This window comes from Capnocytophaga catalasegens, assembly GCF_026005215.1.
GTDB lineage: Bacteria > Bacteroidota > Bacteroidia > Flavobacteriales > Flavobacteriaceae > Capnocytophaga > Capnocytophaga catalasegens.
The window spans coordinates 1-57,671 of record NZ_BPMA01000007.1 but is presented as its reverse complement, the minus strand read 5'-3'; the positions used below and the strand labels follow the sequence as shown (position 1 = coordinate 57,671).

Annotated in this window: 47 protein-coding genes, 1 other RNA gene and 1 pseudogene (1 of these 49 running past the window's edge); 29 read left to right on the top strand and 20 right to left on the bottom strand. The window is 33.8% G+C overall.

From position 1 onward, the window contains the following. From OO775_RS01730 to OO775_RS01710, 5 genes are all read right to left on the bottom strand, one after another. On the bottom strand, window positions 1-1,586 hold the 5' portion of the coding sequence (locus tag OO775_RS01730; RefSeq protein ID WP_264845288.1) for a RagB/SusD family nutrient uptake outer membrane protein. Its footprint begins 301 nt before the window's first position; the window shows 1,586 of its 1,887 coding nt (coding positions 1-1,586); its start codon is at window positions 1,584-1,586; the stop codon falls past the left edge of the window. Between the two features lie 12 nt (window positions 1,587-1,598). Continuing rightward, window positions 1,599-4,781, bottom strand: a complete 3,183-nt coding sequence (locus OO775_RS01725) for a SusC/RagA family TonB-linked outer membrane protein (RefSeq protein WP_264845287.1) — start codon at window positions 4,779-4,781, stop codon at window positions 1,599-1,601. A gap of 386 nt (window positions 4,782-5,167) precedes the next feature. After that, the gene (locus OO775_RS01720; protein ID WP_264845286.1) at window positions 5,168-5,551 is read right to left on the bottom strand and encodes a DUF2752 domain-containing protein; all 384 of its coding nucleotides are present in this window, start codon (window positions 5,549-5,551) and stop codon (window positions 5,168-5,170) included. Beyond that, window positions 5,541-5,861 (bottom strand): CD225/dispanin family protein, encoded by a 321-nt coding sequence (locus tag OO775_RS01715; RefSeq protein WP_264845285.1) that lies wholly within the window; start codon window positions 5,859-5,861, stop codon window positions 5,541-5,543. Before OO775_RS01715 ends, OO775_RS01720 begins: the two co-directional genes overlap by 11 nt. Window positions 5,862-5,931: 70 nt before the next feature. Further along, the gene (locus tag OO775_RS01710; RefSeq protein WP_264845284.1) at window positions 5,932-6,519 is read right to left on the bottom strand and encodes a thymidine kinase; all 588 of its coding nucleotides are present in this window, start codon (window positions 6,517-6,519) and stop codon (window positions 5,932-5,934) included. 73 nt (window positions 6,520-6,592) lie between these two features. Here OO775_RS01710 and OO775_RS01705 point away from each other — a divergent pair, with 73 nt between their 5' ends. Together OO775_RS01705 and rsmI are read left to right on the top strand one after the other, a co-directional pair. Continuing rightward, window positions 6,593-7,249, top strand: coding sequence for a DUF8457 domain-containing protein (locus tag OO775_RS01705; protein WP_264845283.1), 657 nt, complete (start codon window positions 6,593-6,595; stop codon window positions 7,247-7,249). Further along, window positions 7,249-7,920 (top strand): 16S rRNA (cytidine(1402)-2'-O)-methyltransferase, encoded by a 672-nt coding sequence (gene rsmI, locus OO775_RS01700; RefSeq protein WP_264845282.1) that lies wholly within the window; start codon window positions 7,249-7,251, stop codon window positions 7,918-7,920. The genes OO775_RS01705 and rsmI overlap by 1 nt, the downstream gene beginning before the upstream one ends. Window positions 7,921-8,246: 326 nt before the next feature. Here the strand turns inward: rsmI and OO775_RS01695 are convergent, their stop codons facing one another. Together OO775_RS01695 and OO775_RS01690 are read right to left on the bottom strand one after the other, a co-directional pair. Next, window positions 8,247-10,511: a TonB-dependent receptor gene (locus tag OO775_RS01695; RefSeq protein WP_264845281.1), complete on the bottom strand. Its 2,265-nt coding sequence runs from the start codon at window positions 10,509-10,511 to the stop codon at window positions 8,247-8,249. Between the two features lie 212 nt (window positions 10,512-10,723). After that, window positions 10,724-11,185, bottom strand: a complete 462-nt coding sequence (locus OO775_RS01690) for an HYC_CC_PP family protein (protein ID WP_264845280.1) — start codon at window positions 11,183-11,185, stop codon at window positions 10,724-10,726. A 96-nt stretch (window positions 11,186-11,281) separates the two neighbouring features. Between OO775_RS01690 and OO775_RS01685 the strand changes: the two genes are divergently transcribed. The 6 genes from OO775_RS01685 (at window position 11,282) to OO775_RS01660 (ending at window position 17,342) form a co-directional block, all read left to right on the top strand. Then, on the top strand, window positions 11,282-11,521 hold the full coding sequence (locus OO775_RS01685) for a FeoA family protein (protein WP_264845279.1): 240 nt from the start codon (window positions 11,282-11,284) through the stop codon (window positions 11,519-11,521). Next, the gene (feoB, locus tag OO775_RS01680; protein ID WP_264845278.1) at window positions 11,508-13,634 is read left to right on the top strand and encodes a ferrous iron transport protein B; all 2,127 of its coding nucleotides are present in this window, start codon (window positions 11,508-11,510) and stop codon (window positions 13,632-13,634) included. Before OO775_RS01685 ends, feoB begins: the two co-directional genes overlap by 14 nt. Before the next feature lie 75 nt (window positions 13,635-13,709). Continuing rightward, entirely contained in the window at window positions 13,710-13,892 is a 183-nt protein-coding gene (locus tag OO775_RS01675) for a CAL67264 family membrane protein (RefSeq protein ID WP_264845277.1), read from the top strand. A 66-nt stretch (window positions 13,893-13,958) separates the two neighbouring features. Continuing rightward, complete coding sequence (locus OO775_RS01670) at window positions 13,959-15,530, top strand: NADP-dependent glyceraldehyde-3-phosphate dehydrogenase (protein WP_264845276.1); 1,572 nt, start codon at window positions 13,959-13,961, stop codon at window positions 15,528-15,530. Between the two features lie 31 nt (window positions 15,531-15,561). Then, window positions 15,562-16,458, top strand: coding sequence for a gliding motility-associated ABC transporter ATP-binding subunit GldA (gene gldA / locus OO775_RS01665; RefSeq protein WP_264845275.1), 897 nt, complete (start codon window positions 15,562-15,564; stop codon window positions 16,456-16,458). Between the two features lie 68 nt (window positions 16,459-16,526). After that, on the top strand, window positions 16,527-17,342 hold the full coding sequence (locus OO775_RS01660; protein WP_264845274.1) for a ZIP family metal transporter: 816 nt from the start codon (window positions 16,527-16,529) through the stop codon (window positions 17,340-17,342). A 42-nt stretch (window positions 17,343-17,384) separates the two neighbouring features. Here the strand turns inward: OO775_RS01660 and OO775_RS01655 are convergent. After that, window positions 17,385-18,551, bottom strand: a pseudogene (locus OO775_RS01655) (dicarboxylate/amino acid:cation symporter). A 118-nt stretch (window positions 18,552-18,669) separates the two neighbouring features. On the opposite strand from OO775_RS01655, the gene rnpB reads away from it, so the two are divergent. The 4 genes from rnpB (at window position 18,670) to nadE (ending at window position 22,005) form a co-directional block, all read left to right on the top strand. After that, an RNA gene (gene rnpB, locus OO775_RS01650) (RNase P RNA component class A) lies at window positions 18,670-18,975 on the top strand. 105 nt (window positions 18,976-19,080) lie between these two features. Further along, a complete protein-coding gene (locus OO775_RS01645) occupies window positions 19,081-19,356 on the top strand; it encodes a co-chaperone GroES (RefSeq protein ID WP_264845273.1) in 276 nt (91 codons plus the stop codon). Between the two features lie 69 nt (window positions 19,357-19,425). Then, window positions 19,426-21,054: a chaperonin GroEL gene (gene groL, locus OO775_RS01640; RefSeq protein WP_264845272.1), complete on the top strand. Its 1,629-nt coding sequence runs from the start codon at window positions 19,426-19,428 to the stop codon at window positions 21,052-21,054. 171 nt (window positions 21,055-21,225) lie between these two features. Further along, entirely contained in the window at window positions 21,226-22,005 is a 780-nt protein-coding gene (nadE, locus tag OO775_RS01635; RefSeq protein ID WP_264845271.1) for an NAD(+) synthase, read from the top strand. A gap of 72 nt (window positions 22,006-22,077) precedes the next feature. Here the strand turns inward: nadE and tsaE are convergent, their stop codons facing one another. Beyond that, window positions 22,078-22,500, bottom strand: coding sequence for a tRNA (adenosine(37)-N6)-threonylcarbamoyltransferase complex ATPase subunit type 1 TsaE (gene tsaE / locus OO775_RS01630; RefSeq protein ID WP_264845270.1), 423 nt, complete (start codon window positions 22,498-22,500; stop codon window positions 22,078-22,080). Window positions 22,501-22,620: 120 nt separating this feature from the next. Here tsaE and OO775_RS01625 point away from each other — a divergent pair, with 120 nt between their 5' ends. Further along, window positions 22,621-23,583: a YheT family hydrolase gene (locus tag OO775_RS01625; protein WP_264845269.1), complete on the top strand. Its 963-nt coding sequence runs from the start codon at window positions 22,621-22,623 to the stop codon at window positions 23,581-23,583. A 117-nt stretch (window positions 23,584-23,700) separates the two neighbouring features. On the opposite strand, the gene OO775_RS01620 is transcribed toward OO775_RS01625, so the two are convergent. Further along, entirely contained in the window at window positions 23,701-24,678 is a 978-nt protein-coding gene (locus OO775_RS01620) for a DUF4837 family protein (protein WP_264845268.1), read from the bottom strand. A 237-nt stretch (window positions 24,679-24,915) separates the two neighbouring features. Between OO775_RS01620 and aspA the strand changes: the two genes are divergently transcribed. Then, window positions 24,916-26,310, top strand: coding sequence for an aspartate ammonia-lyase (aspA, locus tag OO775_RS01615; RefSeq protein WP_264845267.1), 1,395 nt, complete (start codon window positions 24,916-24,918; stop codon window positions 26,308-26,310). 79 nt (window positions 26,311-26,389) lie between these two features. On the opposite strand, the gene OO775_RS01610 is transcribed toward aspA, so the two are convergent. After that, the gene (locus OO775_RS01610; protein WP_264845266.1) at window positions 26,390-27,115 is read right to left on the bottom strand and encodes an RNA methyltransferase; all 726 of its coding nucleotides are present in this window, start codon (window positions 27,113-27,115) and stop codon (window positions 26,390-26,392) included. Window positions 27,116-27,131: 16 nt separating this feature from the next. Here OO775_RS01610 and tamL point away from each other — a divergent pair, with 16 nt between their 5' ends. The 5 genes from tamL to mfd are packed head-to-tail and all read left to right on the top strand — an operon-like array spanning window position 27,132 to window position 35,524. Next, window positions 27,132-29,723: a translocation and assembly module lipoprotein TamL gene (gene tamL, locus OO775_RS01605; protein WP_264845265.1), complete on the top strand. Its 2,592-nt coding sequence runs from the start codon at window positions 27,132-27,134 to the stop codon at window positions 29,721-29,723. Between the two features lie 17 nt (window positions 29,724-29,740). Beyond that, window positions 29,741-30,076 (top strand): DUF4286 family protein, encoded by a 336-nt coding sequence (locus OO775_RS01600; RefSeq protein ID WP_264845264.1) that lies wholly within the window; start codon window positions 29,741-29,743, stop codon window positions 30,074-30,076. Further along, entirely contained in the window at window positions 30,069-30,875 is an 807-nt protein-coding gene (gene rsmA, locus OO775_RS01595) for a 16S rRNA (adenine(1518)-N(6)/adenine(1519)-N(6))-dimethyltransferase RsmA (RefSeq protein ID WP_264845263.1), read from the top strand. Before OO775_RS01600 ends, rsmA begins: the two co-directional genes overlap by 8 nt. 16 nt (window positions 30,876-30,891) lie before the next feature. After that, a complete protein-coding gene (locus OO775_RS01590) occupies window positions 30,892-32,184 on the top strand; it encodes a hydroxymethylglutaryl-CoA reductase, degradative (RefSeq protein WP_264845262.1) in 1,293 nt (430 codons plus the stop codon). A 10-nt stretch (window positions 32,185-32,194) separates the two neighbouring features. Further along, window positions 32,195-35,524 (top strand): transcription-repair coupling factor, encoded by a 3,330-nt coding sequence (gene mfd / locus OO775_RS01585; RefSeq protein ID WP_373874538.1) that lies wholly within the window; start codon window positions 32,195-32,197, stop codon window positions 35,522-35,524. A 308-nt stretch (window positions 35,525-35,832) separates the two neighbouring features. Here mfd and OO775_RS01580 read toward each other — a convergent pair whose 3' ends face one another. Further along, window positions 35,833-37,425, bottom strand: coding sequence for a toxin-antitoxin system YwqK family antitoxin (locus tag OO775_RS01580; protein WP_264845261.1), 1,593 nt, complete (start codon window positions 37,423-37,425; stop codon window positions 35,833-35,835). A 127-nt stretch (window positions 37,426-37,552) separates the two neighbouring features. On the opposite strand from OO775_RS01580, the gene OO775_RS01575 reads away from it, so the two are divergent. Both OO775_RS01575 and OO775_RS01570 read left to right on the top strand, forming a co-directional pair. After that, entirely contained in the window at window positions 37,553-37,687 is a 135-nt protein-coding gene (locus tag OO775_RS01575; RefSeq protein ID WP_264845260.1) for a hypothetical protein, read from the top strand. A 929-nt stretch (window positions 37,688-38,616) separates the two neighbouring features. Continuing rightward, window positions 38,617-38,862 (top strand): hypothetical protein, encoded by a 246-nt coding sequence (locus OO775_RS01570; protein ID WP_264845259.1) that lies wholly within the window; start codon window positions 38,617-38,619, stop codon window positions 38,860-38,862. Here OO775_RS01570 and OO775_RS01565 read toward each other — a convergent pair. The 5 genes from OO775_RS01565 to OO775_RS01545 form a co-directional block, all read right to left on the bottom strand. Continuing rightward, complete coding sequence (locus OO775_RS01565; RefSeq protein ID WP_264845258.1) at window positions 38,800-39,879, bottom strand: bifunctional 3-deoxy-7-phosphoheptulonate synthase/chorismate mutase type II; 1,080 nt, start codon at window positions 39,877-39,879, stop codon at window positions 38,800-38,802. The two genes, OO775_RS01570 and OO775_RS01565, sit on opposite strands and share 63 nt — an antisense overlap. A gap of 16 nt (window positions 39,880-39,895) precedes the next feature. Next, window positions 39,896-40,759, bottom strand: coding sequence for a prephenate dehydrogenase (locus OO775_RS01560; protein WP_264845257.1), 864 nt, complete (start codon window positions 40,757-40,759; stop codon window positions 39,896-39,898). Between the two features lie 15 nt (window positions 40,760-40,774). Beyond that, complete coding sequence (locus OO775_RS01555; RefSeq protein WP_264845256.1) at window positions 40,775-41,602, bottom strand: prephenate dehydratase; 828 nt, start codon at window positions 41,600-41,602, stop codon at window positions 40,775-40,777. A 320-nt stretch (window positions 41,603-41,922) separates the two neighbouring features. After that, on the bottom strand, window positions 41,923-43,062 hold the full coding sequence (locus tag OO775_RS01550) for an OmpA family protein (protein WP_264845255.1): 1,140 nt from the start codon (window positions 43,060-43,062) through the stop codon (window positions 41,923-41,925). 100 nt (window positions 43,063-43,162) lie between these two features. Continuing rightward, window positions 43,163-44,458 (bottom strand): leucine-rich repeat domain-containing protein, encoded by a 1,296-nt coding sequence (locus OO775_RS01545; RefSeq protein WP_264845254.1) that lies wholly within the window; start codon window positions 44,456-44,458, stop codon window positions 43,163-43,165. A 425-nt stretch (window positions 44,459-44,883) separates the two neighbouring features. Between OO775_RS01545 and carA the strand changes: the two genes are divergently transcribed. The 6 genes from carA to recA all read left to right on the top strand — a co-directional run bounded on the left by carA (window position 44,884) and on the right by recA (window position 50,173). Beyond that, window positions 44,884-45,999 carry a glutamine-hydrolyzing carbamoyl-phosphate synthase small subunit gene (gene carA, locus OO775_RS01540; protein WP_264845253.1) on the top strand — a complete coding sequence of 372 codons (1,116 nt, stop codon included), beginning with the start codon at window positions 44,884-44,886 and terminating at the stop codon, window positions 45,997-45,999. A 13-nt stretch (window positions 46,000-46,012) separates the two neighbouring features. After that, window positions 46,013-46,336: a hypothetical protein gene (locus tag OO775_RS01535; RefSeq protein WP_264845252.1), complete on the top strand. Its 324-nt coding sequence runs from the start codon at window positions 46,013-46,015 to the stop codon at window positions 46,334-46,336. Between the two features lie 22 nt (window positions 46,337-46,358). After that, window positions 46,359-46,877, top strand: coding sequence for a class I SAM-dependent methyltransferase (locus OO775_RS01530; protein WP_264845251.1), 519 nt, complete (start codon window positions 46,359-46,361; stop codon window positions 46,875-46,877). Window positions 46,878-47,008: 131 nt separating this feature from the next. Further along, a complete protein-coding gene (locus OO775_RS01525) occupies window positions 47,009-47,485 on the top strand; it encodes a hypothetical protein (protein WP_264845250.1) in 477 nt (158 codons plus the stop codon). A gap of 12 nt (window positions 47,486-47,497) precedes the next feature. Beyond that, window positions 47,498-48,790 (top strand): phosphopyruvate hydratase, encoded by a 1,293-nt coding sequence (eno, locus tag OO775_RS01520; RefSeq protein ID WP_264845249.1) that lies wholly within the window; start codon window positions 47,498-47,500, stop codon window positions 48,788-48,790. A gap of 225 nt (window positions 48,791-49,015) precedes the next feature. Continuing rightward, on the top strand, window positions 49,016-50,173 hold the full coding sequence (gene recA / locus OO775_RS01515; RefSeq protein ID WP_264845248.1) for a recombinase RecA: 1,158 nt from the start codon (window positions 49,016-49,018) through the stop codon (window positions 50,171-50,173). A 693-nt stretch (window positions 50,174-50,866) separates the two neighbouring features. Here the strand turns inward: recA and OO775_RS01510 are convergent. The 3 genes from OO775_RS01510 to OO775_RS01500 form a co-directional block, all read right to left on the bottom strand. Then, window positions 50,867-52,021 (bottom strand): helix-turn-helix domain-containing protein, encoded by a 1,155-nt coding sequence (locus tag OO775_RS01510; RefSeq protein ID WP_264845247.1) that lies wholly within the window; start codon window positions 52,019-52,021, stop codon window positions 50,867-50,869. A 49-nt stretch (window positions 52,022-52,070) separates the two neighbouring features. Next, window positions 52,071-54,152 (bottom strand): phosphate acetyltransferase, encoded by a 2,082-nt coding sequence (pta, locus tag OO775_RS01505; protein ID WP_264845246.1) that lies wholly within the window; start codon window positions 54,150-54,152, stop codon window positions 52,071-52,073. Window positions 54,153-54,247: 95 nt separating this feature from the next. Beyond that, window positions 54,248-55,621: an SLC13 family permease gene (locus tag OO775_RS01500; protein WP_264845245.1), complete on the bottom strand. Its 1,374-nt coding sequence runs from the start codon at window positions 55,619-55,621 to the stop codon at window positions 54,248-54,250. Window positions 55,622-56,335: 714 nt separating this feature from the next. Here OO775_RS01500 and OO775_RS01495 point away from each other — a divergent pair. Both OO775_RS01495 and OO775_RS01490 read left to right on the top strand, forming a co-directional pair. Then, on the top strand, window positions 56,336-56,488 hold the full coding sequence (locus tag OO775_RS01495) for a hypothetical protein (RefSeq protein WP_264845244.1): 153 nt from the start codon (window positions 56,336-56,338) through the stop codon (window positions 56,486-56,488). 267 nt (window positions 56,489-56,755) lie between these two features. After that, window positions 56,756-57,349, top strand: a complete 594-nt coding sequence (locus OO775_RS01490; RefSeq protein ID WP_264845243.1) for a hypothetical protein — start codon at window positions 56,756-56,758, stop codon at window positions 57,347-57,349. Window positions 57,350-57,671: the final 322 nt, after the last annotated feature.

The following is a 57,671-nucleotide window of genomic DNA, read 5'->3' as shown; positions in this document are numbered from 1 at the left end:
GTTCTTGACTGAGCCCACGAAGTTTGTAGGGTAGGCAATCCTGCTCTTTCACGTATTTTATTGATATAGATAGCGGCTTCTCCCAAATCATTAGTTTCTACGCAAGCTTCGGCGTAATTTAAGTATAATTCACTCATACCCAACAGAGTCCAAGGATATTTTTCATAAGATACATTAGAATCATCCATTGTTGCATTGGGATGTACACCTTTTTTGCTTAAGAATCCACCAGGCGAGTAATTGTTAGAACGATTTTTTACTCCACAATTATCATCTTTCTTGAAGAATGTAACTAATTTTTTGTTTTCAACACCTCTTTTATATGCTGTTTTATAAGGTTCCCATTGGCTATTTTGTGAAACATTTCCAATAGCTTCATAGTACCCACCATGAAAACTTATCCAAGCATAATAACGAGGCTCTCGTTGTAAATTCATTTTAGAGGTTTCTCCTTCGCCATTTGGGTCTCCCTGTGGGAATTGCACTACATCAAAACGTCCATCAAAATCAAAACTTGGGTCTTCTTTAAGCGGTAGCCCTTTGTCAGTATAAAATCGGTCAAGCATATTAAGTGTAGGACAAATTCCATTGTAACCAGATGTTCCAAAGGGCAATGATTTTCTGTTAAGGCTATACGCAGTTTCCTCACGAGTATCTACCCAAATAGGTTCTTGTGAAGTTTTATCAACTAATCCGAAACGTAAAGTACGTAAAGTAGTATTTGTAGGTTCTGGATTTGTAGGTTGCTGAACATCGGTTGCTTGATATAAACGATACCCTGCGGCTGTAGCTGCATCAATAGCTTCTTTGGCTGTATTTTTAGCTACAACCCATTTATTGGCATCATACATTAAAGGCATTAGTGCTGTTCCATCAGGATTTTTAAAATTCGCATAAAAAGCACTATTTCCATTGAATAAAGGTGAGGCTGCAAACAAATACATACGTGATTTAATAGCAATAGCTGCCGTTTTGGTTGCCAATCCTATTTTTTGTTCTTCTCTTCTTGCGGGAAGATTTGCCGCTGCTTCATCAAACTTTGCTGCAATCCACGAAACACACTCATCATAAGGTGTTCTGCCCAAGAAATCGGATGCAGGAGTAGTTACAGATGGTTCTTCCTTTATCAAAATAATAGGACCATAACAACGTAGCAACAAGTAATGATAATATGCAATGAGAAAATCTGCTTGTGCTGTATAGTCTTTCACAGTTTCAGGATCAATACCAGGTACTTTGCTAATTTCTCTTTTTAAAATATAACACTGGCGAAGACCAATGAAAAACGTATTCCAATATGAAATTATAGGCTCATTTGCTGTAAAATTTCCTTTTGGAAAATTAGCGAAAGTTTCGTGTTCAAAAGCTGTTACAACTTCATCACCTGTAAAGAAGTCAAGAGAAGCCGCTCCTTCTCGTGGATTAGGTAAAAATCCATAACAGGAGTACAGGTATCTCTCTGCTGCTTTCGGATTGGCAAAAGCATCTTCTTCGGTACTTATTTCATCGGGTACTACATCTAAAAAATCGCAAGATGTAACCAATAATAAAAATAGTGAAACAATGATAAATGTATATTTTTTCATAATCTATATATTTTAGTTAATATTAAGTTGAACTCCTAAATTAAATACACGTTGGGTTGGATATTTCAATCCGCTACCACTACCCATTTCGGGATCCCAATGTTTGAATTTAGAAAACGTAAGAAGATTGTATCCACTCATATAAATTCTCAATTTATTGAGTGTATAACCAATTTCAGCATTTTTAAGTTTTAAAAAAGAAGCATCGCGTAACCAAAAAGAAGAATTAACGGTGTTATTTTGGTGAGAATCTTTGGTAAGTCGCGGATAATCTGCATAAATATTTTGATTTTCTTTGCTCCAATGCGAGTCAGCAACCCATTCTAATACATTTCTGCGTGTATTTGTACCAAATGGGTGAAAGTCTTGCATCATCAAAGATGTATTAGCAACTCCTTGAAAAAGTACTCCACAATCCCATCGTTTATATTTAATATTAAATCCTAATCCGTAAACTATTTCGGGTGTTTTAGGATTTCCAAGCCACACTTGGTCATTTTTATCAATTTGTCCGTCGGTAATACCATTTTTATTGGGTATATCTTTGTATTTAATGTCTCCAGGAGCTACATTACCACTAATTTTTTGTTTAGAACGTGCATCAATTTCTGCTTGGTCAATAAAAAATCCTTCTGCTAAATATCCTTGCCATAGCTCTAATCTGCTACCAACATTTATCAAATTAGGATAATCTTGCCCTTCGGGTTCATCATATTTTAAAATTTTGTTTCGAGCATATGTAAATGTTCCTTTGACAGAGAACCAAAAGTCTTTGTTCATTTGTTTTTCATAAGAAACATCAAAATCAAATCCTTTATTTTCTACAGCTGCAGAATTGGCAAACACTTTACTATTACCAGTTCCTAAGTAATTAGGGATAGTGTATCTTTGTTGAAAGATATTTGTTCTATGTTCTTTGAATACATCAAAAGTAATATGCAGCCCTTTGAGTAAATCGGCATTAAATCCGATATTAATTTTCTCACCTACTTCCCAAGTAAGGTCATAATTAGCAAATCGGTTATAAACAGGACCACTTAGGCTATAATTTTGGTTTAACCCAGTAGTATAACCTCTTCCTTGCAAGTTGATGCTTGGTAAGTAAATAAAGCGCTCACTACCTATTTGGTCATTACCTACTAATCCCCAAGATGCTCTGAATTTCAAATCTTGAACAATGTTTTTCAAAGGTTCAAAAAATTTCTCATTACTAATAGAATATCCAACCGCTATGGAAGGGAAGAAACCAAATCGATTTCCTTTAGCAAAATTTTCAGAACCATTATATCCTGCATTTACTTCAAACAAATAGCGATTATCATATGCATATGATAAACGAGCTGATATACCTTGCTTACGTTTCGGTAGTGCGTTAATCATACGATTGTACGCTTCTTTATGGTGTGTGTTATTTATGTTATAATCAGTTTGGTTATATACAAACATCGCATTAAGAGCGTGTATTCCTGCAAAAGTCGCATCGTAGTGTAATGCTGTTTGTATATAGACTTTTCTGTCGCCTCCGCTATAACTTGTAGTTTCTAATGTAGGAACTACTTCTGTACCATTTAGTTTAGGATAAAGTGTATAGGTTCCGTCAGGATTTCTATTATATCTCTCCAATGAATATGTATTGTAAGGAGCGTTACGATGATTCTCTGTCGAAGAATAATTTTTAAAAGATGCCAAAGCATTAAATTTTAAACCTTCTAACAAAAAATTTAATTTTTGGTCAAATTCTAAACTCGCAATAACCGTGCTTTCAAAAGCATCATTGTATCCGCTAACTAAACGTGCCACAGGATTATAAGCCGATGTATTCAGACCATAATAAGCACCCCATTTATCGTGTAAAGTTACACCATCAGATGGATATATGATAGGATAATCAACTGGATTTGTATTCATTGCAAAACCAAAAAGTTCATCCATTTTCACATTAGGTTGTCTTCGGTCATTGAGTTGAGCATTCAATCGCAATGTTATACGTGTGATATCTGTTAAGCGGGCATTGATATTATTATGAAAATTATATCGATTTATATTGATGTTGTTATCATAAGAACGACCATAATTACGTGCTAAACCACGAATCATACCACTTTCACTATTCATAGAAGCATTTAAAAAGTAATCGACTCTTTTAGTTCCTCCCCGTACATTAAAATTTATTTTCCGCGCGTATGAAGTATTGGTAAAAAGTTCTTTATACCAATTTACATTTGGATAAACATAAGGATTTAGTCCTTGTTCTGTACCCATTATTTGCTCTTGTGAATATGGAATTATTCCTGAAGATAAGTTATCAACGGCTTCATTATACAAACGCATATATCTGGCGCCGTCAACAAATTTTGGAATTTTTGTAGGTTGAGAAACATTCGTTTCGATACGAATGTTAATTTTTGGCTTTTCTAAATTTTGCCCCGATTTGGTAGTAACGATCATGACCCCATTAGCGCCACGTGTTCCGTAAAGAGCTGTAGCTGTTGCGTCTTTCAAAACAGAAAAACTTTCAATTACCTCGGGGTCAATAGCATTTAAATCCCCTTGTGATACCTCTATACCATCTACAATAATAAGAGGAGACCTTACACCACTAATTGTAGAAATCCCTCGAATGTAAAAATCAGCTCCATCAGCTCCTGGTTGCCCAGTACGCTGATATGCTATAACTCCCGCCATACGTCCAGCGAAACTTGCTGACAAATTTGAAGAAGGAACTTTCAAATCAGAAACTTCAACTGTCTGCACCGAACCTACAACACTTGTTTTCTTTTGCTCTCCTCCAAAGGCTGTCACAACAACTCCTGTTAATTGTTCTGCTTCTTCTTTTAAAACTACGTTGATAATTTTCTTACCTCTTACAGAAACTTCGGTTGTTTGATAACCCAATGAAGAAAATACCAAAACAGCTCCTTCTTCTACACTGATTTTATAATTTCCTTCTAAGTCGGTAGCCGTACCTTTCCCTGCCACTCCTTTAACAAGAATATTTGCTCCTGCAACAGGAATACCTTGTTCATCACTAACAATTCCTTTTACTTCAATAGTTTTTTGTTGATTAGGATAATTGTAGGAATAAATTTTACCCCCCTCCGTATTTTTAGAAAAAACTACTCCAAAAGGATGTAAAAACATACTCCATAGTATCAATTGATACCAAAAAGGAGCGAAAAAAGACTTTTTAATCATTTTACTTCTGTTTTATTTGGTTAATATTTGGTTTTTATATTTTTTGTAAATATAGTTTTCTAATAAAAATATTTAATTTTGAAAGTAAAATAATAAAGATGCTATTTCTTTAAGTATCTTGATTTTTTAGAAAAGGTTTTATATTTCTTTATGTCTTATGTAGTGCAAAGTTATAATAATTTATATAACTACAAAATAAATTTAAATAAAATTTTTTAAGTTTATTAAAAATATAATACATATACAATTTTATCTAAAATAACCATAGATTTTTTACTAAATGCAATTAACCATTCATAATTTTCACATAAAAGATAAAGAAACAAAATTCCCATTGACAAGTTTGACCTTTATCAATGGGAAATACTTTTATTTGTACAACAAAATTAAACGAGATTTCTACCAACCCAATAAATAATGATGATGCTAAAAACAATCCTAATGGCTTTTTCTCCAAAAAGGCGTCTTCTCCATTTCAATTGCGTTTCAGAAGGTTGTTTTATAGAGGTAAATACTAAATTCAGTATAATATAAGGCACAGCCAAAACTAAAAGAAGATTTTCTTTTATTGCTCCTAAAATATTCATATTCAGCACATTGTGGATAGCTCTTTGAGAACCACACCCTGGACACAATAATCCTGTTGCTGTTTTGAAAGGACATTTTGGAAAAAGAATACTATCTAAGGGATTATAATTCTTATACAGGAAAATAATAATTGATGCCAACATCAAAACACTCCCCCAGATAAAAAATTTTCTAAAAATCATAAACCCCATTAGCAATAGCTGCTGCTATAATTAGGACATATAATACAATGGTAATAACATAAAAAACAACTCCACTTATGGCTGCTATGATTGTCCATTTTTTGGCATTTTTAGAAGCGTTGTTTGCTCCTTCAATATCGCCTGCATAAAACGCTTTTTCCACTTTTGTTGCGTTAATAATTCCAACAATACCGAAAGGCAAGCAACAAAAAATGGTTGCTAAAATAGACTCTACCAACCAAGACTTAGGAGGCACTCCTACATTGCGAGATTGCTCATGTGAGAAATTTTGTACAGAATTTGTATCCATAATATATTAAAATTTTAGAATGATTTTATTTTGCAAACATACAACATTTTTTATGAAATTAAAAAATATATTAAAATTTTTTCTTTTGAATTGCTTTAAAATAAGCTGCACGACTAAGAGGCTCATAATCATCGTGTTCACCTACCAGAAGTTGTTTTTCATCATCGTTTTTTCGATAGCTGTAATGTGCCAAATTGCCTGTACGCGTACAAACGGCATGTACTTTGGTTACATATTCGGCAGTAGCCATAAGAGCAGGCATCGGTCCAAAAGGTTTCCCTTGAAAATCCATATCTAATCCTGCAACAATAACTCGTATTCCATTGTTAGCCAAGTCGTTACATACCGAAACAATTTCATCATCAAAAAATTGTGCTTCATCAATCCCTACAACATCACAACCATCTGCTAAAATTCGTATATTTGCAGCGGCAGGGACAGGCGTAGAGCGTATCTCATTGGCATTGTGAGAAACCACGTTTTGGTCATGATAACGTGTATCTACCGAAGGTTTAAAAATTTCTATACGCTGTTTAGCAAACTGAGCGCGACGCAAACGACGAATAAGTTCTTCGGTTTTGCCTGAAAACATAGAGCCACAAATAACTTCTATCCAGCCAAATTGTTCTTTATGATTAACGGGATTTTCAAGAAACATTTTCAAAAATTTGAGAGGACAAAGATAATTAAAATAAAACGAATATTCAATACTATTTAAAATAAAACCATTTATGAAAGAAATTGTACAACAAGAACTTCTTGCTTTGGCAGAAAAAATTATCCGAAATGCAAATCAACTGAATGTGAGCACCTTACAACAAGAAGCTCGCCTTTTGTATGAACGAGCTGTTATATTAGAATACCTAACAATCAATCATCCTAAGAAGACAGAAGCAAATATAATTTCTCCTAAAACCAATGAAGTAAAAGGCTTTGGTGCGGTTAATCGACAACCTAATTCGTTTTTACAAGAACCAAAAACAATACAGAAAACCGAAAGCTCTCAGCCAATATTTCCTTCTGTGAATGACATTGTTCAAAAAACTCAACAACCTACATTGGAAGATATTCTGGCAAATGTCCCAAAAGAACCTGTTTTTGAACAGAAAAATCCATCGAAAGAAGTTAATCAAAAAACATTGAATGATATTGTTTCAAACAAAGCAATTCAGTTCGGACTCAATGATAGAATCGCTTTCATTAGTCATTTGTTTGAAGGCAATGAACGTGATTTTTCCGAAGCGATTAACGCACTCAACAACTTAAATTCAGAACAAGAAGCTATTCGTTTTATTCAACAAAAAATAAAACCTGTTTTCAATAATTGGATTGGCAAAGAAGAGTATGAAGAACGATTTGTAGAAGTTGTAAGTAAAAGATTCAGCTAATGGCAAAATTATACCTGATACCTACACCTATCGGTAACTTGAACGATATAACATTGCGAGCCTTACAAATACTGACCAATGTGGATATTATCTTGGCAGAAGATACACGAACTAGTGCCAAGCTATTACGCCATTTTGATATAAAAACACCAATGCAATCGCATCATATGCACAACGAACATAAAACGCTGGAAGCGATTGTTCAACGTATCAAAAATGGAGAAAACATAGCACTAATAACTGATGCAGGTACGCCTGCCATTTCTGACCCAGGGTTTTTACTGATCCGCGCTTGCATTGGACAAGGAATTGAAATAGAGTGCCTACCTGGAGCAACCGCTTTTGTTCCAGCGCTTGTAAATAGTGGTCTTCCTAACGACCGATTTGTTTTTGAAGGATTTTTGCCTGACAAAAAAGGACGACAAACACGTCTACAAATGCTCAGTCAAGAAAGTCGCACTATGATTTTCTACGTATCGCCGTACAAACTTGTAAAAACGTTACAAGATTTTATATCAAATTTTGGAGCAGAACGCAGAGCAAGCCTCTCACGAGAACTTACCAAAATACACGAAGAAACACGGCGAGGAACACTTAGCGAACTACTTTTGCACTATGAGAAAAATCTGCCCAAAGGAGAAATTGTACTTGTTGTGGAGGGGAGAAATTAGTTTTGTTTTTTTGATAGAATTTTACTAAATTATTCTGGTAACTTAGGTATTCTCTCTCTATACATAGGTGAAGAGAGTGTTAGCAAAAAGGCTTCCAAGGCTTTTATTTCTTCTTTGGAAAGGTTTAGTGGTTTAAGTAAAAATCGGTTGTAGGAAAAAGCGGGTCATCTTTCTGTTTTTCAGTAGGTTTGGGTCGAGGCATACCTGTGTTGTACATTTGTATAATTCCACTCAAATTGGGCATAAGCCCTTATTTTAAATAAAAAATCCCTGCGATATTAAATTCACAGGGATTTTAAAAGCAAAAAATTATTATGATAGTACCTTTATTTCTTATTAAATGTCAAGTGAAAACGCAATCCTGCATAAATCATTCGTCCAAAAACAGGAGCATAAACCATTGAAGTATCAAAATATGCACCAAAAGGGTCATCACTTGCCAAAATAGCATTTTTTTGTTTATAATTAGTCAAATTTTCACCTCCTAAGTAAATTTCAAAATTGTCTGAAAAAGCACGTGTTATCTGCGCATTCATTACGTTATAAGGCTTAGTATAATCCGAAAGACGATACGCTTGCGGATTGGTTGCTGTTGAAGGCAATCGCTGTTCTCCTACTCGATTAAAGGTGTAATCAAAACGCCATTGGCGACCTTGTTTGATAGGTGTATCATAAGCTAAATTAGCAAAAAATCGGTGTTTTGCTTGTAGTGGTTGTGCCTTTTTGCCTGATGTATAATCAGTTTTAACATCGTAATATTTGTAAGCTACTTTCAGGTTCAAACCTTTCAATATCTGGTAATTTATTTCGGCTTGTAGGCTATTGGCATAACTTTTCCCTTCCAAATTGTAAAAAGAAACCAAACGAGGATTTTCCCAATCGACCACTACCTGATTTTGAAAATCTGTTCGATAGAAATCGACCGAAATATCACCTTCGCGCTCTGCCAATTTAAATCCTTGTAAAAATGAAACTCCGTAATTCCACGCTTTTTCAGGATTTAATCCGTAGGTTTTCCCACTTTGATTCATCAAGTTTACCTTACGAGCCGATGAAAAAAACTTCTGATTTTCAGCAAAAATATTAGCAACACGTCTTCCTTGTCCTACGGAAAATCGCAATACTCCTTTGTTCCAAGGCATATAACGCATATGTAATCGAGGTGTAACAAAAAATCCTAATCGGTTGTGGTAATCAGCTCGAAGCCCTGCTGTAAAGCTAAAATTGGTCGTATTATCATACGCATATTCAAAGAATGTTCCTACTCCATAATCATTTCGGTCATAGTTTGTTGGAGTAGCATTTACATTAACAAACTCATCATATCCGTCAAAAGTTGTTGTAATTCCTGTTGAAAATTTGTTAAGTGTATTGCTGATAATTGAGCTAAAAATAACGTTGAAATATCCACTATGTTGGCGAATATCATACTGACTTCGTCCAAAGTATGAAACTTGGTCATAATACTTATAAGCTCCCTGAAAACCAATGCTTTGAAATCCCAAATCTTTCCATACATAACCCGTTTTGGCAGCTACATTGAATTGATTTGTTTTGATATTGCTCCCCCAAATATTATACGTTGGGCTATATAATTCTGTACGGAAATTTTTTTCTCCTGTGGTACGCTCATCAGTGAAAAAATGGAACAAAAGTTTCGATTCCCAACCCGTTTCACTGTTAGTGTACTGCCATCTATTCATCACATTGAATTGATGTCCCAAAGGCATATCTAAAAAACCATCATAATTCATATCCGAACGCATATTTTGATGGTTGCCGTGCAGATAAAATCCTGAATGCCAATGTTCTGCAACTTGCCCATTCAGATGTGTATTCAATTCTAATCGACCTTCGTTAGAGCCATACAAATTTAAGAAAAAAGGCTTATCCGTAGGTGGTTTTACCAATTCAGTATTTATTTGTCCTGCAATACTTTCGTACCCGTTAATAACGCTTCCAGCTCCTTTTATTATTTGAATTCCTTCCACCCAAGTTCCAGGAACAAAAGTCATTCCATATACTTGCGAAGCTCCACGTATGGAGGGGATATTCTCTTGTGTCATAAGCAAATACGGACTTGAAAGTCCTAACATTTTAATTTGTTTTGTTCCTGTCAAAGCATCGGAAACACTAACATCAACCGAAGTATTGGTTTCAAAACTATCAGAAAGGTTACAACACGCTGCTTTTAAGAGCTCGCTGCTATTTATATTGATAACATTAGCTGTTTTATGATATAATTTTTCAGTAGATTTTCGTTTTTGAACAACCTCAACACCATCTAACTGATTTGCATCTTCTACTAAAGTTATGGTAATATACTTCATAGGGTCGTTAATGATTATTGTCTCTGTTTTGAAACCTAAATAACTAATTATCAGCTTTTTTTGTTCTGGTTTATATGGAATCATAAAACGTCCATTTTCGGCTGTTGTTGTTCCGATAGCTGTTCCTTGCCAATATACCTCAACCCCAATAGCAGGCGTTTCGTGTCCATTTTCGTCAATAGTAATTTTACCTTGTACAAAGGTCTGTGCGTACAAAATAGCACTACAAAATAGGGTAATAAATGTAATATATTTTTTCATATGATATAGCGTTGCAAGAAGCATTTTCTTGCAATATTTCTTTGTTAATAACTTGATTTTTAAATAAATAGGATTTATCAAAATAAATATACGTAACTTTTGCAACTCATTTTTTATAAATTATGATTTTTGAGTTGCTTGTTAATTACAAACAATATTCATTTGAACAATAAAATCATTGACAATTACAAAAATAATCGTCCGATATTGCTTTAACAAAGAAATTGCTCAGCAAGAATAACAATATCCTTGGTAAGCAACATAGAAGAATAATTGAGGAATGAAACTTCTTTTCGAGTAATAACAATCTTATTTTGTTGAAAATAAGATGTTTTTTTGATAATTGTTTGGTAAGATTTTTCTACTTTTTTTACATCATACGAAACCTCAACCAAAGCATTGGGAATACTTTGAGATGATATAGTTGTCGTTGCACAACAATCAGAATGTTTAGTAAGTGTAATTTGAGTAGAAGTATTACTCGCTTGACAACATTTCTTCGAAGATGCTTGGTTCATTTCGCAATTATCCACTTCACTTTTTGAAGAAAACGAAATGCTATTAAGCTGATTTTCACAGAAATGTAAATCAATAGAAACACCTACTGACGAGGTCAGTATCAATAACGACAACAAAATTGCCGAAACTTGATGTATAATAGATAAGCGTTTCATTGAGGGCAAAGATATAAAAAAAATTAAATAAAACAAATTTTTTATTTTATTATGAAAAAATAGTATATTTGCAGGTTTTAAAAAGTCTAAATAAAAATGATTTTAACTGATTTGAAAAAAGGAGAAAAAGCTATCATTACTCAGGTTGATGAGAGTTTACTCCCTATGAAACTTTTCGAATTGGGGTGCGTCCCTGAAAATACGATTGAAGTACTTGAAATTGCTCCTTTGGGCGACCCTATTTATATCAAAATAGACACTAGCTATCTTTCCATAAGAAAAGAAATGGCACGATACATATACGTAGAAAAATTGGACACAAATGCAACATCATAACGAAATAAAAGTCGCTCTTTTGGGCAATCCTAATACAGGAAAAACATCTATTTTTAATCTACTCACAGGACTTAACCAGCGAGTGGGAAATTATCCAGGTATTACTGTTGATAAAAAAATAGGTTTTTGTAAACTCTCACAAACTCACAAAGCCCGTATTTATGATCTTCCTGGCACATATAGTCTCAATCCGAGTTCACTTGATGAGAAAATTGCTGTTGAAAACTTGCTCGACAAAGAAAATATAGATTACCCTGACATAGTGGTAGTGGTTGCTGATGTAGAAAATCTTAAACAAAATTTACTCCTTTTTACACAAATCAAAGATTTACAAATACCAACAATCTTGGTATTAAATATGGCTGATCGAATGCAGAAACAAGGCATTTCAATGAATGTACCTGTTTTAGAATCATTACTTCATACAAAAATTGTTTTACTCAGTACACGACAAAAAACAGGAATTGACCAATTAAAATCATTACTAATAGATTATCATAATTTACCCCTGACTCCCTGCATTGATATCAAACAAATTGATACAAAATATTTTGAACAACTCAGAGCCAAATTCCCGCAAGAAAATTTATACAAACTCTGGCTCATTATTACTCAAAATTATGACCCAGTAAGTTCTATCCGAAAAAAAATTCTCCAAGATGAAAGTTTTGTAAAAACAGAAAGCGAACTTAAACGCCTACAACAACGCGAAACCATTCTCCGCTATCAAGTAATCAATACGGCTCTTAAACAAACACAAGTGATAGACATAAATGCTGCTACTGGGCTACGTGCGCGCCTTGACCGTATATTGCTACACAAGGTTTGGGGATATGTTATTTTTGTACTAATATTATTGGCTATTTTTCAAGTAATTTACAATGTCAGCCAATACCCAATGGACTGGATTGAAGAAGGCTTCGCTAACTTGGGTAATTGGCTCAATACGATTCTCCCACAAGGACCCGTTAGCGATTTGCTTGTCAATGGAGTTGTTGCAGGAATAGGCGGAATTGTTGTTTTTGTTCCACAAATTGCATTTTTATTCTTATTTATTTCTATCTTGGAAGAAAGTGGGTATATGAGCCGAGTGGTTTTTCTTATGGACAGAATCATGCGCCCTTTTGGGCTTAGTGGCAAAAGTGTTATTCCACTTATTTCAGGGGTAGCTTGTGCTATCCCAGCAGTTATGGCAACACGTAATATTGAGAATTGGAAAGAACGCCTTATTGCTATTTTGGTAACACCTTTTGTTACGTGTTCGGCGCGATTACCTGTATATCTTATTATTATAGCTCTTGTTATCCCCGATGGGCAATTTTTATTTTTCGGATACAAAGGTTTGACCCTATTCTTGTTATACGTAGCAGGGGTTGCTATGGCAATTTTTTCTGCTTGGATTTTAAACAAAACCCTCCGATCAAAAAACACCTTTAAGTATCATTTTATTGTTGAAATGCCCAATTATAAAGTACCTCTTGCCAGAAATGTTGCTGTAATGATTTATGAAAAAACCAAAGCGTTCGTTTTCGGAGCAGGGAAAATAATCTTGGCAATGACTGTAATTATTTGGTTTTTGGAAACTCACGGATATAGTGATGCTTACAAAAATGCCGAAACTCATTCTGAAAAAATGGCTGAAAAAAATAATTGGTCAGACCAAGAAAAAGAGAATTACTTAGTTGCTTATAAAACTGAAAATTCTCTTTTAGGAAATATTGGAAAAATTGTAGAGCCTATTTTTGCTCCCATAGGATACGATTGGAAAATCAGCATTGGAGTTTTGTGGTCATTTGCAGCACGTGAGGTCTTTGTAAGTACAATGGCCACTATTTATTCGCTTGGCGAAAATGTCAATTTGGATAATGAACAAGCACAACGAGGAATAATCTCTCGTATGAAAGCTGAACTACGCCCCAACGGAACTCCTGTATATTCACTTGCTACGGGTATTTCAATACTTATTTTTTATGCTTTTGCTATGCAATGTCTTAGTACGCTTGCTATTGTTAAAAAAGAAACTAACAGTTGGAAATATCCTATTATTCAGTGGGTAACAATGACTGGTTTTGCTTATATACTTGCACTAATAACATATCAATGGCTTAAATAAGATATATTCAGTATATTATGTATCAATTAAAAAAACTTATGTATCTTTGTCCTGTGAAATAAATCAAAAAAGATTATGAGTATGAATAAAAATACCGTATTAGGATATGCCACTTTAATAATGATCGTATTTGGTTTGGCACTTATTGCCTTGGGTGTGTTTCGTTATAAAGACGTTGCTGGTTGGGGTTTTGGTGTTACTGGATTAGGATTCTGGGCTATTGCTTGGGTTTTTGATTCGCTTAAAGGACGCGTATAGTGATAATATTCAAAGAAAAATTCAATTTTTAGAATAAATATTTAAAACATAAATAACCGAAAAACAATGATTCCAAAAGAATTTCAAATAGAACCTTTGCATCAAACTACCTATTTGGTCAATGGCGAACTCAGAGAGTGGAAAGGTGCATATGACAATGTATATTCAACCATTTCATCAACGAAAGAATATCAACCTACCTTAGTTGGAACGGTTCCTCATTTGGGCAAAGAAGAAGCTCTCGAAGCTCTCGAAGCCGCTTGCAATGCCTATAATAAAGGAAAAGGAGTATGGGCTACTATGAAGGTAAAAGACCGCATTTTATCTTTGGAAAAATTCTTAAAACAGATGCAAACCAAGCGTGAAGAAGTCGTAAAACTGATGATGTGGGAAATTGGTAAAAGTCTGCCCGATTCTTACAAAGAATTTGACCGAACTATCGAATACATACAAGATACGATAGAAGAATATAAAAAACTTGACCACGATTCAGCTAAGTTTATCAAGCGTGATGGTGTATATGCCCATATACGTCGCGGACCTTTGGGCGTAGTACTTTGTTTAGGTCCTTACAATTACCCTCTGAATGAGGCTTTTGCGCTTCTTATTCCAGCTCTTATTATGGGTAATACAGCCATTTATAAACCTGCCAAATACGGAGTATTGTTAATGGCACCTCTTTTGGAAGCCTTTCGAGATTGTTTTCCAAAAGGTGTTATCAATGTGATTTTTGGGCGTGGTCGCGAAATAGCCTCTCCTATCATGGCAACAGGTCGTATTGATGTATTGGCACTCATCGGAAATAGCAAATCAGCAATCGCTCTACAAGATGCTCACCCCAACAAAAATCGTTTACGGTTAGTACTGGGCTTAGAAGCCAAAAATCCAGCAATTATTTTGCCCAATGCCGATATGGAACTAACCATTAACGAATGTATCAGCGGAAGTTTGTCATTCAATGGACAACGATGTACAGCACTGAAAATTATTTACGTACACGAATCTATCAAAGATACTTTTCTACAAAAATTCTCCCAAAAAGTAGATGAATTAAAATTTGGCAATCCGTGGGAAAAAGATGTAAAACTAACACCTCTTCCCGAAGTTGAAAAACCCAATTATATACAAGCATTGATAGACGACGCACTATTAAAAGGAGCAAAAATACAAAATCAAAAAGGAGGTGAACGTACTGAAAACTTTATATTCCCCGCTGTACTAAGCCCTATTACTGAGCAAATGCGGGTGTATAAAGAAGAACAATTTGGTCCTGTGGTACCTGTCAAAACTTTTGCAAATATTGACGAAATTATTGACGAGATGGCGCGCTCTAACTACGGACAACAAGTTAGTCTTTTTGGTAAAGATGTATATGAATTATCTCCTCTGATTGACAATTTGGTTAATCTTGTTTGTCGAGTGAACCTCAATAGCCAATGCCAACGAGGTCCTGATGTATTCCCTTTTACAGGAAGAAAAGACTCTGCTGTGGGAACCCTTAGTGTGCATGATGCGTTGCGTTCATTCTCAATACGTACTTTTGTAGCTTCAAAAGATAATGCATCAAACAATGCTATTTTAGAAGATTTGCTACAAAGAGGTGCTTCCAATTTTATCAGTACTGATTTTATTTTATAATATATTGATACTAACTCTTTGATTTTATAACATGTCAATCAAGGTAACCAATCTAACAAAAGTATATGGGCAGCAAACTGCTGTTAATTCCATTTCTTTTTCTTTGAAAAAAGGTGAAGTAACTGGTTTTTTAGGACCTAATGGCGCAGGAAAAACAACCACAATGAAAATGCTTACTGGTGCGTTATTTCCAACTGATGGGGCAATACAAATTCTTGATTTTGACATAGAAAAACAACTCATTGAAGCTCAAAGACATATTGGTTATTTGCCTGAACACAATCCATTGTATTTAGAGATGTATGTACGCGAATATTTGCAATTTTCAGCTGATATTTACAAAGTAAAAAAAGAACGCATACAACAGGTAATCGAACTGACCAAACTTGTTGCAGAATCACATAAAAAAATAAGCCAACTCTCCAAAGGCTATCGTCAACGGGTTGGATTAGCTTCTGCCCTATTACACAATCCTGATATTCTTATTTTAGATGAACCTACCACAGGACTTGATCCCAATCAAATACTCGAAATACGACAGATAATCAAGAACTTAGGTAAGGAAAAAACTATTTTGCTCTCATCACACATTATGCAAGAAATTCAAGCAATGTGTGATAGAGTAATTATACTTCACAAAGGAAATATCGTATTAGATAAACCTATGGCAGAACTGCAAAACAAAGAACAAACGATTGAAGTTTTATTCGATTATCGAGTAGAAGAACAGATTTTGAGAACAATTCCTAATATAAAAGCAGTAGTCAATAATTATGAGTTTTTTTATACACTTACTTTTGATACAAATGTCGATATGCGTTCGGTAGTTTTCGATTTTGCTACTCAAAACAGCCTGAAAATATTGCAAATCAATCATAAACATCAAGATTTGGAAGATATTTTTGCTCAATACACTCGTCAAGAATAATTTTTTAACATAAAATCTTCGTCTAAAACAATACTTCTTATTTTTTATTCTGAAAAACAATAAAATAAATGGAACTGATTATTAATTATTTAGAACAAACAAACCCTATTTTGGCGGCTTTATACGCCACACTTTTTACTTGGGGAGTAACTGCTTTAGGTGCAGCACTTGTATTCTTTTTTGTAAATCCGAACAAAAATATAATGGACGGAATGCTCGGTTTTACAGGAGGTGTGATGGTTGCTGCAAGTATTTGGAGTTTACTTATTCCTGCTATAAATATGAGTGATGGTGAAGGATTCGTGAAAATTATCCCTGCGGTGACGGGGTTCTTATTAGGTGCTTTATTTTTATTATTCTTAGATAAAGTATTACCTCACTTTCATGCCAATTTTAAGCAAGTTGAGGGAATTAGCTCCCGTTGGCAAAAAACAACTTTGCTTATTTTGGCTATTACATTGCACAATATTCCAGAAGGATTAGCCGTAGGAGTTCTGTTTGGAGGTGTTGCTGCGGGTGTTCCAGAGGCATCAATAGCAGGAGCTGTAACGCTTGCTATAGGAATAGGTTTGCAAAATTTTCCAGAAGGAATCGCTGTTTCTATGCCTTTAAGACGATTGGGACTTAGCCGTTCCAAAAGCTTCTTTTACGGACAATTATCAGCCGTAGTAGAACCCATAGCTGGTGTTTTAGGTGCTTTCGCCGTAGTATTTTTTACGCCTATATTACCTTATGCCTTGGCTTTTGCTGCTGGTGCAATGATTTATGTTGTTGTTGAAGAAGTAATCCCTGAGTCTCAACAAAACAAAGATACGGATATTTCCACACTTGGTTTTTTAGGAGGTTTCCTTATAATGATGACGCTTGATGTTGTATTAGGATAATTTTTTATAATCATCTATCAGTAGACGTTTTCTGAAAAACTTTTATCCTTCATCTTTTGCTATTCGGTCAATAATCATCGCAATAGCTCCATCTCCCATCACATTGCAAGCTGTTCCGAAACTATCCATTGCTATATAAAGGGCAATCATCAGACCTTGTTGTTGGGCATCGAAGTCAAGCATCGTTTGCAAAAGCCCAAGCGCTACCATAATAGCTCCTCCTGGAACCCCTGGCACTGTGCTACCATTATCACTCCAAGCATCATTATAAATCCTGCAAAAAGTTCAAAATCATACGGAGTTTGATTAAGAATCATCAGAGCTAAAGCGCAAGCGGTAATTTTCATCGTACTCCCAGACAGATGTATCGTTGCACATAAAGGAATTACAAACCCTGCAATACGCACCGAAACTCCATTATTTAAGGTTTGTTGCAATGTTATCGGAATAGTAGCTGATGATGATTGTGTACCCAATGCCGTAACATACGCAGGAAACATTGTTGCCATAGCTTTAAACGGATTTTTTCTGGAAATAAACCCCGCTATCAGATATTGAAAAATCAGTAAAGCAATGTGCAAAACAAAAATAATTCCTATTATTTTGATAAAAACAGAAAGAACCGAAGACACTTGCCCATTGAAAGCAATTTCAGCAAAAATACTTAAAATGTATAATGGTAAAAGTGGGATAAGAATTTTTTCAATAACTAAAACAATAATTTCTCGAAAATCTATAATAACTTCGCCCAAAGTAGAATTTTTTTTTAAAAGAAAGTTCTATTCCAATCATAAAAGCCAAAACCAAAGCACTCATTACTCCAAGTATTGGTTGTATTTCAATCGTGAAATAGGGTTTCAATTCCTTTGAAATATTGCCTACTGAACCTAAATTTTCTCCTAAAAGAAGCGAAGGAAATACTTCATTGGTAATGAAGTAAGTTGAAAATCCTGAAAAGAGTATAGAACCATAAGCAATAACAATAGTAATAAAGAGAAGCTTGCCTGCACTTTTGCCTAATTCCGAAATAGCAGGCATTACAAGTCCTAAAATAATAAGCGGAATTGAAAACCCTAAGAAACTACCGAATAACTTATTGAATGTTAATAATATACGATTTATCCATTCTGGACAATATATCCCAATAACAATTCCTAATATAATAGCTACGGCAATACGAAAAAGTAAATTTTTAACTAATTTTAACACATCTAGTTGGTTTTGAAAAACATATTTTGTCTACAACAATACAAATTTTTATTGATATACACATAAGTTTATAAAAATTTTTCATTTTAAAAGATAATTTTTTTATATCTTTGCCCTCGGAGCAAATCAGCTTATCGCTATTTTATAGAGGAAAGTCTGGACACCAAAGAGCAACATAGCGGGTAATTCCCGTCCGTCGCAAGACGAGGACAAGTGCAACAGAAAGCAAGTACAATACGGTTGTAGTGAAATCAGGTAAACTCTATGTGGTGCAACGCTATGTAAACCGGCGCATAAGAGTGGCTCGCTCAATGTCGGAGGGTAGGCGGTTAGAGTTTGCAAGTAATTGCAAATCAAGATAAATGATAAGCACCTTTATAATTAAAAATAAGGAACAGAATCCGGCTTATGATTTGCTCCTTTTTATGACAAAAACAAAACAAAACTGACAAATTGTCAATATTTTGCTTAATGGCATACTTTATGCTAATGAAGATTCGTATAATTTAATTTAAAAAAAATAAGAAATATGAGCGTACAATTAAAACCCTTAGCGGATAGAGTACTTATAGAGCCTGCTCCCGCTGAAACCACTACGGCTTCGGGTATTATCATTCCCGATACAGCACAAGAAAAACCTCAAAAAGGAACTGTTGTTGCTGTGGGACCTGGAACTAAGGAAAATCCTATAACTCTTAAAGTTGGAAATGTTGTCCTTTACGGAAAATATGCTGGAACTGAAATCAAAGAAGACGGAAAAACATATTTGATTATGCGAGAGAGTGATGTACTTGCTATCGTGTAATCCATAAGTATCATAAAATATTAAAAAATGTATTAACGCAGTAATTTCTGCACAAAATAATTTTAAACAATGGCAAAAGATATAAAATTTGATATTGAAGCGCGCGATGGACTAAAAAGAGGTATTGATGCTTTGGCTAACGCTGTAAAAGTAACGCTTGGTCCCAAAGGGCGTAATGTAATTATTAGCAAATCATTTGGTGCTCCTACTGTTACCAAAGACGGAGTTACCGTAGCTAAGGAAATTGAATTGGAAGATGCTCTTGAAAATATGGGAGCACAAATGGTAAAAGAAGTTGCATCTAAAACCAACGATTTAGCTGGTGATGGAACAACAACTGCAACCGTTTTGGCACAAGCTATCGTAAAAGAAGGACTTAAAAACGTCGCTTCGGGAGCTAACCCAATGGATTTGAAAAGAGGAATTGACAAAGCAGTAAAAGCCATCGTTGATGACCTTGCTAAACAATCCAAAGAAATCGGTGATTCTTCTGAAAAAATACAACAAGTTGCGGCTATTTCTGCCAATAACGACGATGCTATCGGCGAATTGATTGCACGTGCTTTCAAAAAAGTAGGCAAAGAAGGCGTTATCACTGTTGAAGAAGCCAAAGGAACTGATACTTATGTAGATGTTGTAGAGGGAATGCAATTTGATAGAGGATATTTGTCACCTTACTTTGTTACCAATTCTGACAAAATGATTTCAGAATTAGAAAATCCTTTTATTTTGTTATACGATAAGAAGATTTCAACTATGAAAGATTTACTTCCTATTCTGGAACCTGTGGCTCAATCAGGGAAATCACTTCTTATTATCGCAGAAGATATTGATGGTGAAGCATTGGCAACTTTGGTAGTAAATAAATTGCGTGGGGCATTGCGTATTGCAGCGGTAAAAGCTCCTGGTTTTGGTGATAGAAGAAAAGCAATGCTTGAAGATATTGCCATTTTGACAGGAGGAACTGTTATTGCTGAAGAACGAGGATTTACTTTAGAGAATGCAACTATTGATATGCTTGGTCGCGCTGAACGAGTAACTATTGACAAAGATAACACTACCATTGTAAATGGTGCTGGAAATTCAGACAATATTAAAGCTCGTGTTGGACAAATAAAAGCACAAATAGAAACAACAACTTCTGATTATGACAAAGAAAAACTACAAGAACGTTTGGCTAAATTGGCAGGAGGAGTTGCTGTTCTTTATGTAGGTGCTGCTTCTGAAGTAGAAATGAAAGAGAAAAAAGATCGTGTAGATGACGCTCTTCACGCTACTCGTGCTGCCGTTGAAGAAGGTATTGTAGCAGGTGGTGGTGTAGCTCTTATTAGAGCCAAATCAGCACTATCAAAGGTAAAAACAATAAATTCTGATGAATTTACAGGACTTCAAATCGTAGCTCGGTCCTTAGAGGCTCCTATTCGTACTATCGTAGAAAATGCAGGTGGTGAAGGTTCTGTAGTGGTTTCCAAAATTTTGGATAGCAAAAGTTCGTTCGGATTTAATGCCAAAACAGGTACATTTGTAGATATGTTCCGAGCAGGTATCATTGACCCGAAAAAAGTTACGCGTGTAGCTCTTGAAAATGCAGCATCAGTTGCAGGAATGATACTTACTACTGAGTGCGCTTTAGTTGATATTAAAACTGAAACGCCTCCAATGCCTCCAATGGGTGGAGGAATGCCCGGAATGATGTAATAAGCAAATTTAAAACATCTTTAATAAAAAAGGCTAATGACAAAAGTTATTAGCCTTTTTCTTTTACAACAAATTTTTAATCTATCTTCTATAAAGAAAATTTGATAAAAAATAAATACATTTTCCACAAAAATAATTACTTTTGCCTTCACAAATAATAAAAACAAAAATATGAAGGTTGAAAAAGTAAAAAATCATATAGTCGCTTGGCTGAAAAATTACGCAGAAATAACCCACGTTAAAGGATTTGTTATCGGAATTTCAGGAGGAGTCGATTCGGCTGTAGTATCAACACTTTGTGCAGAAACCACATTGCCTACTCTTTGTATTGAACTTCCTATACACCAAGCTCAAAATCAAGTAGATAGAGCAAAAAATCATATTGCTTTTTTAGAAAAAAAATACACAAATGTAAGTTCTCTATGTATTGATTTAACTTCTGTTTTTGACCAATTTACCAAACAAATACCTCCGCACAATGACAATCAACTAGCACTTGCCAATACACGAGCTCGTCTTAGAATGACAACTTTATACTACTTTGCTGGTTTACAAGGCTTTATCGTTGTGGGAACAGGTAATAAAATTGAGGATTTTGGTGTAGGGTTTTTCACTAAATACGGCGATGGAGGTGTTGATATTAGCCCTATTGCTGATTTAATGAAAAGTGAAGTATATGAACTTGCAGAAGTTTTGGGTATTTCAGTAGATATTCGCAAGGCAAAACCTACTGATGGGCTTTTTGGTGATGACCGAAGTGATGAAGACCAACTCGGAGCTACGTATGATGAATTCGAATGGGCTATGCTTGAAACTGAAAAAGGCAATAATCCTGAAGACTATTCAGGTAGAAAAAAAGAGGTACTTACTATTTATCAGCGACTTAATAAAATAAATCGGCACAAAATGATTCCTATCCCTATTTGTAAAATTCCATCAGAATTAAAATAATGATATCAAAAATACCTGATAGCTCAATTTATAGTAGTATTTTTCAGAAGAAATAAAAAAGTATTATTGTTACTAAGAATTTACTGGATTGATTATGGTCAAACTTCGAGTGTACGAGTCAATCGGAGTAATAATTATTTCAGTAACATTCTCGGGGAGAAGAGATGCTATGTTTTCAGACCATTCTATAAAGCACCAATTCCCTGAATATATATATTCTTCTATGCCCATATCCAAAGCCTCTTGTTCGTTTTTTATTCGGTAAAAATCGAAATGAAAAATAACACTGGTAGAGTTTCGGTATTCATTTACAAGGCTAAATGTTGGACTACTTACCACATCATCAATTTTTAAGGCCTTTACCAAAGCCTTGACAAGTGTTGTTTTGCCCATACCCATACTGCCTTGCAAAAGAATAATTTTGCTTTGTATCAAAGGCAATATTTGTTGTGCAACTTGTTCTATTTCCGCAAGTTGATAAATTATTTTTCTCATTTTTACAAAAAAGTAATATAAACAAAGCTCGCCAAAGTTACAAAAACTATTTCAAATACTGTTTATATCTTCTGCAAAGAGTTAATAAATTTTATAACTTTGCACTTTAATTTCGTAAAAATGCCTAATATTTCTTCTTCATACAATCCTGCTTTATGGCTTAAATCAATGGATATTTCATCAATATATGCAAGTAAATTTCGCAAAGTAGACGGGCTTGTTCAGCAGCGAGAACGCCTAACCTTACCCGATAGTGATTTCTTAGATTTGGATTGGATATATGGGATGAAATCAACAGACACAGTCGTTATACTTTTGCATGGATTGGAAGGTTCTGCAAAGCGTCCGTACATATTGGGAGCGGCAAAATCCTATTTAGTACAAAATATTGATGCTTGTTGTGTAAATTACAGAGGATGTAGTGGAGAGCCAAATAGTAGTTTTAAAACATATCATTCAGGAGCTACAGCCGATTTGCAAGCAGTTATTGATTTTGTTTTAGAGAAAAAATCATATAAAAACATTATTCTTCACGGATTTAGCCTAGGAGCTAATCTTTCTTTATTTTATGCTGGAACAACCAATATTCCCCAGCAAATACGAGCTATTATTGCCATTTCTGCTCCTTGCGACCTTAAAGGATGTTGCGATAGACTTATTTCTACTCGAAATCTAATTTACTCAACGTATTTCAAACATTCTTTAATCAAAAAATTGTATCAAAAATTAGAAAAATACCCCGATTTGCTTTCTTTGGAAGAAATCAAAAAAATTAAAACGCTTTATGATTTTGACACCGTTTATACTACCAAAGCACATGGTTTTGCAAATGCTGATGATTATTACTTACAATGTAGTTCCATAAATCACTTAGGCAATATATCAATTCCAACCTATATTTTGAATGCACAAAATGATAGTTTTCTTTCCGAGAGCTGTTATCCGTATGAACAAGCCCAAAAAAATCCGATGCTTTACCTAGAAACACCCAAATTTGGTGGGCATGTAGCTTTTGTTGATAAATCAATCTATTATTCTGAAAAACAAGCTATTGCATTTTTAAAACAACACCAAATAATTTGATATAAAGCATAAAAAAATTCCTGAATATATGAGCTATCCAGGAATAAAATAAAAACGACAATTTATATGAGCTTAGGTGTAGTTTTCTTTTTTCTTTATCTTCTGATAATATAAAAACTATTTGACAAATTCTATTGATTTAATAATAGATTCTAGTTCAAAAAGATAATCTCGCTTAGCAAAACCAGGAGCAGAAACAAATCCTTCTGCTACTATATATCGCTGATTTTTAGTATCTTCAATAATGTAATTAACAAAAGGACCTCCGAGTAGAAAATCTTTCATTTCCCAAAGACCTCGACTCTCAATAGCGAAACGATTTTTTATTTTTAATTCGTAAGTGCTTGGAGCAAAAGCTTTTCCAGTTATCATATACATACCTTCTTCACGTCCAGGAATATATTTTTGACCTATCGAATCACGCATTCTCACAATAGATTCGCTACGAGCAATATATTCTGAGGGAATACTTCCCAAAGGCATTTCGTAAATAATAATATTTGAAGTACCTCCTTTTATACGCCGTTCTATCCAGAAAAAATTATTCTCTTGCTTAACAACTGAATAAACCGAAGGAATCATTAGTTTTATCCCCAATTTATTAACTATTTCATCTGTTTTATTGAGTGAATTTTTAAACCTTAACTGGCTTTCACGTACTTCATTCTCTTTGAAAGCTTTAATTATTTTTGATGAATAAACTCGTATTTGTTCTACAATATCATCGGTAGTTTGTCCGATAATAAAAGCTACTTTCTGAGGTTTGGCATATAGTGTATCACGAATATCTACCCGATTTTGAGATTCTGTATCAACAATCAGAATATTTCGACTATTGCGGGTATTTCCTTTGAATATGCTGGGTGGTATCTGATGCAAGGAAAAAATAGGTTCATAAGAACCTGGAATTCCTTCTAAAGGTTGTGCAAAATAATACCGAAGCGAATCTCCAATAGCTCCATTCCACAACTGATTATCAATAACGATAGCTAAAGAATTTATTTGCCCATTAGACTGAGGCAAATATTTTTCTTTCATTTCATTACATGACCAAAAAATAGTAACCAAAAGAGAAATTTTCAAAAAATTTTTCATGCTTGCTAAAAAGAAACTATATTACTTATTATTCTTAACAGCAAAAACCATTCCAAAAATTACTATATATCATACATTTTCTAAATAAATTATTTAAAACACTGATATTTAACTATTTAAAATTTTTCATTTTAACATTGAAATAATTTTTAAGTTAAATAGTTTTTTTATCGGAAAAAATGACGTATCTTAGCTCTGTTTTTATACGATGTTTAATTTTAACAAAAAAGAGAAATTATGAGTAATTATAGAATTGAATCAGATCTTTTGGGAGACCTACAAGTTCCCAAAAATGCGTATTATGGAGTACAAACACAGCGTGCTATTGACAATTTCCATATAACAGGAAGTAAAATGGGAGATTTCCCTGAGTTTGTCAAAGCAATTGCTTTTGTAAAACTTGCTGCCGCTCAAACCAATTATGAGTTTGGTTTACTTCCTTCACAATTATTAGAACCTATTTCTAAGGTCTGTCAAGAAATTATTGATGGAAAATTACATGACCAATTTCCTGTTGATATGATACAAGGAGGTGCTGGAACTTCGGTTAATATGAACGCTAACGAAGTTATTGCCAATCGTGCATTGGAAATTATGGGATACGAACGTGGAGATTACCAATATTGCTCACCGAATGATCACATTAATCAATCTCAATCAACAAATGATGCTTATCCAACGACAATTAAACTTGCTATTATTAGAATGAATAGCTCTTTGGTAGCACATTTGCAGCTTCTTATTGATGCTTTTCGTGCCAAAGGAAAAGAGTTTGCCGATGTAATAAAAATGGGGCGTACTCAACTTCAAGATGCTGTTCCGATGACACTTGGACAAGAATTTGAAGCCTTTGCTGCTACTTTGGAAGAAGAAATTGCTCGATTGAATAATCTTTCCAAATTATTTTTAGAAATAAATATGGGAGGTACTGCTATCGGAACAGGGCTCAATGCTCCTGCTAATTTTCCAAAAATTTGTGCTGAAAAATTAGCAAAAATCACAGGAGAAGATTTTGTTCCAGCAACAAACTTAGTCGAGGCAACACCTGATACTGGTTCATATGTAATTTACTCATCTGCATTGAAGCGTATGGCAGTAAAACTTTCTAAGATTTGTAATGATTTACGTTTACTTTCATCTGGCCCTCGTGCTGGCTTGAATGAAATTAATTTACCACCAATGCAACCAGGTTCTTCTATAATGCCAGGTAAAGTAAACCCTGTAATTCCAGAAGTAGTCAATCAAGTCTGTTATAAAGTAATTGGTAATGACCTTACTGTTACTTTTGCTGCCGAAGCAGGACAGTTACAGCTCAATGTTATGGAACCTGTTCTGTGTCAGTCTATTATTGAATCTATTGTTTTTATGGAAAGAGCTTTGGATACACTTCGTGAAAAATGTATTGTAGGTATAACTGCCAACAAAGAAGTATGCCTGAATATGGTAAAAAATAGCATTGGAATCGTTACAGCTTTAAATCCACATATTGGATACAAAAATAGTACCAAAATAGCCAAAGAAGCATTAGAAACAGGTAAATCAGTATATGATTTGGTTTTAGAACATAATTTACTTTCAAAAGAAAAACTTGACCAAATACTTGATCCAAAAAACATGCTTTCATCACAATAGTTGTGTTTATATTTACTTAAGTTTTTTTAAGCGAAAAATCTACTCAAAAAGTAGATTTTTTCTTTTGATTACTAAGATACTATATTCCACGACAAAATTCGCTAAGGAGTATAGCCGAAGCCGTAGCAACATTAAGACTTTCCGCAGTTTGTTTTCCAAATTGAGGTATGGTTATTTGATGTTGGCAAAGAGCCTGAATGGTAGGAGAAATCCCATTAGCTTCATTGCCCAAAACCAAAATGGCTTTTTCAGAAAGCTTAGCTTTATAGACATTTGTACCATTAAGCAAACTTGCGTAGATAGGTAGAGGCGATTTTTGTAAAAATTGCTCTAACTGAGTATAAATAATTGATACTCGTGCCAATGAACCCATAGTTGCTTGTACTACTTTTGGATTATAACAATCCACAGATTGCTCACTACATACAATTTGTGTTACATTGAACCAATCGCACAAGCGAATAATTGTTCCTAAATTGCCTGGGTCGCGTATATCGTCTAAAACCAATGTAAATTCCGTATAGATAGGTGCTTTTTGTGGCGGTATTTGAAAGATAGCTACACCTTGATCTGGATTGGTCAAAGTACTAATAGAACGTAGTTCATTGGGTGTAATATAACATATTTTGTGTGAGGGAACTTCTGACCAAAAAGATTGCGTGCAGAAAAGTTTTTCTAATACGAATGACGATTGTAAAAATTCTGAAATATTTTTTTTGCCTTCTACAACAAAACTTTTCTGTTGCATTCGGAATTTTTTTTGCTGTAATTTTTGAATTATTTGTCGCTGATTTTTGCTTAACATAATAAAATTTGTAATTTTGAACCGAAAAAATTATGCTTACTTATTTCAAGTGAAAAAATTTAGTGCAAAAATAGGAATACTATTTGTTTTTTTTAGTGTTTTTTCATGTAATTCTGTAAAAAAAGTACCCGAAAATCAGTATCTTTTACGGAAAAATACATTGTTAGAAAACAACAAAAAGCCCAAAGATACCAATGCTTCTGATTATATATTGCAAAAACCAAATGGTCGTTTGCTGGGTATTCCTTTGGGATTATTTATCTATAATTGGGCGAAAGAAAATCCAGAACAAGACTATTGGGTGTGGCTCGAAAAGCATCCAAAGACTCATAATACATTGAAGAAAATTCTTTCTGAAAAACAAGTAAATCGCTTGGGGAAATCTTTTTTGGTTTCAGGAAAAGACCGAATGTTCAAAGATATTGGTGAGGCACCTGTTATCTTAGACACAGCTCAAACCAACAAAACAACCAATACACTGAGGGCTTATTATCGAAGTAATGGATATTTTAATGCAACTTCTGAGTACGAAATTTCGGCTATTGCAAATAAAAAACAGCAAGCCCTTGTTACGTATCGGGTAGAAACGGGCAAGCCTTATTTTATTGATTCGCTACTTAGTAGAATTACCTCTCCTGAACTTGATTCTGTATATCAAGCACATATTGGTAAACAGATTATTAAAAAAGGGCAACAATATTCGCTAACGAAGTTTGCCAAAGAGAGAGAACGCTTAAATACTCTTTTTCGCAATCAAGGTTTTTATAATTTTCAACAAAGTGCTATCAATTTTGAAATAGAACGCGATACGCTTGTTGAAAATGATGACCAAGGAATAAATGTTCGTACCGAAATAGGACAATATACAGACCGAAGTGGCGAAACTCCACAACAAAAACCCTATACAATTCATAAAATAGGAAAGATAAACTTATTTACCGATTCTGGTTTTTCTAATGAAAATGTAAAATATGACACAATTCAATATAAAGACCTGACAATTCATTATCAAGGCAAATTGCATTTTCGACGCAAAATGCTCTACAACGCCATAGCTTTGCGCTCGGGTAATGTATATCGAGATGAAGATAGAGCTTCTACATATCGGCAAATCAGTAACTTACGTACGTTCAAATACCCAACTATTCAGTACATATATAGTCCAACCGATTCGCTACAACGCACACTTGATGCCAATGTGTATCTGACTCCTCTTTCTCGATATTCAACCAATCTTAATACTGAACTGACACACTCCGATATTCAAACATTTGGTATCGGAGGAAGTGCTTCTGTACAAGCCAGAAATTTATTTCGTGGAGCAGAAATGTTAGAAATAGGTTTTCGTGGAACGATTGGTTCGCAAGCCAATATACAAGATGATACTCGCTTTTTCAATGTTTTGGAGTATGGAGGCGATTTGCGACTTATCATTCCAAGAACTTGGTTTTTCTTGAATACCGACAAAATTATTCCACATTCAATGACTCCACAAACCACAGTACAATTCAGCTTAACTGACCAAAAAAACATTGGTTTAGACAGAAATAAACTGCAAGGTATTTTGCGTTATTCTTGGAATCCTACTTTAAAAAATCACGCTATTTTAGAACTTCTTGATATTGAATTTGTTAAAAATAAAAACCCACAAAATTTTTTTCGAGCCTACCGAAGTTCCTACGAACACCTAAATCAAATAGCTAAAAATTATAATTTAGGAAGTCCATATATGGATGCCAATAATAATCTTGATATAGATACAGGAGTTGTAAATTTTCTTAAAGATGTGTCTGATAGAAAAATAACACTTACAAACGAAGAATATTTACAAATTTTTAATGTAGCGGAACGCTATGTCAGACTTACTCGCAATGATTTGATTATGGCAACAAGTTTTACGTATATTTTTAATAATTCTATTCGCTATTACGATCCTAACTTTAAGCAATTTCGTGTAAAATTGGAAACCGCTGGAAACCTTCCTCAATTATTCTCCAAAGTTCTCAATACAGAAACTGATAATGAGGGGCAACGACAATTTTTCGGGGTAACGTATGCTCAATACATAAAAACTGAAATGGAGTACATAAAACATTGGCCTGTTGGCGAACAAAGTATGCTGGCATTTAGAACCTTTGCCGGGATAGCAATTCCATATGGTAACGGAAAAAATATTCCTTTCTCGCGAAGTTACTTTGCAGGAGGTTCTAACGATAACAGAGGCTGGCGTGCATATTCATTAGGACCAGGAAGTAGCAAATCTTTTTTAGATTATAACGAAGCTAATTTCAAATTTACAACCAATTTAGAATATCGTTTTCCAATAATGGGAGCGCTCAAAGGAGCTTTTTTTGTTGATGCAGGCAATATTTGGAACGTATTTGACCAAACAAAAGATACAGAGTGGCAATTTGACAAATTGTCTGATATTCAAGATATTGCTATTAGTACAGGATTAGGTATTCGATATGATTTTAATTATTTTGTACTTCGGTTAGACTTAGGTGTAAAAACTTATGACCCAAGTAAAAATATGGGAAGCCGTTGGATACGTGATTTTAATCTGTCTGACTATGTAATAAATATCGGAATAAACTATCCTTTTTAATCTGAAAATTGATACCTATGTTTTATTATAATATTACTTATACGATTGAAAAATCTTTACAAAATCGTTGGAAAAACTGGATTTTCAATGATTTTATCCCACACGTTGTCAAAAAAGGAAAATTTGACAAAGCCCGACTTATTTGGGTAAAAACAGATGATGCCGAATACAACACATACAGCTTGCAATTAGAAACTCCTGATACCGAAATAATAAAAGAATTCCAAGAAAAAGACGAAAATAACTTTCTCAGACTGCTTTATATACAATTTGCTGAAAAGGTTTTGACTTTTTCTACTGAATTACATCTTGTTGAAACAATTATGCAAAAAGAACTCAACGATAATGAATAATAAAGTTCGTGCCAAAAAACACTTAGGACAACACTTTCTGACCGACCTGAATATTGCTCAAAATATAGCCGATACGTTGAGCCTACACGGGTATGAACAGGTATTGGAAATTGGAGCTGGAATGGGTGTTTTGACACAATTTTTACTCAAAAAAAAGACAAAAATCTTTGTGATTGAAATTGATGATGAGTCTGTATCGTACCTCAATACACATTTTCCTGAGTTACAGCAGCGTATCATTCCACGCGATTTTTTAAAATACGATTTGGTTCGCTTTTTTGAGCAGAAACCCTTTGCTATTATTGGTAATTTTCCGTATAATATTTCTTCTCAAATTGTGTTTCGATTGTTAGAAATGCGGGATTATGTGCCAGAATTTGCAGGAATGTTTCAAAAAGAAGTAGCCGAACGTATTTGTGAGAAAGAAGGTTCAAAAACCTATGGGATTCTATCAGTTTTAGTTCAAGCATTTTACGATGCTTCGTATCTTTTTTCTGTCTCAGAACACGTATTTTCTCCACCTCCCAAAGTAAAAAGTGGTGTTATAAAACTTGTACGTAAAGCCAATTATAAACTCCCTTGTTGTGAAAAATTATTTTTTTCAGTAGTGAAAACTGCTTTTAATCAACGGAGAAAAACGCTTCGCAATAGCTTAAAATCATTCCTTACGGACAAAGAAACACTAAAACTTGAATCTGTTTTCGACAAACGCCCCGAGCAACTTTCGGTACAAGATTTTATTTCATTAACCCAACTGATAGATTCATACAATTCTGATTTTTCTTTTACAGAAATATAATTAAAATTCTAACAAAATGATTAACGGATTTTCAAAATTCAGCAAAGAACAAAAACGCAGATGGCTTGAAAAAAACTATCTAAATGATTTTCAGTACGAAGATATTTTTGGCAAATATGATAATGCAGACGCTACTTTGCAACAACTTCATGACGAATTTATCGAAAATACAGTAGCTAATTATTATTTACCTTTGGGAGTTGCTCCTAATTTTTGTATCAATGACCAATTCTACACAATTCCTATGGTTGTAGAAGAGAGTTCGGTTGTAGCAGGAGTGAGTAAAGCAGCTAAATATTGGGCAGAGCGAGGAGGTTTTCGTAGTGAAGTTGTTTCTACTGAGAAGATAGGGCAAATACATTTGTTTTTTGATGGGAATTCTGATGATTTTCAAAATTTTTTCAATCAAATAAAACCAATTTTACTCCCTGACACACAACATATTACCTCTAACATGCAGAAAAGAGGAGGTGGTATTTGCTCCATTGAACTTCAAGACAAAACACATCAATTAACAGGATATTACCAAGTTTTTGCTACTTTTGAAACTCTTGATGCAATGGGGGCAAATTTTATCAATTCGTGCTTGGAACAAATGGCAAAAACTATAGAACGAGAAGCCACACACTGGAAACTCAGCGGAAATATTGAAATACTAATGTGTATTTTGTCTAATTATGTTCCAAATTGCTTGGTTCGCTCCCAAGTGGTTTGTTCTATTGATAAGATGAATTACGGAAATATCAGTGGTAAAGTTTTTACTCAAAAACTTATAAAAGCTGTTGATATTGCCAATATTGACACGTATCGAGCCGTTACGCATAACAAAGGAGTAATGAACGGAATAGATGCTGTTATTATTGCCACAGGCAATGATTTTCGAGCTGTAGAGGCTGCTTTGCATGCCTATGCCTGCCGAAGCGGACAATACAAAAGTCTTACGTATGCTTATATAGAAAACGATTTGTTTCACTTCGGTATTGAAGTGCCTCTTGCTTTGGGAACTATCGGCGGACTTACCCAACTGCACCCAATGGTAAAAACAGCCCTTCGAATATTGAACAATCCCAATGCTAAACAACTGATGCAAATAGTTGCTTCGGTAGGTTTAGCCCAGAATTTTGCTGCTCTCAGCGCTCTTGTTACTTCGGGAATACAACAAGGTCATATGAAAATGCACTTGGTCAATATTATCAATCAATTGGGAGCTTCCCCAGAACAAAAAACCAAACTTATCGAGTACTTCAAAGACCGAATCGTTAGTTATCGTGAAGTATATGAACAATTTTTAACAATAAACAATTCATAATTTTTTTATTTTGGAAATTCTTTTTAAGTCGTTATCAGAAAGTCATTCTACAAAACAATTACAAGAAAATATTACTCGTGGTAAAGAGTGTTCCATTACGGGAATAATCGGTTCGGGTATTTCTATACTGCTGGCAGATGTTTATAAAAAGCATTTGCGACCTATATTTTTTGTTTGTAACGATAAGGAAGAAGCTGCCTATTTTTTGAATGATTTGGAGCAAATCATAGACCAAGAAGCTGTTCTTTTCTTCCCCAGTAGTTATCGAAGACCTTATCAGATAGAAGAAACAGACAATGCAAATGTATTGTTGCGAGCCGAGGTTCTTAGCCGACTTACCAGCTCTGAAAAAACGCCAATTATCGTTACCTATACCGAAGCTCTTTTTGAGAAAGTAATTACAAAAAAAGAATTGGAGAAAAACACACTTTCTGTTAAAGTAGGCGATACACTATCACTTGATTTTTTGAATGAAACTTTGTTTGAATATCAATTCAACCGAGTTGATTTCGTTACAGAACCGGGCGAATTTTCAGTACGAGGCGGTATTGTCGATGTTTTTTCTTTTTCCAATGATATGCCCTATCGGATTGAATTTTTCGGAGAAGAAGTTGATAGTATTCGTACATTTGATGTTGAAAATCAATTATCCATTTCCAAAATAAAACAAATAAATATTATCCCAAATGTTGAAAACAAAACCCTGCAAGAACAGCGGGAATCTTTTATAAACTCTTTACCAGAAAATACGCTTGTTTTTGCCAAAGATTTTGACCTTTTTGCCAGTAAAATAGACCGATTGTTTGAGAAAGCGTCCGAATATTACGCCTCTTTGTCAGGAACGATTAAGCATATTCCTCCGCAAGAATTATTCTGCGATAGTCAAGAAATTTTTCGTCAGCTAAATGGTTTATATGTTGTGAAAATCAGTTCGCTTGCTAGACAAACAACCCAAGAGTATATCGACTTTGGTATGCGACCGCAGCCTTCGTTCAATAAAAGATTTGAACTGCTGATTTCTCACCTGAAAGAAAAATTTGCAGAAGGATATACAAACTATATTCTATGTGTAAGCGAACAACAAGCTAAGCGATTTGAAGATATTTTCGCAGAATTGCACCAAGATGTTCCTTGTCAAATGCGGGTAATGCCTTTTTATCTTGGTTTTTCCGACACACTTACCAAAATAAACTGCTATACAGACCATCAGATATTGGAGCGCTATCACAAGTTTTCTATTCGCAATGGGTATGCCAAAAAACAATCCATTACTCTGAAAGAGCTTAATCAGCTCGAAATAGGCGACTACGTAACTCATATAGACCACGGCATTGGCAAATTTGCAGGCTTGCAAAAAATTGATATAGAAGGCAAAAAACAAGAAGCTATCAAACTTATTTACGGAGATAGAGATATTCTCTACGTAAGTATTCATTCATTGCACAAAATAACCAAATACAACGGAAAAGACGGAAAACCTCCCAAAATATACAAACTCGGAAGCAATGCTTGGAAAGCTCTCAAACAAAAAACCAAGGCACGAGTTAAGGAAATAGCTTTTAACCTTATCAAACTTTATGCAAAAAGAAAAGAAGCCCAAGGATACGCCTTTGCTCCCGACTCGTATATGCAAAAAGAATTGGAAGCATCTTTCTTATATGAAGATACACCCGATCAAAACAAGGCAACTATCGAAGTAAAAATGGATATGGAAAGCAATCGCCCAATGGATAGATTAGTATGTGGTGATGTAGGATTTGGTAAAACAGAAGTGGCTGTGCGAGCTGCGTTCAAGGCTGTAGATAATAGCAAACAAGTGGCTGTACTTGTTCCTACAACTATTTTGGCTTTCCAACATTACAAAACTTTTTCAGAGCGAATGAAAGGTTTTCCTGTTCGTATCGAATACTTAAATCGATTCCGAACAGCCAAAGAGAAAAAAGAAATATTAAACGCTGTAGCGAGTGGCTTGGTTGATATTCTGATTGGAACACATCAAATTGTAAATGAAAATGTAATTTACAAAGATTTAGGTCTTTTAATTGTCGATGAAGAACAAAAATTTGGTGTAGGAGTAAAAGACAAACTCAAAACGCTTAAAGAAAACTTAGACGTACTAACTCTTACCGCTACTCCTATTCCACGCACACTCCAATTTAGTCTAATGGCAGCACGTGATTTGTCAGTAATAACTACGCCTCCAGCTAATCGTTACCCGATTGAAAGTCAGGTAATTCCATTTAACGAAGAAGTAATCCGTGATGCTATTTCATACGAAATACAACGAGGTGGGCAGGTATTTTTTATACACAATCGAGTTGAGAATATCCGCGAAGTAGCAGGAATGATACAACGTCTTGTCCCAAATGTGAAAATTGGTGTAGGACACGGACAGCTTGAAGGTAAGAAGTTAGAAGAAATTATGCTTTCGTTTATGAATGGAGATTTTGACGTTCTAGTATCAACAACTATTATCGAAAGTGGTTTAGATGTGCCCAATGCTAATACAATTTTCATACACAATGCGCAAAATTTTGGACTTTCAGACTTGCACCAAATGCGTGGCCGTGTTGGACGAAGCAACAAAAAAGCTTTTTGTTATTTTATAACGCCCCCTTACGCTACAATGACCGATGATGCTCGGAAGCGTATTGAGGCAATTGCTCAATTCACAGACCTCGGAAGCGGATTTAATATTGCTATGAAAGATTTGGAAATCAGAGGAGCTGGCGACCTATTGGGTGGAGAACAAAGCGGTTTTATTAACGATATCGGCTTTGATACCTATCAAAAAATATTACAAGAAGCTATATTTGAACTCAAAGATAACGAATTCGCTGCGCTTTATCATACGGAAAATGAAGTAAAATCGTATCTTAATGATACTCAATTAGATAGTGATTTCGAACTTTTATTCCCCGATGATTATATCAATAATATCGCTGAGCGACTCAATCTATACAGCCAGTTGAGTAATATCACGAACGAAGCTGATTTACATCAATACGAACTCAATCTTATTGACCGATTTGGGAACTTACCTACTTCGGGCAAAGATTTGCTAAATTCCGTTCGATTAAAATGGATTGCTACCGAAATGGGAATAGAACGAATTATCCTAAAATCAGAGAAAATGGTTGGATATTTCATCTCTGACCAACAAAGCAAATTTTATCAAAGTGTAGCTTTTCAGAAGGTATTAACTTTCGTACAACGCAATGCTGACAAGTGCCGAATGACCGAAAAGCAAACTCGTAACGGACTGCGATTATTACTAACTTTTGATGAAATTACTTCGATTGATAAAGCCCTACGAATATTACAACTTTTCAAAGAATAAATTTTTTATTCTGATAACAAATTTTAAGCCTTTTCAAATTCTATTTTCAGAATAATGAAATATTTACAAAATTTTGTAAGCAGATACAATAGGTATAATTTCTTTTGTTTGTACAAATGTTTAGCTACAAATGATTTTATGTGAAATTTGATCATCAAAACCTACAAATACGACTTTTGTTGATATTTTTGCTACTTCTAAAACACTTGAAATTAAGGAACATATTAAAAACCGAATTCTACACCTGATTTAAAAGATATAAATTTCATTATACTATTTTCTATTGAGTTGTTATATATAATTTTCTTTTATTTATATTCTTTCGAAGAGATTTCCCGTCCTAAATTATATTGAATTTCTTTGGAAAGTTTACCAGCTAAATCATATATTTTCCAAGTGCCATCTTTTTCGTTATTTTTATAGTTGCCTTCCACTCCTACCCGGTTTGCTTTGTTATATTCTCTGAACAATCCATTTTTTACGCTGTTTTGATAGGTAGTTTCAGTTTCTAAATCGCCCGTTTTGTTGTTATATTTCTTCCAAACTCCATCTTTATAGTCATTTTTATAGCTTCCCTCTTCTATTTTTATACCCAAATCGGTGTATTTTTGAAAAAGTCCCTCTTGTTCACCAAGTCTGAATGAATAGGTATCACGTTTGTTTCCATTGTCATAATAACTTTCTTTGAATTCTAAAGTTCCGTTTTTGTAAATTTCTTTGGAAGTGAGAATTCCGTTGGAATTGTAGCGTAATTGTTCCCCTTCATAGTTTCTTTTTTTGCGTTGTTCCACTCTTTCGAGTTTTCCGTTGGGGAAATAATCTTTGCGAATGTAAGTGTCATATCCGTCATACATTATTTCCCAAAGGAGTTTTCCATCTGCATTTTTGCATTCAGTTTTTCCTGATAATTCTTCGTTTTTGTAAGTACGGGTAATCACATTGCCGTTGTATTCTTTTTCCCAGAAAACGCCATTTCTCTTTCCGTTTGTATAATTTTCAGAGCGAATTATTTCTCCATTTTCATCAAAATACTCTTGTTTTCCATCGTATTCTCCCTCTTTGTAGTTTGAAATTCTTTCTTTTTTACCATTTTCGTGAAAACTTTGAACTTTTCCGTTTATTTTTCCATTTACATATGTTGCAATATACTTTTTATTCCCATTTTTGTAAAATGTTTCTCTCGAAACTACTTTTTCGTCTTTGTAAGCGATTGCACTTTCGAGTTTTCCGTTATCGTAATATTCCCTTTCGATGTAACTATCAGACGAGGTGTATTCTTTTTCTTCTTTTATTCTTCCATCATCATATTTTTCTTGCCATTTGCCGACAGGTTCGCCATTTTTATAATATTTTATTCGGGTTATTTTTTGTCCTCGTAAGTTATATACACTCCACCATTTGCCTTCTGCTTTTCCGTTTACATAATTTTGCACTTCGTAGAGTTCTCCTTTGAGGTTGTAGAACTCCCATTTCTTATCGGGTTTTCCATTTTTGTAATATGCAATTTCTTTGATGACATCTCCAGAATGAAAATACGACCATTTTCCGTCCAATTCACCATTTGAGTAAGCACCTTCGGTAATGATTTCTCCTTTGCGATTATAACTGGTGTATTTTCCGTCTTTAATTCCTTCTTTCATAAACACAACCGAAACGAGTAATCCGTCACGATCATATCGTTTGACTTCGCCGTCTAATTTTCCATTTTTGAAATGTGTGTCTATGTAAGCTCCTTTTTCATCGGCTATTTTGTAATACCCATTGAGCATTTTTCCGTCTAAATCTTTGTAAAATTCTTCTTTTCCGAATTTTTGGAGTTTTACTTCACTTTCTAAAAGTAATATTTGACTAAAAGCCACGTGGACAAATAAAAAACCAAGCACAAAAGCTATTCTTTTCATCATTCTTCTTTTTTTAATTAGTTTGGACAAAGTTATAAAAAAAAATAAACTTTTACTACTAAAAATATATTCATAAGGTTATTTTTTGTAAAAATTTCAGTTAATACCAAGGTGTATTAGAGCTGATATGGCAGTTTATGGTATAGACCTTATGGAGTTCTCCTTAGAAAATATCTCAATTCCAATCGAAATAAAAAAAGAAATTATACAACGAATAAGTTCTAAGTTACAAACAACACATCATACGAATAAAGAAAGCTAATAAAAAATAGAATTTATAATGACCTTTTAAATCCTAATGGCTAATAAAATTGTTTGTTTCATATATATATAATTATTTTTAGTTAATCTATTTATGTATTTTCCTACACTTAATAAGTGTAGGAAATACTAAACAGCAGGATTGATATGATTTTTTTTCATACTTATTTATATTTATTTAAAAGTTGTTTATATTTTTTATGCTATCCCTTGTACTACAAATAAGTACAAGGGAGGCTAAAAAATAAAAAAGCATCAAGAAAATACATTTTCTAATAGATAAAAAGTAAAAAAGACTACAGAAAATGCATTTGATTATAACTTTAAAATAAAAAAGCATTAAGAAAATACATTTTCTAATAGATAAAAAAATAAAAAAGACTACAGAAAATGCATTTGATTATAACTTTAAAATAAAAAAGCATTAAGAAAATATATTTTCTAATAGATAAAAAATAAAAAATATTACAGAAAATGCATTTGATTATAACTTTAAAATAAAAAAGCATCAAGAAAATACATTTTCTAATAGATAAAAAGTAAAAAAGACTACAGAAAATGCATTTGATTATAACTTTAAAATAAAAAAGTATTAAGAAAATAGAATTTAGTAGTACAAATAATATAAATAGCACCTATTTGCATATATGAATTATAATTATCAAATAGTTTATATTTTAGAAAATGTAATATTTTGCTTTTATTTTTAATTTGGATTAGTATTGTTTGTGTTTTCCCTTGCTTATAATTATACGCAAAGGAAACCAAACAAGAAAGAGTGAAGCTTTTGATTAAAAAGATAAAAAATAAGTAGTCATATATAATATATTCATTATACATTAGGTATATTTATAGTAAATAAATTAGTACTTATTAAGTTATTTAGCATCTGAAAATTATAACAAATATAGAACTTAAAAAATAAAAAAGATGAAAAAATGTATTTACACATTAGTATTTGTATTGTCATTTGGTATCATTGTTCCTGCGCAATCACAAATTTTGAAACGACTTAGCGAAAAAATAACAAATAATGTAGAACAAACACTACAAGAAGCCTCTAACAAATCTATGAAAAGACTTCCATATCTCCTACTCTTGGAATGTGGTTTGTTATCTTACTATTTTCTCTTGCCGAGCGATAGACTCTTGGTGAATGGCTTTGAAAAGTTTTAAGATAAATTCTTCCGAAAGTCCTTTTTCTTCTCCTTGCAAAATCATCTTGCCCAGAATCTCGTTCCACCGTCTGTTTTGCAAGATAGCAACGTTTTTCTCTTTTTTCAAACTTCCGATATGGTCTGATATTTCCATTCTTTTTTTGAGCAAATCCAAAAGTTGCTCATCAAGAATATCTATTTGCGATCGCAAGTTTTGAAGCCGCATCTGAAAATCGGCTTCGGGTGTAGTTTCTTTACGTATCTGTAAGTTTTTCAATATCTCAACAAGTGCATGGGGAGTTACTTGCTGGGGAGCATCACTCCACGCTTTATCAGGATTGCAATGGGTTTCTATCATTAGTCCGTCAAGGTTCAAGTCCAATGCTGTTTGCGATAAGTCAAAGATAAGCTCACGATTGCCTGCAATATGCGACGGGTCACAAATAATTGGTAGTTCGGGGAAGCGATTTTGAAGGTCAATAACAAGTTGCCACTCAGGAATATTTCGATATTTGGTTTTCTCATACGTTGAAAAACCTCGATGGATAACTCCTAAGTTGGATATATCGGCTCGTTGAAGGCGTTCCAATGCACCAATCCATAAGGGTAAATCAGGATTAACGGGGTTTTTGACCAAAATAATTTTGTCTGTACCTTTGAGTTCGTCTGCGATTTCTTGAATAATAAACGGACTTACCGTAGAGCGCGCACCAATCCACAATAGGTCAATATCATACGCTAAAGCAAGGCGTACGTGGTCTCGATTAGCAACCTCTGTGGCAGTTTTTAAGCCCGTTTCTTCTTTGACACGTTTGAGCCATTTGAGCCCTATTTCGCCAATACCTTCAAAGCCCCCAGGGCGTGTACGTGGTTTCCAAATTCCTGCTCGAAAGAACGAAATCCGTTTATCTTTCAGCTGGTGAGCTACTTGCAATACTTGCTCTTCGGTTTCGGCAGAACAAGGACCTGCGATAACAAGCGGATGGTTTAGACCCAGCGCATCAAGCCATTTACGTAATAAAGGTGTATTTTCCATAACTAAAATTCTATTTTTATTTTATTTGAATGTTTTTTCCATTCAAAATGTCTTTTATTTGATTTATTTGGTCAATTTGGTCAAAAATTCTTGAATAATTTTCAGCAGCTAATAATTGTTCAAACTGATGTAAATTCTCAATATATTCTTTCAAACATTCTAATAGATAATTTCTATTTTGTTTGAAAATAGGTACCCACATACTTGCTGAACTTTTTGCCAAACGCACAGTCGAGGCAAATCCTGAACCTGCCATATCGAAAATATCTTTTTCACTTGCTTCTTTTTCCATAACGGTTTTACCTAACATATATGATATAACGTGCGACAAATGAGACACATATGCTATATGTTTGTCGTGCATTACAGGATTCATGTACCGAATACGCATTCCGATTTTTTGGAAAAGGTCAAGGGCTTTCTCTTGCAAAGCGAATGAAGTTTTTTCCACCTCACAGACAATCATTGTTTTGCCAGCAAAAAGCCCTCTGAAAGCCGATTTAGCTCCCGAATATTCGGTACCAGCTATGGGATGTGCTGCCAGAAATTGATTTCTTTTAGGGTGGTTTTCAACACTTTGACAAATTTCAGCTTTGGTCGAACCCATATCAATAACAAGTGTTTGTTCCTTTACGCGAGCTAAAATATCAGAAAGTACCTCCGGAATATTATCTACCGGAATTGAAATAAGAACCATATCGGCACAGGCAACATCGTCTATCGTACCTTTTTTGTCAATGATTTTCAAATCTAGTGCTTCTTGTATATTTTCTTTGTTTTTGTCTATTCCGATTAGTTGAGCTTGCGGATATAACAATTTGATTTCCAAAGCGAAAGACCCACCTATGAGTCCTACTCCTACAAAAGCTATTTTTTTCATTCAGATTGTATTTTGTTAGTCTAATTGATTTTGATATTCACCCAATATTTTAATATCTTCTGCCATAATGTCTAATAGTTGAATTACTTTCTGAAAATTTGTATATTTATCGAAAGTTACATCAACAAAAAAGGCATATTTCCAAGGCTGATGAACCACAGGGAGCGATTGTATTTTGGTCATATTCAAATCACAATCGCTTATCACATTGAGTACCGTAGCCAAACTACCTCGTTTGTGGTCAAGCTGAAATTTGATAGAGGCCTTATTGATTGTTTTTTGATACAACAGAGGTTTTTCTTTTTGCAGAATAACAAATCGGGTAGCATTGTTCTTCATTGTTTGGATATTCGTTGCAAGAATTTCTAAACCAAACAAGTGGGCTGCTGTAACCGAAGCAATAGCACCTATACCGCGTAAATTGCCTTGTTTGATACGTCGTGCTGTGGAAGCCGTATCGCTATCCTCTACAAGTTTTATATGTGGGTATTGTACAAAAAAATCTTTGCATTGTAACAAAGCCATATAATGCGAATGTACTTCGGTAAGGTCTTCAAGATGTTGCCCCTGAATTGCCATAAGCTGATGTTGAATATCAATATAATGTTCGCCTACAATATATAACTGATGTTTGTCAATCAGATTATAATTGGGCAAAATAGCGCCTGCTATGGTATTTTCAATAGCCATAATACCCATAGACGCTTCTTGATTAAGTAGTTTTTGTGCTACTTTGTCAAATGAATCACATGGAATTATTTGTATATCTCTATCAAAATACTCTTGTGCTGTCTGATGATGGTACGATCCTTCAATTCCTTGTATTGCTACGATTTCTTTCATAAAATAAAAAAACCTGCCAAAAGAGGCAGGAATGAGAAATTATTTACTTTAAAATCAAAAAGAATTCCTGCTTTTTTCAAATCTGAAAAAAGTAGTAAAATCCGAAATAATAGTTGATTTGAAGCATAAATAATTATGAGTATAACCGAGTGCAAAGATATGAATTTTTTTCTTTAAAAATAAAAATTTTTCAAAATTTATTTTCTGCAAAAAAAGGCTTTTAAGATGATCACACCATAAAAGCCTTTTTGACTAACGTTTAAATAAATTTTTAACTTACAGGGAAAAACCCATTTTAATGAAAAAACAACATTACTTTGTTATTCTTGTATTTCAACTTCTACTTCCAGAGGTATAACATTGATTTCAACACGGCGGTTGATTTCGCGTCCGCGTTCGGTATTATTGTTTTCTAATGGACGAGTTAAACCATAACCTTTTGCTTCTAAGCGTTTTTTATCAATGCCTTTCTGTATCAAATATTTTTTGATGGAATCGGCTCTATCTTGCGAAAGCTTTAAATTATGTTCGGCAGAACCCACATTGTCTGTATGTCCCTCTATCACAAAGTGAAAATCTTTATTTTCATTCATAATTTTGGCAATGTTATCCAAAATAAACTCGGCTTGTGTTTTGACAACCGATTTGTCTGTATCAAACAAAATAGTTTTGGCATACAAGTTGATCTCTTTGGTTACACGTTCTACACGAGCTACACGTTCCTGACGTTCAGCTTCTAAGCGTGCCAAGCGTGCTTGACGCTCTTCATCGGTTTCTTGGCGAGTAATAGATTTGTTTTGCGATACTTTTTTTCGTTTTTTAGGCTCTTTTGGCAATTTCTCACGCTCTACATGATCTACAATAGGATTTTCACGTGCTTTGAATGGCAATTTTATAACCACACCTGCCCCCCATTGGAAATAATCTTTGCCTATACCTCCTCCGAAAGCTGGATTGTAAGTAGTTTGTAAATTAGCTCCGACTATATCGGTAAACCAAAAATTGGCTCCCAACCCCGCTACAAGATTTGCTTTGCTTTCACCTTCAATGGAAGAAATACCAATACCCAGTTGTGGATATGGATCAAACCACGGAATAACACTCCATAAGCGATTCAGGTGATAACGAGCTCTTACATCGGCATCCCAAAAGGTTTTTCCACTGATAGTATTTTTTGCCTCGGGGAAATAGGTTTCATCTTTGGTGATGCTATTTAAAGCAAAAGCCACCTCGGCTGTAATCCCTTTTTTAATGTAACGTGCTGCTGAAACACGAAACGATACATTCATATCAGGGTAGCCAAACCAGTCTTTGGCAATACCACTAAAATCAGAGGGTACACGCATATCAACTGTATTGATACCCGCACCAACAAGCCAAGGTCGATAATTATCTTGTGCTGAAATATTATCACTTAGCATTGCTGCAAGAGCTATGATGAGTATTTTTATCTTGTTCATAATCTTAATTTTTACTTGCCGAGTTACTCTTTATCAGATAAGGGAGTAAGTAGCAAGAGTTTTATTATTTATTAACTTTTTAAATTTTTTATTTTGATAATTAGTAACCTTGTACGCCACCTTTAAATTTGTCTTTAAGCCAAGGATAACGCGAGTTCCAGTCTGCAAGTGAGGCATTTGGTACTAAAAGCCTTGCTTGTGTTTCTCCAATAAAGTCTGTGACAAGTGTTACCCCACTTGGCGTACTTGATTCGATACGAAGCTCCAAAAGCGTACCTTCAATACCTTTAAGCGCATTTGCATAAAGAGTAGTTAAGTTTTTCCCTAATTTTACAGTTGTAATAGGAGTACCGTTAAAAGCATATGCTCCAATACTTTTAATCGCAGGCAAATCTATCTTTGTTAGCTTGGTATTTGCAAAGGCATAGTCACTACTAATAGTTTCCACATTATTAGCTATTACCTCTGTTAAATTTGTACAACCCGAAAAAGAAACTCCATATATATATTTTATTCGATTAAGGTCAATCTTTGTAATATTAGTATTTACAGCTATTGATTTTTTATCAAATCCATAATAAGGATTATTTTTATGAAGTTCATAATAATGCAACCCATTTATATGAGTTACGCTATAAGGTGTTTTAGGTGGCACAGACAATTTGTCAAAACTATTTTTAGTTGTATTAGGGTCAATACCTATCACCTCTGTGGAAGATCTAAGCTCCCAGAATTTAGTAACTCTTCTTACGTGAACGGTATGCGTATCACCGGCAGCATTTTTAACAGAAAAAGTAATAGGTATACTTTCGTCATAGTGTTTTTGAGCGGTTACACGTATAATACCTCCATTAGCACTTACTTGTATTTTGTCTCGTGCAGAGGCAGGTTGTATATCATTTTGGAATAGGTTATACCCCAACGACTCGAACTCTACATAGCCTTTGGAGTCTTTTTCGGTCATATCACCGTCAATATTTTCAACGGTATAAACGCCGTTTTTCCAACCGGTATCTCGCTCAGTAACCTTCACATAGAGCGTGATAGTTTTCTTTACTCCGTCGGTATCTGTTCCTTTGATACTAACGGGATATTCGCCTACTTTGTAAGCTCGAATAGTCAGTTTGGCAGGGTTAGTAGTTTTTGAAAGACTGATAGCTCCACCAGAGTTTTCTGTCGCCTCAAAAGCACCATCTTTAAGTCCTTCAATCGTTAGCGTTTTTTCTTGTCTTTCTTCAACGCTAATGCTGTGCGTACCTCTATCTTTTGTAAATTGAAAATAGAGAATTTTCTCGGTATTCTCTTTGGGTATTTCGCCCACACCATCGTCTGCTTTTGTATTACAACTCACTATCAGAGCGAGTACTGCAATACTTGATAAAATATACTGCTTCATAAATGCAATGTGTTTAGTTAATTTTTATATACTTTTTCTGTTTGGGGTTTAAAAAAATCTTAATTCTGGGACAAAAGTACAAAAAAAATATAATCAAGTATTTTTTTATTCTATATTTAACGAATAATTAACATATAAATAGATAAGAGGTAATTTGTTGAGAAAAAAAATTTTGAAGATAAGTAAATAGTTTATACCTTTGTGCGACTTCTAATCTTGTTTCAACTTCACGTTGGAAGAGAAAACGTAGCGTGGGAAAACAACACCCCACCTATGGCACCTTTGTTACAAAAAAGAAAATTGGTTACCTGAATTTTCTTTTTCACATAAGAGCGTTTTGAAAATACAAGAAAGAAGAAATGAAAACATACAAAATATTATATACATTAAAAATAAAAAAATATTAAAAAAATCCTACTATTCAGATGAAATATACAACCAAAAAACCAGCCGTTCTTTTACTTGGAGACGGAACAATTTTCTATGGGAAGGCTGTTGGCAAAGAAGGTACAGCATTTGGCGAGGTTTGTTTCAATACCGGAATGACTGGCTATCAGGAAATCTTCACAGATCCATCGTACTTAGGACAGATATTGGTAACGGCTACAGCTCATATAGGTAATTATGGTGTTCATTCAGATGAAAACGAATCTGAAAGTGTAAAAATAGCTGGGTTGGTTTGCCGTAATTTTAGTCAAACGTACTCGCGTACATCGGCAAGTGAATCATTATACCATTTTTCGGAAAGAAATAATTTATTGATTCTCTGCGAAGTCGATACGCGAGCATTGGTAGCGCATATACGTGACTATGGTTCGATGAATGCTGTTATTTCAACCGAAATCACGGATTTAGAATATCTTAAAGAACAACTAAAACAAATTCCTTCAATGAAAGGGTTGGAATTGGCTTCAAAGGTTTCAACCAAAACCCCATACTTTGTCGGAAACCCAGATGCTACATACAAGGTTGCGGCTCTTGATTTGGGTATTAAAAGACATATATTAAAAAATCTAACCGCTCGCGATGTATATGTACAGGTATTTCCGTACAATACTTCTTTTGAACAAATGCAAGCATGGAAACCCAATGGGTATTTTCTATCGAATGGACCAGGTGACCCAGAACCACTCAAAGGAGTTATTAAGGTTGCTAAACAAATTATTGCACATAATTATCCGCTGTTTGGTATTTGTTTAGGACATCAAATTATTGCACTGGCAAATGGAATATCTACTTACAAAATGCATAACGGACATCGTGGGATAAATCACCCAGTGAAAAATCTTTTGACAGGAAAAGGTGAAATAACCTCACAGAACCATGGATTTGCCGTAGATAAGGAACAAGCTGCGCAAAGTGCAGAGGTCGAAATAACACATCTGCACCTGAATGACGGAAGTGTAGCGGGTATTCGTATGAAAAACAAACCTTGTTTCAGTGTTCAATATCACCCTGAGGCAGGACCAGGTCCTCACGATGCACATTATTTGTTTGACCAATTTATTGATTTGTTGAAAAAGAATAAATCAACTCAATAATAAATAAGCGATTATGTGGGTAGTGTTTAGCTTGGTAAGTATTTCTTTTGCATTGTTTTTTGCGCAACGTCTTTGGGGAAACAAAGGAATGGTTCGGTTGATGAATATCATACAAGTATTATTGGTTATTTTTTTATTAGTTGTGTGGTCTATGCCCAATTTTTCCGACAAAACCTATTTATCAACCTATATATTATTGTCAATAATCGTCGTTATTTTGCATACTATATTGTTGGTGCAATTATTTTTGGAAAGAGAAATAAAACTTTTGACAGAAGCATTGTTATTTTTCATTCCTAATCTTATTATTTTGAGCATATTGTGGGTCATTTCATAAAAAAAGTTCAAAAGAATAAAAAATGTATAAGATATATCCAAAAAAACGTTACGAAAAAACACTTTCTCTTTTGCAGAAATTTGCTCCTGAGCGATCTGTTATATTAGATATAGGCGTGTGTAATCCTTTTTCTGAACTGATGGAAACAAAAGGATATAAAGTAATCAATACTCAAGGCGAAGATTTAGATTTTGAAGCTTTGGAACTGAGGAAATATAAAGCAGATTTCGTTACTGCACTGGAGATTTTGGAACATTTGGTAAATCCGCTAGGTGTGTTGCAAAATCTTCCAGCCAAGAGATTGCTCGTTACGGTTCCTTTGCGATTGTGGTTTGCCAAAGCGTATCGTAACGTATCTGACTCGCGCGATTGTCATTATCACGAGTTTGAAGATTGGCAACTTGATATGCTTTTGGAAAAAGCAGGTTGGGAAATAAAGTTTCGAGAAAAATGGACACACCCTATACGTAAAATAGGTATTCGACCGCTATTGCGCTATTTTACCAATCGGTATTATGCGATATATGCCGAACGAAAATAAGTATTTGCCAGCAGAAATATAAGGTATCGAAAACATTAAAGGAATTTTTTTTCAAAAAAAATTCAGAAAAAAATTCTTTTACAAAGAAAAGATGTATATTTGTGCGATAGAAGATGAAGAATTTTTGAACTTTGAATCAAATAGTTTCCTTATTCTTTAAAATAAAGAAAGCAACTCTATATATATTCTGTGCCAATATGGTGCATGCGCTACTTTATTTGATTATAGAAGTATACGGAATAACAAGGTTTTACCTGTTTGGAGATAGAGGATTCTTTGATTTTGTAATGAAGTTTTCGTTCTTAAAAATGACGGGGAAATATGCTGTGATGAGTTATGTTTTAGGGCAATTTATACCTTTTCACAAGTTTCCTAAACCTGTAACTATGATTTTGTGTCTGCTGTATCCAGCAGGTACTTTTTTACAGATACTTGATACAATATGGAGACATTACTCGGGGGCAGAAGGATATTTTAGAAAGATAATGCCACTAAGTGAAAAGATAATGGAGCAACTACCTATGTTTATCGTTCAATTGATTATTGGTATAACATTAGGATTTTTATTAGCCAAAACAAGCGAAACCAGAAAAATATTAAATAATTAAATAATAAAAAATATGAGTATCATTATTGATGTACATGCAAGACAAATTTTGGATTCAAGAGGAAATCCAACAGTAGAAGTAGATGTAGTTACCGATAGCGGAGCCAAAGGACGCGCTGCTGTTCCTTCGGGAGCTTCAACAGGAGAATATGAAGCGGTTGAACTTCGTGATGGAGGTAAAGACTATATGGGAAAAGGTGTTCTGAAAGCCGTTGAAAATGTAAATGATATCATTGCTGAAGAAATTATCGGAATGAGTGTTTTTGACCAAAATCTTATCGATAAAACAATGATTGAACTCGATGGAACACCTAACAAATCAAAATTGGGAGCCAATGCTATTTTGGGAGTTTCTTTGGCAGTTGCCAAAGCTGCTGCAGAAGAATTAGGCTTGCCTCTTTATCGCTATGTAGGTGGGGTAAGTGCTAACAACTTACCCGTTCCAATGATGAACATCATCAACGGAGGTTCACACTCTGATGCTCCGATTGCCTTCCAAGAGTTTATGATTATGCCTGTGAAAGCAACTTCATTCACTCACGCTATGCAAATGGGTTCAGAAGTATTTCACAACTTGAAAAAAGTACTACACGACAGAGGTTTAAGTACAGCTGTGGGCGATGAAGGAGGTTTTGCACCAACTTTTGAAGGTACAGAAGATGCCATCGAAACAATTAAAAAAGCCGTTGAAAATGCAGGATACAAATTCGGAGAAGATATTAAAATTGCCCTAGATTGTGCTTCGTCAGAGTTTTACAAAGATGGTATTTATGACTATACCAAGTTTGAAGGAGCAAAAGGTAAAAAACGTAATTCAGAAGAACAAGTAGCTTATTTGACTGAATTGGTAAATAAATATCCTATCATTTCTATCGAAGATGGAATGGACGAAAACGACTGGGACGGCTGGAAAAAACTTACTGAAGCTATCGGAGACCGCGTACAGCTTGTTGGAGACGATTTGTTCGTAACCAATGTTGAACGCTTAGAAAGAGGTATTGAGCAAGGTGTAGGAAACTCTATCCTTATCAAAGTAAATCAAATAGGTTCACTTACTGAAACTATTGCCGCAGTTGATATGGCGCACAGAGCGGGATATACTTCGGTAATGTCACATCGTTCAGGAGAAACCGAAGATAACACAATCGCTGACTTGGCCGTAGCACTTAATTGCCGTCAAATAAAAACAGGCTCTGCTTCTCGTTCTGACCGTATGGCCAAATACAATCAATTGTTGAGAATTGAAGAAGAATTGGACGAAATAGCATATTATCCACAAGCGAAAGCCTTCAAAGTAAAACAATAAAGTTTTTAGTTATAGTTATTTGAAAAGGCACTCTATGCGTAGAGTGTCTTTTTGTTATAGATTTTATTCTGCTACAATGTATTGATTTTTAGACAATTGAATTACAAGAATAAAAAAATTTTTATAAAAAATGCAGAAATACGATTGATAGATAAAATTTTTTTATAAAAAAATGATTAAATATAATATTTATTCGTATTTTAGCACCCATAATCATTTTTCAAAATGGCTAAAAAAGAAAAAAAAGAATTAACTGAAAAAGAAGCCAAAGCAGAAGCGCTGAAACTCGCTTTGGAAAAATTGGATAAAGCCTTCGGAAAAGGAACGGTTATGCGCTTAGGAGAGAGAACCGTTGAAAAAGTAGAAGTAATTCCCACGGGGTCTATCGGTTTAGATGTAGCTCTTGGAGTAGGAGGGTATCCCAAAGGGCGTATAATTGAAATATTTGGTCCTGAATCGTCAGGGAAGACAACATTGACACTTCATGCTATTGCAGAAGCTCAAAAACAAGGCGGAACAGCAGCTTTTATAGATGCTGAACACGCTTTTGACCCTGTTTATGCAGCCAAATTGGGCGTGAATACGAAAGACCTGATTATTTCACAACCTGATAACGGAGAACAAGCCTTAGAAATTGCTGATAACTTAGTACGCTCAGGAGCTGTTGAACTGATAATAATTGACTCAGTTGCTGCTCTTACTCCCAAAAGTGAGATAGAAGGCGTAATGGGCGACTCTAAAATGGGACTTCATGCTCGACTAATGTCGCAGGCTCTGCGTAAAATAACTGGAAGCATCAATAAAGCAAATTGTGTAGTAATTTTTATCAATCAGTTGCGTGAGAAAATTGGAGTAATGTTTGGAAGTCCAGAAACAACAACAGGAGGAAATGCACTGAAATTTTATGCTTCAATACGTTTGGATATTCGTCGACAATTAACACCTATTAAAGATAAAGACGGAAATGCACTGGGTAATAAAACCAAAGTAAAAGTGGTTAAAAACAAAGTTGCTCCTCCTTTTCAAACGGTTGAATTTGATGTACTTTATGGAGAAGGGATTTCTAGAACTGGCGAAATAATAGATCTTGGTACCGATTATAATATTCTGTCTAAGAGTGGTGCTTGGTATAATTATGGTACGATGAAATTGGCTAACGGACGCGATGCAATGCGCAAAGTTCTTATGGATAATCCTGAACTAATGGAAGAGCTTGAAAACAAAATAAAAGAAGCTATCAAAGAAACAGGAGGTGTGCCTCCTTCTGGTAAAAAGAAAGCATCATCTACGAAGAGTTCTAAAACATTGAAACAGCAAATTCAAGAAGAAATGGAAGAAAACGAAGATGACTTCGAACAAGAAGAACAATCATACGAAGAATAAAAGATGTTTTGAAATTTCTATAGATTTTAAAAATATTATTGACAATCAGTATTTTATAGTGTCTGAATGAAAAATACCTTACGATATTAGATTTGTTTAAATTTTTACAAAAAACCTCATTATACTCCCTAAATACAGCATTGCGTTCTAAGTTGTATTTAGGGTTTTATATCTGATAATCAAATCTTTAACTCCATTAAACCAACTATTTTCAAACGATTTCCATATAAATTTCCATCAAAATAAACATCTTCATTTTGACGATTTCTCGGATTTTATTTCATATTGGTAATGATTTTTTTCTACCAAGATTTTTCTAAATTTCTGACAATCAAAACCTGCATTACATTGAAAAACAAACTTTTGTGATTAATTTCTACTTCTTTGGGAAAAAGTAAAATTTCTTCCATTCATACAAGCAATACTTACATATTTTTTCTCTTCAAAACACATCTCTACTGAGGCTCATTCTACTGACAACTTATTTTTAATTGATTGATTATCAGTATAAAAATTAGAGATAAATCAAATTTTGTATTAAATGATCTTTTTCGTAACTCATCTTCTATTTTTGAATAAAAAACACTATATCAATGATTTTAAAAAAGACAATAGCATTTGTTGATAATATTATATTGATGATAAACCTCGTAAATAAGTACTTTTTTATAAAAATATTTTGTAATACATTCTCTATTTAGCTTTGGTTAAATCATTATTTTTCTGCAATTTCAAATAATTGGAAGGAGTTTTTCCCATTTGCTTCTTAAAAACTTCATTAAAAGAAGATTTGGAATTAAACCCCGAGTCAAGTGCTATGCCCAAAATGTTCAAATTCTTATTTGTTTGGTCATTAGCTCTGTTGATAAACTCGCTGATGCGGTAGCTATTCACAAAGTCATAAAAATTCTTCCCCTCGCATTGGTTGATTATTTGTGACAAATTATTTGGCGAGATTTCCAATTTCTCAGCCAATTGACTCAGTGTTAGCTTCGGTTCAAGGTAAGGCTTCTCTTGAGCCATTGTTAGAAGTAATCGTTCGTGAAAGGCTTGTATTTCGGAAGGTTTTAATCCTGATTTTTTGTATTCGGAAGATTTGTTACGGACAATATCACTTTGAAGGATCATTTTCCCTGTGAAAATCCCTTGCTGACGAATCCCCTCAAAACCAATAGATGCTACCAAAAGGACAATTAACGTAAAGAAAACTAAATCGGTATTAAAACCAAAATTAAAATAGAACTGATACCGCAAGACCGAAACAATAATTCCTGTACCAAAAACAATTCCTATTCCGATAATAAAAAATTGCAGCCATCGCAAACTAATGCCTTCTTCATAAGCAAAATTAGCATTGATAAGTTGTTGATAATTACGTAATTTTCTGTATGAAATAATAGAATAAATAGCCCACGAAGCTATAAACATTAGAAAAGATATAGTGAAAAAAAACTGATACGCACTATCAAAATCTTGACTATCAAAAATTAATTTTTCCTCAGCTGTATAACCAAAATAAAACGGGAACAAATACAGATAAACCAATACAAAAGGTGCAAAATGTAATAAATGTTTTAGTTTAAAACATTGTTCACTTTGTAAAGAAAAATGTATATATAGATATAAAAAGGGTGCATACAACAGCGGAAAAGGATGTGTAACACCCAACAAATGAGGATATTTGTTACAATAACCTAAATAATGCAGATAATAACTTAGTAAATGGATACTAATAAATAATAACCAAACACCTAAAATAGTGTCTGACAAAGTCTTTTTTTGTTTTACAAACAGCAAAACAGCCAAAAAAAGCGACATAAAAATGCCAATGGTAAAAATCGTGTTCATAATCAAAAAAATGTAAAGCTGTCCAAGTGTTTGGGACAGCTTTATTCTTTTATTTTTCAGGCATTGCCGATTGAATAGCGGTAATAAGTACCGTGTTATAAATATCAGGAATCGTTGCTCCACGACTCAGGTCATTAACTGGTTTGCGAAGCCCTTGAAGCATAGGACCTATGGCAAGTGCACCTGTTTCTCGTTGTACAGCTTTGTACGTATTGTTTCCAGTATTTAAATCTGGGAAAATAAGCACATTTGCTTGCCCTGCTACTTGAGAATCAGGCATTTTTTGTTTTCCTACCTTAGGGTCAACAGCCGCATCGTACTGGATAGGACCTTCTACCAAAATATCGGGACGTTGCTCTTTTACTATTTCGGTTGCTGCACGTACTTTATCTACATCTTGACCACTTCCCGAAGTACCCGAAGAATACGAAAGAAGAGCTACCTTAGGTTCAATACCGAAAGCCTTAGCTGAATCTGCCGAGGTAATAGCTATTTCTGCTAATTGTTCTGCAGTCGGATTAGGAACTATCGCACAATCGCCATATACAAGGACTCTATCTTGCAAAAGCATAAAAAATACAGAAGAAACCGTCTTAACTCCTGGTTTGGTTTTTACGAATTGTAATGACGGACGTATGGTATGGGCTGTGGTATGTACCGCACCTGAAACCATTCCGTCTGCATCGCCCAAGAAAACCATCATGGTACCAAAGTATGAATAATCAAGCATAAGGTCTTGTGCCTGAGGACGTTCCAAACCTTTATCTTTACGTAATTCGTATAATTTATCTACATATGATTGATATTTTGGACTATCTTTGGGGCGAAGTATTTTGATACGATTTTCATTCCATTTTAGTCCTAACTCATTCACACGAACCATAATTTTTTGCTCGTCACCAAGTATGGTCAGATAAACCAATTCATCTTCGGCAAGCTCAGAAGCTGCTGTGAGAATTCTATCATCTGTTCCCTCAGGTAAAACGATGTGTTTTTGCAAATTTTTAGCACTTTGTACCATATTGTATTGAAACATACGAGGAGTTATTGTATCAGATTTGAAAGAAGAAATCTGGCTATTCAAACTTTCAAAATCAACTCTTTTTTCAAAAAGTTCAATACTCATTTTTATTTTTTGTTCAGCCTCGGGGTAAATTCGTGAATGGATTTTATTAACTCCCAAGACTGTTTCATAAGTTCCTTTTTCAGAGAGCATTATGGGCATAATATTTTGCGTTCCTTGCAAAAGTTTAAGCACCGAAGGTTGTAAATTGAATCCACCATACAATAAAATTCCTCCTACTCGTGGATATTCTGCCGAAGCATGAGCCATTACAGTTCCTAAAATAATATCGGAGCGGTCTGCTGAAATTAGCGCCAAACAGTCATCAGAAACATGGTTTAGGAAATTATGAACCTCCATTCCTCCTACAATTGTTTTTTTAGGTATTTGGTGAATATCTGCCCCTTCAAACAAAAATTTCGCATTGAGCGCTTCGGCTATTTCCTTGATAGTTGGGCGACTTAACATAGGTTCTTCGGGAATAAAATAAAAGCGAATATTTGGATATTTTTTATTTAATTTATCAATTGTTTTCTCAGAAAAATTGACAACTTTATTAACAAAAACACTCAAAATACGAACTTCTTTTTCCAGAATTGTATTTATTTCTATCTGAATATGATTAACTAGCTCTTCTTCCGAAGAAAAATTATCTTTCAAGACTACCAAAGCTGGAATATTAAGACTTTGCGCCAAAGAAATATTAAAATTTATTCCAAACGTATTGGTTTCTTCAGCAAAACCTATTCCATCAACCAAAACAAAATCGAATTTTTGTTCGAGTGCTTTGTATTTTTTAATAATAATATCATAAACCTCATCAATATTTCCGTCATTTTGAAGTTGATTTAATTGATTTTGTGAAAAAGCAAAGGCCTCTTGTTCGGTCATATTGAGTTTGAAATGTGAAATTATTGTTTTAATAAAATCATCATCTTTCCTATCTAATATTGGTTTAAAATACCCTACATTAGCTGTATTACGCATAATCATTTGCATTACGCCCAAACTTATCATTGATTTACCACTATAAGCATCGGGAGTAATTACATAAACAGATTTATTCATTGTATACCAAAATTTATTACGAGACGCAAAAGTAAAAAAAGATTGTGAAAAAAGTAATTTTTAAATACGTTTTTTTATTTTTTTAATGAATTTTGTTATTCAAACCAAAAATAATATGCGATAGTTGCGATAAACAAAATACACACAATATTCAAAACGAATCCAGCTCTAATCATACTTCGTTGTTCAATCATACCTGTTCCATAAGCAATGGCATTGGGAGGTGTTGCCACAGGAAGCATAAAAGCACACGATGCGCCAAGCCCAATAATCATTGTTAGTCCCAAAGGCAACATATTTAATTCTTTCGCTATTGAAATAAATATAGGTACAAGTAATGCAGCACTGGCTGTATTTGAAGTAAATTCTGTTAGAAAAATGATAAACATAGCAACTAACAAACCTATAAGATAAAAATGTTTTCCTTCTATCAAAAACACTACTGAATCGACCATTGCTTTACTTGCACCAGAACTTGTCAAAACTGCACTTAGGGTAAGCCCTCCTCCGAAGAGCATTAGAACCCCCCAATCTGTATTGTCTTGTATTTGTTTCCAATGGGCTACTCCCAATCCGCAAATAAGAATTGTTGCCATAAGAGCTACAATACTATCATAATCGCCTATTTTGTCTATTCCTAGTAAATTTGAAAAAGTTGGATTAAGCCAACTACCCGTTATCCAACACAATGCAGTAACAGCAAAAATTAGTATTGTCAAATATTGCTTTGAGTTAAGTTTTTCGGTATGCAATTGAGTTTCTATCTTTATATTCATTTTCGGACGAAAAATAAGAAATAAAACTAAAATCAGCAATGGCATAAGAACAATCATTACAGGAGTTCCATATTTGAGCCAATCTGAAAAAGTAAGATGCAGGTGCGAGGCAACAATTGCATTAGGCGGGCTACCAACAATTGTTCCCATTCCACCAATACTTGCACTATAGGCAATACCAAGAATAACAAATGCATATGTATTTTTATTATTCTGATAATCAAGTTGTTTTAACATTCCTATTGCAAGTGGAATCATCATTGCAGCAGTTGCCGTATTGCTAATTCCCATTGAGAGCAATGCGGTTACCGAAAAAAGTAGTAAAATGGCAACAAAAAAATTTCCTTTTGCCATCGAAAGGACTTTGGCAGCAATGTACTTATCTAATTTCTGAACACTCAAAGCGGTTGCTATAGCAAATCCACCAAAGAATAAAAAGATAGTAGGATTCGCAAAAGCCTCTAACGCAGGTTTCGTTTTTTCCAAGCCTAACAAAATAGCTCCCACAGGAACAAGCAACGCTGTAATTGTAATATGAACTGCCTCGGTAAGCCACAAAATAGCAACTAATACTAACAAGGCTAATCCTTTGTTGGTTTTTTCTTCGAAAGGCAAAAAGAATACGAATAAAAAAGCTAATACGACAGCAAATAATACGATTGCTGATTTTTTCAAAAGAAATGATTTGTCCATAACATTATCATTTTGGTTAATAAAATTTTGTCATTTAAAATAATTAAGATATTGTTAATAGTAAAGATACAATATAATTTAATACCAAAACACTGATTATCAACAATTATAATTTTTCATATTTCTAAAACATATACATATTTAACAATACCAAATAAAGTTATTTTAAACATTCTTATTTTTAATAGTTAAATGTTACAAAGGTAATACTTTCAAACTAAAAATACAAGATAAAAGAGTATAATTTTTTTAATCTCGTTGCACAAATCTCGTGATTTTTTACACTATTCACTTCTTATTTTTTTAATTATGAACAAAAGGTAATCAATAAATATAAGCCGTTTTATTTTTTACAAAAGATAAATTAAATACCTCAAACTATTTTGTGTGAAATTTTATTTTTGTTAGTTTAAAATGAATAATTACTAGTAATCATTCATTTTATATTAGTCAAAATTTATTTCTTATCGGTAAGAATCTATTTTCTATTGATAAAAATTTATTTGTTCTTAGTCATAATTTATAAAATAAAGAATAAAATATTTTTTTCTAATAACACAAATATGCTTTTTGTATAAAATAACAAATACTATTTGATTTCTGTCGAAAAACTTACAATCAGAACCATTGAAGATAAAAGAAATTTGTATTTTTGTCAAAAATATAAACAAAGATTATTTTTTGAGTTGTTGAAGAAAACACAAAACGTATATTATGAAAAAAGTTTTAATTCTACTGGGAATTTTAGCGCCTTGTTCGCAAGTAAAAAAAGAAAATAGAAATGAACTTATGGCTAAAATAACCTATTCTATTTCGAAAGATATTGAATTAAAAGCTCGTACAAAAACAAAATCAATCACGCAATGAAGCAATGAAAAAAATCTATTTTATTCTAATTCTTATTTTCTGTCAGAATTCGGTATTTTGTCAGAGAAAAAACGTTATTTCGTTTGAAATTTTATCAAATTGTTTCTCAATAGACAACCAAACAGACTCTTTAATTTCGGACAGAACGGAAAAATATATTTTTTACACTAATTTTCTTTTGAATAATCGAAAAGATACGGTTTTTATGAACAAAAATCAGAAATAAACCCCGAAAAACAATTTACAAATCGACTCATTGTAAAAGTTTTGGACAACAAAGCATATTTATTGATTTGGAATAAAAAGGATACTGACACCATTTCACTGCAATTCCACCCAAAAAAAAGAATGGTTCAGGTAAATGATGATTTCTATTTTTTGACTAATAAATATTATAAATTACTAACAAAAAAGATTTTAAAAGGAAAAAACATTTGCGAAATAGCAGATTTTTTAGATGATAATTTGGGAGATTATTTTCTGTCAGATGAACTATTTTTGATAAGTTCAAAAAGTAAATACAAGAAAAAATTTAGAATTAAAAATGCTACGATAAAAACGATAAAGGCAGATTCTGATGGATTTGATAGTTGGGAAGTTTCTTTTTTATACGATGAAAAAGGAATTTTAGAAATTCAAAAAAAGGGAATTAACGATGAATTCTTATACATCAAAACGAGAAAATATATTGATTTTGAAAAAATAATCTTTGAAATTGAAGAAAATACAGCCAAAAGAAATACAACTACACAACAAGAAATATTTTTTTCAAACCAACAACAAAAAATAGAACAAAAAAATGTTCAGTATGGGCTGAATATGATTTCATTTTTAAAGAATGAAGCTAAAAGGAAAAATTAGAATAGTTAAACAATTTTATTGTATAATATAGAAAACGATTTTAAAAATGATGAAAAAAATTAAACAAGTTTATTCCCAAGAAGTGAGGTTATATTTTTGGCACAAATAATTAAGTCACGTGTGAATTATTATAAAATCGTTTAATAGATTAATTGACATGTCTTAATTAGCTAAAAATATTTTCGAGTAATTAATAAAATGTATATTTGTGAAATATATTATAATACAATAATTGTTTTTTCGATTGAAATTTAAACAAAATTTGTATATCCGTAATCACTCATAAGCTGTAATATTGGCTAAAACCAATCTGTCAAATAAC

Coding starts and splice junctions, on each gene's coding strand:
- aspA (WP_264845267.1), top strand. CDS start 24,916: ATGAGTAATTATAGAATTGAATCAGATCTTTTGGGAGACCTACAAGTT.
- OO775_RS01725 (WP_264845287.1), bottom strand. CDS start 4,781: ATGATTAAAAAGTCTTTTTTCGCTCCTTTTTGGTATCAATTGATACTA.
- OO775_RS01545 (WP_264845254.1), bottom strand. CDS start 44,458: ATGAAGCAGTATATTTTATCAAGTATTGCAGTACTCGCTCTGATAGTG.
- OO775_RS01620 (WP_264845268.1), bottom strand. CDS start 24,678: ATGAAAAATTTTTTGAAAATTTCTCTTTTGGTTACTATTTTTTGGTCA.
- OO775_RS01645 (WP_264845273.1), top strand. CDS start 19,081: ATGAGCGTACAATTAAAACCCTTAGCGGATAGAGTACTTATAGAGCCT.
- OO775_RS01570 (WP_264845259.1), top strand. CDS start 38,617: ATGAAAAAATGTATTTACACATTAGTATTTGTATTGTCATTTGGTATC.
- OO775_RS01510 (WP_264845247.1), bottom strand. CDS start 52,021: ATGAACACGATTTTTACCATTGGCATTTTTATGTCGCTTTTTTTGGCT.
- pta (WP_264845246.1), bottom strand. CDS start 54,152: ATGAATAAATCTGTTTATGTAATTACTCCCGATGCTTATAGTGGTAAA.
- OO775_RS01495 (WP_264845244.1), top strand. CDS start 56,336: ATGAAAAAAGTTTTAATTCTACTGGGAATTTTAGCGCCTTGTTCGCAA.
- OO775_RS01710 (WP_264845284.1), bottom strand. CDS start 6,519: ATGTTTCTTGAAAATCCCGTTAATCATAAAGAACAATTTGGCTGGATA.
- OO775_RS01625 (WP_264845269.1), top strand. CDS start 22,621: ATGCCTAATATTTCTTCTTCATACAATCCTGCTTTATGGCTTAAATCA.
- OO775_RS01695 (WP_264845281.1), bottom strand. CDS start 10,511: ATGAAAAAATATATTACATTTATTACCCTATTTTGTAGTGCTATTTTG.
- OO775_RS01590 (WP_264845262.1), top strand. CDS start 30,892: ATGATTAACGGATTTTCAAAATTCAGCAAAGAACAAAAACGCAGATGG.
- groL (WP_264845272.1), top strand. CDS start 19,426: ATGGCAAAAGATATAAAATTTGATATTGAAGCGCGCGATGGACTAAAA.
- OO775_RS01600 (WP_264845264.1), top strand. CDS start 29,741: ATGTTTTATTATAATATTACTTATACGATTGAAAAATCTTTACAAAAT.
- tsaE (WP_264845270.1), bottom strand. CDS start 22,500: ATGAGAAAAATAATTTATCAACTTGCGGAAATAGAACAAGTTGCACAA.
- OO775_RS01705 (WP_264845283.1), top strand. CDS start 6,593: ATGAAAGAAATTGTACAACAAGAACTTCTTGCTTTGGCAGAAAAAATT.
- OO775_RS01610 (WP_264845266.1), bottom strand. CDS start 27,115: ATGTTAAGCAAAAATCAGCGACAAATAATTCAAAAATTACAGCAAAAA.
- OO775_RS01670 (WP_264845276.1), top strand. CDS start 13,959: ATGATTCCAAAAGAATTTCAAATAGAACCTTTGCATCAAACTACCTAT.
- OO775_RS01535 (WP_264845252.1), top strand. CDS start 46,013: ATGTGGGTAGTGTTTAGCTTGGTAAGTATTTCTTTTGCATTGTTTTTT.
- OO775_RS01550 (WP_264845255.1), bottom strand. CDS start 43,062: ATGAACAAGATAAAAATACTCATCATAGCTCTTGCAGCAATGCTAAGT.
- gldA (WP_264845275.1), top strand. CDS start 15,562: ATGTCAATCAAGGTAACCAATCTAACAAAAGTATATGGGCAGCAAACT.
- OO775_RS01530 (WP_264845251.1), top strand. CDS start 46,359: ATGTATAAGATATATCCAAAAAAACGTTACGAAAAAACACTTTCTCTT.
- OO775_RS01690 (WP_264845280.1), bottom strand. CDS start 11,185: ATGAAACGCTTATCTATTATACATCAAGTTTCGGCAATTTTGTTGTCG.
- rsmI (WP_264845282.1), top strand. CDS start 7,249: ATGGCAAAATTATACCTGATACCTACACCTATCGGTAACTTGAACGAT.
- feoB (WP_264845278.1), top strand. CDS start 11,508: ATGCAACATCATAACGAAATAAAAGTCGCTCTTTTGGGCAATCCTAAT.
- OO775_RS01500 (WP_264845245.1), bottom strand. CDS start 55,621: ATGGACAAATCATTTCTTTTGAAAAAATCAGCAATCGTATTATTTGCT.
- OO775_RS01560 (WP_264845257.1), bottom strand. CDS start 40,759: ATGAAAAAAATAGCTTTTGTAGGAGTAGGACTCATAGGTGGGTCTTTC.
- eno (WP_264845249.1), top strand. CDS start 47,498: ATGAGTATCATTATTGATGTACATGCAAGACAAATTTTGGATTCAAGA.
- rsmA (WP_264845263.1), top strand. CDS start 30,069: ATGAATAATAAAGTTCGTGCCAAAAAACACTTAGGACAACACTTTCTG.
- OO775_RS01580 (WP_264845261.1), bottom strand. CDS start 37,425: ATGAAAAGAATAGCTTTTGTGCTTGGTTTTTTATTTGTCCACGTGGCT.
- OO775_RS01575 (WP_264845260.1), top strand. CDS start 37,553: ATGGCAGTTTATGGTATAGACCTTATGGAGTTCTCCTTAGAAAATATC.
- OO775_RS01720 (WP_264845286.1), bottom strand. CDS start 5,551: ATGATTTTTAGAAAATTTTTTATCTGGGGGAGTGTTTTGATGTTGGCA.
- OO775_RS01555 (WP_264845256.1), bottom strand. CDS start 41,602: ATGAAAGAAATCGTAGCAATACAAGGAATTGAAGGATCGTACCATCAT.
- carA (WP_264845253.1), top strand. CDS start 44,884: ATGAAATATACAACCAAAAAACCAGCCGTTCTTTTACTTGGAGACGGA.
- OO775_RS01685 (WP_264845279.1), top strand. CDS start 11,282: ATGATTTTAACTGATTTGAAAAAAGGAGAAAAAGCTATCATTACTCAG.
- OO775_RS01660 (WP_264845274.1), top strand. CDS start 16,527: ATGGAACTGATTATTAATTATTTAGAACAAACAAACCCTATTTTGGCG.
- OO775_RS01715 (WP_264845285.1), bottom strand. CDS start 5,861: ATGGATACAAATTCTGTACAAAATTTCTCACATGAGCAATCTCGCAAT.
- nadE (WP_264845271.1), top strand. CDS start 21,226: ATGAAGGTTGAAAAAGTAAAAAATCATATAGTCGCTTGGCTGAAAAAT.
- OO775_RS01565 (WP_264845258.1), bottom strand. CDS start 39,879: ATGGAAAATACACCTTTATTACGTAAATGGCTTGATGCGCTGGGTCTA.
- OO775_RS01675 (WP_264845277.1), top strand. CDS start 13,710: ATGAGTATGAATAAAAATACCGTATTAGGATATGCCACTTTAATAATG.
- recA (WP_264845248.1), top strand. CDS start 49,016: ATGGCTAAAAAAGAAAAAAAAGAATTAACTGAAAAAGAAGCCAAAGCA.